Consider the following 46,309-nt stretch of genomic DNA (forward strand, 5'->3'; position numbering starts at 1 on the left):
CGCGGTGTTGCCGGCCTCGTTGACTCCGACGACCTGTGCGTTCTGGACGTCACCGAAGCTCGAGATGGTCGAGACGACCTCCGCAAAGGCCTCCCCGGCGGGGACGCTGGCATCCTTGGCGTCGACAACGGCGATCAGCGGTCCGTTGCGGCCGTCACCGAAGCCCTCGTCGATCAGGTCGTACGCCTGACGCGCACTGGTCGCCGGGTCACCGGTGGCCTCCGACGGCAATGCCAGGCTCAATCCCGTTGCGGGCAGAGCCAATGCGCCCAGAAGAACTACTCCACCGATCAGCGGCACGAGTGGACGACGAACGACGGCGGTGATGAAGCGCAGAGCCAGCTTCGGCTTGCCTGAATTATCGTTTTCGGACTCCTCCGCACGCTTGCTGAGGAAGGGAATCTTGCCGGCAAAAGCCTTGCGCCCGAACATACCCAGGATTGCGGGCAGCAAGGTCAATGCGATCAGGACCGCGATCAGCACCGTGAAGGCCGCTGCCGCACCCATGTCCGAGAGGAACGGGATACCGACGACACGCAAGGCAACGAGCGCGATGATGACTGTCAAACCGGCGAATACCACTGCGGAACCGGCGGTTCCGACGGCGCGACCTGCTGCTTCGGCACGGTTGTCGGTGAGGGTGAGCTCATGCCTGAACCTGGACATGATGAACAGCGAGTAGTCGATCGCCACGGCCAGACCGATCATGATCGCCAGCGTCGGAGTCATCGAACTGAGATCCATGAATCCGGTGGCAACCGTGATTCCAAGGCTGCCGATAGCGATACCGATGATCGCGGTGAGGAGCGGAAGCCCCGCGGCCACAAGCGAACCGAACGTGATGGCCAGAACGACAGCGGCAACGGCGATACCGATCAGCTCGGTGACACCACCGGGCATCTCCGCTTCCTGAGCAGCAGAACCACTGACCTGGACGTTGAGTCCCTCGGCCCGACCGACATCGGCTGCGGAGTTGATCGAATCACGCAACGCCTGATCGAGATCGGCGAAGTCACCGCTGAACGGAACCTCGACGTACCCGACCGTGCCGTCAGCACTGAGCGGCGACAACGCACGCGCGTCGTCCACGGCCTGCGTCTCGGAAGTTCCAGCCGCAGCAGCCTTTTCCTTGAACATCGCAACCATGGAGTCGTTGCCGGTAACCGGATTGACCAACGCCTTCGCGGCCTGTTCCGCAGTGGCAGTCGCCGGGTCCACCTTGGCGGAGTCGGCGACCTTGTCGATGCCACGAATACTCGCGAGCATGTCGTCCATGGCCTTGACGTTCGCCGGATCGGACAGCGTCGTGCCCGCCGGAGCTTGCACTACGTATCGCGCGCTCAGCGAATCCATCGGGTTGGGCGCGTCGGGAAAACGCTCCGCCATCAGGTCTTGCGCCTGCTGTGCCGGGGTTCCCGGAATGGAGAACGAATCCTTGGTGGGGCCGGACAGAGTGGCTGCCCCGACGCCCATCAGGACCAGGATTATCAGCCAAACGCTGAGGACCGCGCCTTTTCGCCGGTAGGCGAACTTGCCGATCCGATAGAGATAGGTGGCCACGACGGGCTCCTTGCTGTTTCGGTGCGTGTACGTGGACAGGTATTACGTGTGGGGCTCAGAGACGGGACATCTCAGGGACGCGACATCTCAGGGGCGGGCAATCCGGCACGAATCTGCCGAAAAGCGTCGTGAACCAACTCCTCCGGACTGGAAGCCTCCGACTTTCCGCCAGTCCAGACGTCGATCACCGATTTAGCGGCTCCGCCCACCGCTCCCAGGAGGAGCGTCGGGTACAGGTCCTTCTCGGCGTCGGTACCGGTGCGTTCCGCCAATGCCTGAACGACTGCACGGTTGATCCGCTGATGCATGTCTGCGGCATCCCGGTAGAGCGCGGGACTCGAATCCGACAGCAGCCAGATACTTGCCTTCTCACTCCCACTCGGACCTGAGTCGTTCACGATTTCGACCACAAGTTCTTCGAGGACGTCGAGAATTGGTTCGTCCGCGGGCCGCGACGCAAGCGCCTCGATCCACAGGTTCACCGATTCCTCGAAACTGGCGAGCACTGCCTCCTCCTTGCTGGAGAAGTAGTTGTGGAACGTCCTCGTCGACACTCCGGCCTCGGAGGCGATCGCGTCAGCGGTGACGCATTCGATCCCCAGCGCACGAGCGAGCCGTGCTGCCGCGCCACTGAGTGCGGCACGGGTTGCTGCCTTCTTGCGGTCGCGAAGGCCTTGTTCGATGATCACTCCAACACGGTACCCAACTTGCAGAGCTCTGCAACTTTGCAGAGCTCTGCAATATTGTGCGATCGAACACACAGCGCGGAAACTCGAGGCGTACCTCACACTCACGCACGGCAAATGCCTGAACAGCACGACAGAGAGAGTTGTGAGCAGCTCCACGGCGTGACGCCCACTGCCAAGCTGACGCGTGAATCAACATGGCCTGACATACTTTGCGGTGAATTAACCGCAATGTGCTCGGCGAAGGAATCTGATGGACCCGCTCCTGCATACCTGGCCGGTTTCGTCCACGGTAATGCTGTGGGGATCGAAGTCCGGACGAGGCTCCGTACTACGTCTCGTCCGTCTCACCATCGGATTCTGCTCACTCAATTTCTCGATCGTGGCGTTCCTGTTTCTCCTCAGCGGAGAGGGCCCGGACGGACCGTTTGCGCGCAGTTGGCTCGTCGGCATTGCGACCGTCAACCTGATCCCCACGATTCTCTGGTTTGTCGGCCGAATCAGAGGTTCACGCATGCTCAAGCTCTACGGTCTGTGGGCGGATCTCGGAACTGCCTCGATTCTCATCACCTTCACCAGCCATAACGCCGCCCTTTTCGGCGCGGCACTCTTTGTCGCCACCGGCGCCTACTTCACCTATTTTCTCGACCGCCGCTGGCTGGCATTCCACCTCGCCTTTGCCACGACGTTTGTCATCGCCCTGACCGTGCTCGGCCTGACGAACGGCGACTACTCGGCAACCAGCGTGATTGCACGCACCGACGTCGTACTGTGTGCCGTGATCTTCATTCCGGCCACCATTCAATTCACCTGGCGGCAATTACTCTCGCGCGCAACGGGATCCAAGGTGGATGCACTCACCGGACTGCTGAACCGGCGAGGGCTGTGGGACATGTCGGAGCGCATCTGGTTGGTCGCGTCGGCAAATCGTGCCGACATTGCTGTTGCCGTCGTCGACATCGACAAGTTCAAGGCTGTGAACGACACCTTCGGTCACGAAGTCGGTGACGCCGTCATCATCCGGACCGGAACGCGCCTGCAGGAGCATGTGAACGGTTTCGGCTACGCCGCGCGCACCGGCGGCGAGGAGTTCACCGTTGTGATGATCGGCACCCCGTACGGACTTCGCAAAAGAATCGCGACACTGCCCAAAGCCGTCGTGAACGCTTCCGACGACCCTTTGGCCACGGTCAGCGTCGGAGCAGCGACGCTACCTTTCATCCCGCATCAGGAAGAGTTCGACTACAACGAGTTCTCCCGAGCAATCGTTGCGGCCGATCATCTGATGTACGACGCAAAATCCGCGGGAGGCAACACTGCGAACACTGCTCCTATGACTGTTCCACGTCGACGGGCACACTGAAACCGGGCTGTATCAGCGCCGATTCCACGCCTCGGGATCTGCCGTCAGTTCGTGAATGAATTCGGGCAACTCCCCACCTGCAACATCGGTGAGTGTGACATTTTCGAGCACAGCACGGAGGTTGACGCGCACTGCAATCCACACCTCCTTGAGGGGCGTCGCCGGCCCCCCGTAGTCGACGTCTTCCGGTCGCTGACCCCGAATCGAAGCAAGCGGTCCTTCGACGGCTCGTATGACGTCAGCAATCGTGATCTCGTCCGCGGACCGAGCGAGCCAGTATCCCCCGTCCGGGCCTCGACGGCTGTTGACCAAGCCGCCGCGCCGCAGGTCCGAGAGCACCGCTTCCAGGAACTTGTGGGGTATGACCTGGGATTTGGCGAGAAACTCGGCCTTGGCCGGGTCAGGACCTACTGCCGCGAGCTCGACCAGAGTCCGCACGGCGTAGTCCACCTTCGCGGTGATATGCACCGGCAATTCCTACCATCGTTCTATGAATAGTCGCAACAAACCTGCGAGTTCTTCGCCGCAAAGGGTTCCATGACGTTACATTTTGATGCATTATGTAACGATCGAAGCTAGAGAACAGGACAAATCGCGTGTGGGAAACCCTTCTCGAATCATGGAAGTCACTTCTCGAACCGCTCCATGATCCAGTCACGCTCGCAATCCCCGCGTTTGTCATCTTCCTGGCAATCGAATGGTTCGCGGCCCGAGCTCTCGAGGATCATCCCGACGACGCCGACGGACGCGCACGACCCGAGGAAGGCGGCTACCGAAGCGTCGACGCCAGAACCAGCGTTCTGCTCGGACTCGTGTCGATCGCAACGAGCACCTTCTGGAAAGTGCTGGCGCTGATCGGCTATTCCGCAATATGGGTGTACCTCGCTCCGTGGCACCTCTCGCCGACGGCCTGGTACACCTGGGTGATCCTGCTGCTCGGAATCGACGTCCTCTATTACGCGTATCACCGCATCGCGCACCGAGTTCGGGTCATCTGGGCCACACACCAGGCTCACCATTCGAGTGAGTACTTCAACTTCAGCACCGCACTGCGGCAGAAGTGGAACAACAGCGGTGAGATCATCATGTGGTTGCCGTTGCCGTTCCTCGGGATTCCGCCGTGGATGGTGTTCGTCGGCTTCTCCGTCAGCCTCGTCTACCAGTTCTTCGTCCACACCGAACGTGTCGGAAAACTTTGGCGGCCCATCGAATTCATCTTCAACACGCCGTCGCACCATCGCGTCCACCACGGGTCCGACGCCGAGTACCTCGACCGCAACTACGCCGGAATCCTCATCATCTGGGACCGGATGTTCGGAACATTCGCAGCCGAAACCCACCGGCCCACCTACGGACTCACGACGCCGGTCGGAACGTACAACATCTGGAAGCTCCAAACACGCGAATACGCTGCCATCGCTCGCGACTGGAAAGCGTCGAAGTCGTGGCGCCAGCGCGCAGGCTACGTGTTCGGCCCACCCGGCTGGGCACCCAAAGCCGAGGTTACTTCAGCAGAATCCACAGCCCCGTCGCACTGAGCAGGAGCAGGGCGACCGCGAGAGCTGCACCCATACCCAAAGCTGGCGTTGCCTTTTCGGCTGAGAATTGGGCCAACCGCCTGGGCCGCGACCGACGTTCGTAGACCGTCACCGCGACGACAAGCAGGGCAGCGAGGGACGGGCCGATCAGTGCTAGCGAACCGAACGGCGGCAACCATCTCAAACAGGCGGCAGACAAGCCGAGGATCGACAGACTCGTCCGTACGAACGAGAGCGATGTGCGCTCGGACTGCAAGCCCTTGTCCGGAGGCTTGACACCTTCCGACGGTTCCAGCGCGGTCAATCAGTTCACGACCTCGACCACCAGGACGGTCGCGCAGATCACCAGCACGATGCCGACCACCGGCGCCATGAGCGGTACCGGCAACGGGCGCTCAGCACGCAGTGCTCGCTCGGCGCTGATCCAGTGAACAAAAGAAGTGATGGCGATCAGAGCGCCGCCGACGAGTAACAACGCGGCCAAGCCGGCACGAACCGTCGGGTTGAGAATGTCGCCGCCGAACGCTTCGAGTCCGACGCCCGACGCGACAAAGGCCGTCGCCGTGCGGATCCAGGCCAGATACGTCCGCTCATTGGCGAGAGTGAACCGTGGATCGGGGTCTTCACCCGTTCGGAACGGTTTCCACCGGGGCATCACCTGTTCATTCCGTCCGGGCAGAAATCGCACACTGCCTTCGGAACGGACAACAAGAAAGGAAGGTCATGTCCTTAATCTTCCCTGCCCGCCCCGAAGCAGTGCGAATCGGGTAGACGTAATTCAGCTCGCGGCGAGTGAGACGAGGAAGTCCACCGATCCACTGGCGTCGACGGTGACAAAACCGAGGGACGGGGGTTCAACTCCGAAATCGGTCCAGGTGACCGGAATCGAGCCCGATGCGATCAGCGAATCACCCGAATGCAGCACGGTCATGTCGACCGACACCGGCTTGGACTGACCTTTGAGTGTCAAGGTGCCAGACACCGTGACCGTCGCCGTTGTTCCGTCCGTCGGCACAGCAGCCAAGTCCACCGGCGAGTCGATCGTGAACGTCGCCGTCGGATACGTGCTGGTATCCATCACATTGCCCGTGAACTGGCCGTCGCGCCGATCCGAGTCGGTCTTGATGCTTGCCACCTGCACCGTCACTTCGCCTGAAGTGAGCTTTTCACCCTCGACAACCGCGTTTCCGCTCACCTCGCCCGTGGTTCCGACGACGGTCACACTCGATCCGTTCAGAATCTCGTGCACGGTGTATCCCGCTGCCGTCTGGTTGTCCCCCTGCCCGGCGACGACGGTCCACTGCCCGTCGATCGATCCGGACGCCGCTTCTGCGCCCTGAGTGGATACCACGGCCGCCGGCGCATCGTCTTCAGCGATGAATTTCCCGTACGCCCACGGCCCCACAAGCAGGGCGAGTACGACCACAACTACTGCTCCGCCGATCCACCAGATCTTTTTCATGGGTTCGACGATAGTTGCAGCTTCAACGATTGTCAGGACTTACGACCTGGGAGAACCCTGTGAAAGCGCTCCACGAACACCGAAAGCGGGCACACCCGCAGCCATTAGTAATCATTTGGTAAAGTGGTTTTGCATTCCGGCCCCCAGCCTGGAGTGCCTGGGCCGTGCGCATCGAATCATGCATCGATCCCGATGCGCACGGTCTGCCCGAAACACGAATCACACCGATCGGGGGGGCTCGCAATGGCGGACCTGACGCTCCTGACCGACGACGAGTTACGCGAGCGTCGGATCGCCCTCAGTCGATCCCTCACTACCGCAGCAGATTTGATCCCTACCCCGCCACCCTCGTTCTTCGAGAAGCTGAAGCAGGACATCGATGCCGCCGCTGCAGAGTGGATCGCTCGCCGCTCCTGAACTTCGTCAACCTGTGAATGTCCACCGGAGGACGGCCCCTCCCCCATAAGACTTAGTGCGGCTTCCGATCTCCTCCGAAGTCCAGCGCTGTCCTCGTCCGAATGGCGGACTGGCCGGTCGTCCGATGGTCCAGTCGGAGCGTGTCCGTCCTGACGGTCGTCAGCGCTCGCACGCCAGGTTTACCATACAAAAAAGCTCCCCACCTGCGTGAACAGGTGGGGAGCTTTGGCGGTGGCGGAGGGATTTGAACCCTCGGACGGGGGTTACCCGTCACACGCTTTCGAGGCGTGCTCCTTAGGCCGCTCGGACACGCCACCGTTGGTGACTTTACCGGATGGAGTGCCCGTGGCCGAAATCGCCAGGTGGAGCGGTATTACGTGAGCTTGTCCTTGATGCTGGATGCGGCGTCCTTGACCTTCTCGCCGGCATCCTTGACGGCCGATTTCACCTGGTCGCCTTTACCTTCGTTTTCGAGGTCCCGGTCACCGGTAGCGCTGCCAGCAGCTTCCTTGGCCTTGCCCCCGAGGTCTTCGGCCTTGTTCTGAGCCTTGTCTGCGATTCCCATGAGTACTCCTCTGTGAACGCGAACGAATCACCTTCCGGCGATTCGCCGATACCCTGACGGCATCTGATCTCCACCATGCCCGTGATTACCGGTTCCGGCTACCCGAGTGTGCGATCACTCTCGATGGGGAATACCTATTTCAGGCCCGCTGCTCGCGGAAGAAATCTTCCAAAAGCCCAGCGCATTCGTCCTCGAGGACCCCGCCGCGCACCTGCGGCCGATAGGTCAATCTTTTATCTCGAACTACGTCCCATAATGATCCGACGGCTCCGGTTTTCGGCTCCCACGCCCCGAAAACGACCCGAGAAACCCGGGCGAGGACCAGAGCGCCCGCACACATCGTGCAGGGCTCGAGGGTGACGGCCAGCGTCGCACCTTCCAGGCGCCAGCCGTCGCCGTAGATTTTTGCGGCAGCACGCAACGCGAGGATTTCGGCGTGCGCGGTCGGATCGGACGACGCTTCCCTTGCATTGGAGGCCCGAGCAACTTCGACGCCGTCTGCGTCGAACACCACTGCCCCGACCGGGACGTCTGCGTCGGAGGCGGAACGTGCGGCCACGATGGCCGCACGGATCATGCGCTGATCGTCAGCGAGAGTCATCTAGCGCGGGAGCTTGTCGAGCGCTACGCCGAACTCGGATGCGAACCCGAGTCGCTGCGCGATCATCCCCAACTGCTCGTCCGGATAAAGATCGGTCTCGGCCGCGATGACGGCGAGCACGGGTTCCGGCAGGCCCAGATCGGCCAGCACGGACAGATCGCCCTCTTCCCAGGGTTCGACGTCGTCGAGGTCGTCCGGATCGATGTCGGGGATCTCGATGTGCAAGGCGTCGAGGACGTCAGCTGCGATGTCGTAGTCGATGGCGGCGGTCGCGTCCGAAATCAGCAACTGCGTGCCGGACGGCGCCGGACGCAACACGATGAAGAACTCGTCGTCGACGTCGAGAAGACCGAAGACGGCACCCGAACTTCGCAGCTCACGCAGCTGCGTTTCGGCGGCCGAGAGCGAGGTCAACGCGTCGGGCGTCAATGCCTTGACCGTCCAACGCCCCTCTTCACGGACCACCGCGACACCGAAGCCTTCAAGCTCCTCCGACTGGTTCGAAGAGGCGCTCTTGTTACCCGCGCGCTGTGCACCCATGGCGCAACGGTAGCCCGCCTGGTGCCAGTGAGTGAAGTCCGAGCATCGATGTGCCAACCTGAACTCGTGTCTGCGATCGATTCCGCCCCACCAGTCTGCGTTCTCGGCCTCGGATTGATCGGCGGTTCGCTACTTCGCGCCGCCGTCCGATCCGGCCGTCAGGCGTGGGGTTACAACCGTTCCAGCGAGTCCGCCGACGCGGCCCGAGCCGACGGTTTCGATGCCGACACCGATCTGGTTTCAGTGCTGCAGAGAGCGAACGAGAGCGGTGCGATCATTGTGATCGCCGTGCCGATGCCTGCCGTCGACGCCACCTTGGAGGCAATCGCCGCGCATGCGCCGAACAATCCCATCACGGACGTCGTCAGCGTCAAGGGCGAAGTGAAGGCCGCGGTCGAACGAGCGGGCTTGAGCGCCAAGTTCGTGGGCGGTCATCCGATGGCGGGGACGTCAGCTTCGGGTTGGGCGGTCGGGGATGCCGATCTGTTCGTCGACGCGGTGTGGGTCGTTGCCACCGACAACGGCGTCGACGCAGACGTGTGGTCGCAGGTCGCCGACCTTGCACTCGACTGCGGCTCGGTGGTCGTGCCGGCCGAATCTCTCGAGCACGATCGAGCTGTTGCACGTATCTCGCACCTGCCCCACCTACTGGCGGAAACACTCGCGATCACCGGAGCTGCCGGCGGCGAACTGGCCCTTGGGCTGGCCGCCGGGTCATTTCGCGACGGCACCCGCGTAGCCGGGAGCGCTCCTGGCCTGGTGCGGGCGATGTGCGAGGGCAACCGTGACGCCCTGCTGGTCGCGCTGGACGAAGCGCTCGACCTTTTGCAGGGTGCACGCACCGATCTGCTCGACAACGGCTCCACGGCACGATTGGTGGACGCAGGGTTCGCTGCGCGCGGCGCTTACGAGTCGCACGAGCGTTGGGACATCGAAGACCTTCGGGTCGGAGAACCCGACTGGATCGAGCGGATGCGGGACGCCGGTCGACGCGGTGGTGTCATCCGGCGATCCGAAACCTAGAGGTACGAAACCTAGATTCGAGTTGCCAGACCCGGGTAGTCGAGGACAAAGCCTTCGGTATCGACGGCCAGCGTCGAGCTGGACACCGGGGACAGCACACTGATTCCGTCGGTGCCGCTGCTGTAGGTGATGGTCGCACCCTCGACGCGCAGGTCGAGAAGGTTGACGTAGACGACCGGGACCTCGGCGTCTTCGATGTCGTTCTGCAAGCCGACGCGGCGGATGGGCAGCGTGTTGAAGAACGGGCTGAGGATCACGTCGACATCGAGTGCGCCATCGAACGCAGAGCGCTGGTGACTGGCGCCGTTCTCGACCATCCAGGTGCCTTCTTCGTCCCGGCTGATCGACATCTGACGCTCACCGGCGGCCAGGGCGGTCCGCACCGACAGCCTGCGGGTGATGCCGGCCTCGTCGGTGACCAGGTCGTATGACGCGCTGAATGCAGGGTGCTCACTGCAGGCTCCACCGATGATCCGGCCGGAAGCCTTGATGCGATTTCCGTTCAGCTGCACACGAACAGACTCCATACGAGGAGCGTTGTGGGCCTGCCAGGTCAATACCGCGGGCCAGGACGCGTCACCGGAAGGTTGGATGCTCACCCGACCACGGTAATGGACGAACGGGCGCGGAGCACCGCTGGTTCGGGTTATTGCTTCGATCAGGGACCTTTTAGGGACTTCGATCGGCCCCGAAGATCTCGATGTAAGCCGTTTCACAACGCTTCTTCCGCCAGGAGCACCCCGCAGACCGAATAGTTGGCAAACGGTGTCGGAGTTCTCGAGTACCGTGCTTCTAGGTCGGTTCGTGAGGAAGGGTGCTGTGACGTCGTCGCGGAGCATGGTGGGTTTGTTTGCCGGTATCGGCGGGCTCGAGTTGGGGCTCTCGGAACATGGGTGGAACACCGAACTGCTGTGTGAAATCGATCCGGGCGCCCAGGCAGTTCTCCGTTCGCGTTTCGCCGACGTGCCGTTGCACGGCGACGTCACCAAACTGCGTGCGCTGCCCAGCGACATCGAATTGGTGGCCGCCGGTTTCCCCTGCCAGGACCTCTCTCAGGCCGGCAAAACGGCGGGCATCACCGGCGCACGCTCAGGCCTGGTGGACGAGGTGTTCCGTCTGGTCAAGCGCAAGAAAGGCCCGCGCTGGCTGTTGATCGAGAACGTTCCGTTCATGCTGCAACTCGGCAAGGGCGCTGCCATGCGGCACATCACCGACGCTCTCGAAGACCTCGGATACACCTGGGCATACCGGGTGGTCGACGCCCGCGCCTTCGGACTCCCCCAGCGCCGCCAGCGCGTCATCATGCTTGCCTCGCGCACGGACGATCCTCGCGAAATCCTGTTCGGCCAGGACGCCGGCGAGCGCCTGGGAGGTGATCCCGCGGACTACCCCTGCGGCTTCTACTGGACCGAAGGCACCCGCGGACTCGGATGGGCCGTCAATGCGGTGCCGACGCTCAAGGGCGGCTCGTCCGTCGGCATCCCCAGCCAGCCGGCGGTCCGGTTGCCGTCCGGTGAGATCGTCACTCCCGGCCTCGTCGACGCCGAACGCCTGCAGGGTTTCGATCCCGACTGGACGCTTCCGTCCGTCGAGGTTCCCGGCCTACGCCACAGCCACCGATGGAAGCTCGTCGGCAATGCCGTGAGCGTGCGGATGGCGTCGTGGGTCGGTGGCCGGCTGAACGATCCCATCGCATACGACGCCGCGGGCGAGACGCCACTCGAACCGGGCGACGCGTGGCCGAGTGCGGCATGGGGCCGTAACCGCCAAGCCTTCCGCGTCCACACCTCGACCTGGCCGGTCCAGTACGACTACGAGGATCTGAGTGGCTTCCTCGAGGACACGCGGTTGCTGTCGGCGCGGGCCACAGCCGGCTTCCTCAAGCGCGCACGCATGGGCAATCTTCGGTTCATCCCCGGTTTCATCGAGGACGTCGAAAGCCATCTCGAGCGGATGGGCGGATACCCCGAGGCCGCGGCATGACGGAATCACTGTTCCCCGAACCTGAAACGCTATTCCCCGAACCGCTGTTTTCCGAGCCGGAACACGAACCACTGTGGAGCGCACTGCAACTCGCGGGCGACAAGCCTCCGGCCGACGCCGATCGCGGCGAGAAGAAGAACTACGCCCAGCGACTCTCCAATCAACTGGCACAGACGGTGGCCGACGCTCTGCGTCCGCTGTATCCCAACATCACCCCGACAGCGTCCGGCGAAGGCCAGGAGGCAACCGTTGATGTCGCCAAGGGCCGAAAGCGCTTGGACGTCAAGGCACTCGACCCCACTCTCGGCCTGATCCTCTGCGTCTCCATCAAGACGTACAACTTCCAGGACTACAGTCCCCGCAGCGGAAAACTTGGACGGTGGACCAAGAACATCGTCCGCAACGACCACGAATTGCGTGGCGAGGCAATGGTTCTGCATCAGCGTCAGCCGTACAGCGTGTTGGTCGCCGTCATGTTCGAGCCGTACGCCACGTGCGACGACGGCGACCCGACCAAGACCAGCGACACCGGCAAATCCTCTTTTGCACACCACGTCACGACGCTCTCGAAGCGCTCGGGCCGGGGCAAGCGCGCGGTGGTCGGCGTTCCAGGAAAGGCCTGGGTGGATCTCGGCGCCGAGGACACCCGCTACGACCTCTTCGAGAAGGTCTACATCGGACTCTACGAACCCGATGGCGCGGTTCGGTTCTTCGACGTCGACGAGCCGCCGCCGCGCAACGGCCGGCCCACCGAAGCTCAGACGCTCTCGTTCACCGACTTCGTGACCGTCGTGCACGGTGAAGTGGAGCGTCGCAACAGGTTTGCGCCCACCTGGTCCGATCCCGAAGACAGCGACGATTCCGACGGCTGAGGGAACCACGGTGCCTGCGACGGATCCTGCCACCAGCGCTCGGATGAGCGCTCAGCGTCGGCGCGACACCAAACCTGAAATTGCACTTCGACGCGAGCTTCATCGGCGCGGACTCCGGTACTTCGTGGACCGGGCGCCTGTCAAAGGTGTTCGCCGACGCGCTGATCTGGTGTTTCCGCGCCGCAAAGTCGCGGTGTTCGTGGACGGATGCTTCTGGCACAGCTGCCCGCAGCATGCGACGTTTCCCAAGAACAACGCGCAGTGGTGGACGGACAAGTTGGCCGCCAACGTGGTTCGAGACCGCGACACCGATGCACGTCTGGCAGAGCAGGGTTGGACCGTCATCCGCATCTGGGAGCACGAAGATCCGCTGGTAGCAGCCGAACGCGTCCAGAAAGCCCTGCTCGGTCCGTAAGCTCGATTTCGTGAAGGAACGCAACGTTGCGCGGTGGGGTTTGGTGGCTGCGCTGGCTCTGGGCGGAATCGTCTACTCGTCGTGGATTCTCGAATTTTTCCTCGACACCGGCCTCGACCCGGTGACATCGTTCCTCAGCGAACTCGATGCCGAGAACCAGAAATACCGTGACGTCTTCGGCAATGCCGACGTCCTGTCCGCGATCTTGATGTTGATCTCCGGAGCGCTGGGTCTGCTGATCACGCCCAGGCGCAGGCTCTACGTCACGGGCTGGATTGCACTTGCAGTGTTCGGCATCGCCACAATCGCCGACGCGTCGTTCCCTCTCGAATGCTCGGGCGAGGGTTGCCCGTCGAGCGCACCCGACGGTCTACTTCCGCAGCTCCACCATGTTCACGCATTGACGAGCAGCGTGGCGGTGTTCGCGATCTTCACCGCGATGATCGCATTCACCGTGGGAGCGTTCAGGTATCGCGAACACCGGTCGTTGCGTACGACCGGCCTGACCATTTTGATCCTGACTTCCCTTGCGACGGTGTGGATGTTGACGACCAACAGCATCGAAGTCTCCGGCGGCGGTAATCTCGGACTGGGTATCGCTCAACGCGCACAGGTGCTGGGGATGTCGTTGTGGTTGTGCACCCTGGCATTTGCGATGTCGAGGCCGCCATCCACCGGGCTCCCGGCGTCGCCACGCTGACAGGTTTTCCGGCAAGCGATTCGGGCGATCCTGGAACTACAACTGAAAATGGCTGCCCCGAACTAGCGAAGGTGTGCCCATGTCTCTCGCGTCGTCGTTCTTCGCCCATCCACACCAGGCGTTCACTGCCGGTTTCTACCGCAACGAGTCCTTCGACTTCGAGCTACGAGTCGTTCTCGGGCAAGCCACCTACGGCGCGGCAGATACCGGCGAAGTGCTCTCGGCCATCGCTCATGTCGGCGAGAAAGACCTCGAGGGCTGGTATGAGGCCTGGTTCGACCTCGGCACACGAGTATTCGGGCAGGCCGATGAGGCGGCCGAGGCCGGGCATTCACGAAGCGCGTCCAACGCGTACCTGCGGGCGGCGTCGTACTTCGGTGTGGCGATCAACGCCGTCGACGGTCTCAGCGACGATTCGGTTCTGGTCCCCACTTTCAAACGTCACCGACAGGCGTGGGACCGCTTCGTCGACACCACCGCCCAGCCCGTCGAACGCGTCCGGATCCCTTACGAGGACACCTACTTGCCCGGGTACTTCTTCCGGCCACCCGGCGACGTGCGACGGCCGACGTTGATCATGGTGAACGGTAGCGACGGCCCGATCAGCGGACTGTGGGGCAGCGGCGGCGCCGGGGCCCTCGAGCGGGGCTACAACGTGTTGATGTTCGACGGTCCCGGTCAGCAGTCGATGCTCTTCGAGCGCAACATCCCGTTCCGTCACGACTGGGAATCCGTCATCACGCCCGTCGTCGACTATCTCGTGGACCGGCCGGACGTCGATGCGTCGAAGCTGGCGATCTACGGGATCAGTCAGGGCGGTTACTGGGTACCGCAGTCGTTGGCGTTCGAGCATCGGATCGCGGCAGCGATCGCCGATCCGGGGGTCGTGGACGTGGCCGCGTCGTGGCTCGCCCATATCCCCAAGAACATGCAGAAGCTGCTCGACGAGGGGAAGTCGGAGGCCTTCGACCGCGACATGGCGATAGGGCTGGGGATGAAATTCTCGAAGGACAGCGCCCGGATCTGGCGTTTCCGAGCGCGTCCGTACCTCGCCGACGGTTACTACAACACTCTCGCCGAGGTTCGGAAGTACCACCTCGAACACGTCGCCGGCTCGATCTCCACTCCCCTGCTCATCACCGATCCGGAAGGCGAGCAGTTCTGGCCCGGTCAATCCAAGCGGCTTGCCGCCCTATCCGGCGGACCGACGACGGTGGTTCCCTTCACCGCTGCCGAAGGCGCGAACTTCCACTGTCAGCCCATGGCGAGGCGTCTGACGGATCAGCGAATGTTCGACTGGCTCGACGAGCAGTTGGATCTCTGAATCAGGACACTTTCTCCTTTTTCGTCAAGAGAGTGGCGAGCATCGGCAGCAGTAGAACGGTGATCGCCCCGGCCGCGACAAGAATCGACGCGTTGTCCGACGACATCTGATGCGCGTCGACGGCAGCGCCCGTGACCGCCACGATCATGGGCAGACCGGTAGCCCCGTACAACGCGACTTGCGCACTTTCGCGCGTGGTGAAGGGCGGCTCGACCTTCTCGAACTTGGTCACGAAGAACACCGGCACGCCGCGGACGACAACGATCAGGATCAGAAACGCAATCAGTATGCCGGGACTGGCGGCGACCGCCGAGACGTCGATTGCCATGCCTGAAGTGATGAAGAAGATCGGGATGAGGAACCCGAAGGCGATCCCGTCGAGCTTGATCTCGAGGCGCTCGTCGCCCTCTGGCATCAGTCGCCGCAGGATGAAGCCGGCGGCAAACGCGCCGAGAATGACGTCGAGTGAGAACACGGCCGACAGCACTCCGAGGCTGACCAACAACAGAACGGTGAGGCGGACCGTCGTCTGCGCCGTGGTGTCCGCTCCTGCCCGCACCAGCCGATGTGTCCACGAGCCTTCGTGAATCAGCTTGCCGGGCAGCACCGCCACGACGATGGCGATCAAGGCGAAGACGGCAAGAACGATCAGCGACAGGACGGCACCACGGGCACTCAGCAGCACCGCCATCGCGACGACCGGCCCGAGTTCGCCGACGGCCCCGTGATTGAGGACCGTCTTGCCCAAGCGTGTGTCGAGGAGTTTGTTGTCCTTGAGGATCGGCAGCAGCGTGCCCAGAGCGGTCGACGTCATCGCGATGGCAACAGCGGCTTCGGCGGAAATCACGTTCCTCATGCCCAGCAGCGCGACCACCGTGAACGCCAGCGCCAGGCAGAACAGCCACGTGTAGAGCGCACGACGGCCACCCCGGCCACTGAGTTCCTGTCGGTCGATCTCGTAACCGGCGAGGAGGAACAGCATGCCGAGGCCGAGTTCGCGCAAGATTCCGATCGCTTCGCTGTCAGCTGCGATGTTGAGGGCGAACGGCCCGACCACTGCGCCCGCGACAAGCAGCAACACCACTTCGGGAACGAGCCGACGTGGGATCAAGCCCGCGACTATCGGCGCGACCGCCGCGATCAGCGCAATCCAGAACAGCGATGAGGCAATTGAAGGCACGGATCATTATCGGACATAGGTGACAAATCCGCGTTCAGTACAGGTACTTGCGGTACGCCTCCTGCCGAGCCGGTTCGAGATCCTCGACTTGGAGGGTGTGCTGCTCGGCCATCATGTCGCGCAGACTCGGCACGTCCTCGGGAGTAGGCCACGTCGCCGGATCCCAGAGCTTTGCCCGCAGAATCGCTCGCGCGCAATGGAGATACGCCTCGTCGATCTTCACGATCACCGCAAGCTGCGCCGGCTTGCCGTTCATCGCCATCGACTCCAACAGATCAGCATCTGTCGAGAGGGTCGCCGTGCCGTTGACGCGCACGATCTCGTCGTGGCCGGGCGCGAGAAAGAGGATCCCCACGTGAGGATTTTCGATCATGTTCCGGTACGAGTCAGCGCGCCGGTTGCCCGGACGATCCGGAAGCACCAGCGTCTTCTCGTCGGGAAACAGAACCTGACTGACCAAGTCTCCACGCGGCGAGCAATCGCAATTTCCGGCTGCATCGGACGTCGCGAGCACAAAAAACCGTGCCTGCTCGATGAATTCACGGATCAACGGAGTCGTGTAGGCGGTGTGCTTATCCATGATCGTCGGATGGGGCTGTCCGAGAAGCGCATTGAGTTGTTCCACCGATTCGATCCGCCCGCTCGGGACATTCGACGCCGTCACGTCAACACGTCGTCGAGGACGTGGTGGCGCCCCAGCGGCAACACCAACGGCTTGCCAGAGATGGGGTCGGGGATGATTCGGCTCTCGAGACCGAACACGGTGCGGACGTTGTCGCTGGTGAGCACCTCGGCAGGATCGCCCGCAGCATAGACCCGGCGATCGGCCATGGCGACGAGGTAATCGGCGTAGCGGGCAGCGAGGTTGAGATCGTGCAGAACCATGACAATCGTTGTACCCCGGGTCCGGTTCAGGTCGGTGAGCAGGTCCAAGACCTCTACCTGGTGGCTCACGTCCAGGAAGGTGGTCGGTTCGTCGAGTAAAAGCAGATCGGTTTGCTGGGCGAGCGCCATCGCAATCCACACACGTTGGCGCTGACCACCGGAAAGCTCGTCCACCGATCGTTCGGCCAATCCGGTTGTGTCCGTTGCCGCAAGCGCTTCGGCGACAGCTGCGTCATCCTCGCGACTCCACCTCGACAGCACCCGCTGATGTGGATGACGACCTCGCCCGACGAGATCGGCGACGACAATGCCTTCCGGTGCGATCGGTGACTGCGGCAGCAGACCGAGCGTGCGAGCGAGCTTCTTCGCGGGCAGGCGATGAACATCCTTGCCGTCCAACAGAACATGACCCCTTCGGGGACTGAGTAGCCGCGACATCGACCGCAGCAGCGTCGATTTGCCGCACGCGTTGGCGCCCACGATGGTCGTGATCTTTCCCGGCGGCACCGCGAGGTCGAGCGATTCGACGACGGTCCGTCCTCCGTAACCGAGTTCGAGGTTTTCGACAGTCAGAGTATGGGATTCGGTCACAGCGAACCTCCCGTTCGGTTGGAGCGAATGATGAGGTAGACGAGATACGGCGCTCCCAGCGCGCCGGTCACCACGCCAACGGGGTAGCGGGTGCCGAAGGCGTACTGTCCGCAGAAATCGGCAACTAGCACCAGCAGCGCTCCGACCAGCGCCGACGGAATCAAAAGTGATGTTCCCGGACCGACGATGCGGGCGGCGATGGGCCCTGACAGAAATGCGACGAAGGCGATGGGCCCCGCAGCGGCAGTGGCAAAGGCGATGAGTCCGACGGCCGCAATGATCGTCAGAATGCGCGTTCGTTCCACTCTGACGCCGAGCGCTTGTGCTGCGTCGTCACCGAGCTGGATGGTCGAAAGGTTGCGCGATTGGCTCAGCAGCACAGGTCCGAGGACAACCAGCGCCAGGAGTACGGGAACCGTCGAACCCCAGTTGGCACCGTTGAGGCTGCCGGTGAGCCAACGCATCGTCTCCTGCAGATCCCACGCGGCGGCGGTACTGAGCAGGTAGGCGGTGACGCTGTCGAGCATCGCGGCGATGCCGATACCGATCAGGATCAGCCGAGTGCCTGCTACACCGTCTCGGAAGGACAGAACGTAGATCAAGACTGCGACGCCCAGACCGACAGCGATGGCGAAGATCGAGACCTGCGAGCCGCCGAGCGAAAGCGAGATGATCGCGAAAGCCGCTGCAGCGCTTGCGCCGGAGCTGATCCCGATGATGTCGGGGCTCGCGAGCGGGTTGCGCAGCATCGTCTGGAACGTGATGCCACCCAAGCCGAAACAGATTCCGGCGACCACAGCTAGGACAGCGCGAGGCAGCCGGAGGCGGCCGACGGTGAACGAGGCACCAGGCACGTTCTCCCCCAGCACGACGCGAAGCACATCTGACGGCGGGTAGAAGGTTTTTCCCACCATCAGAGTGACCGCGAAGGAGGCGACGACGAGGACCGTCAGCACGGCAATCACGATGCGGCGGCGTCTACCTCGTCGGATACGGCTTGCTCCGACTGCGTCGACCTCGACTTCGGGAGTAACGAATGTAGTGGTCACAGCTCACGTATTTTCTGACGGCGGACGATGTAAATGAAGAAGGGCGCTCCGACGAGCGCGGTGATGATGCCGACGTCGATTTCGCTCGGCCGGGCGACAATTCGTCCGAGAATGTCGGCGGCGACGAGAAGGCCGGCACCTGTCAGCGCAGAAAACGGTAGTAGCCAACGGTTGTCGATACCGATCAGCAACCGGCACAGATGCGGGACAACCAAACCGACGAAGCCGATCGGTCCGGCAATGGCAGTGGCTGCACCGCAGAGCAACACTGCACCGAGCGCTGCCACTGCACGAACCACCGCGACGCGTTCGCCGAGACCTGACGCAACCTCGTCGCCGAGCGCAAGAGAGTTGAGACTGCGCGCTGACAGCAGACAGATCACGAAGCCGACAATGAGGAAAGGCAGACCCTGCCGGATCACCTCGAAACTCGCGCCACCGACGCCGCCGATCTGCCACGAACGAATGTTGCCCGCAATATCGTTTCGCGGCAGCATGATCGCAGTGATGAACGAAGCAAACGCAGCCGATGTTGCGGCCCCGGCAAGAGCCAACTTGAGTGGCGTGGCTCCACCTCGCCCGAGTGACCCGACTACGTAGACGAACAATGCCGCCCCGGCTGCACCGAGTACGGCCACCCAGATCATGCTGGTCTGGGTCCACAATCCGAACCACGCCATTCCGATCACCACGGCGAGCGAAGCGCCCATGTTGACGCCCAGGATTCCGGGATCCGCCAAAGGGTTTCGGGTAATCCCCTGCATCACCGCGCCGGCAAGACCGAGCGCAGCACCCACGACGATCGCGAGCACCGTCCGCGGAATGCGCTTGGCAATCGCACCCTGACCGATATTGTCGGTGGAACCGCCAAGTGCGGCAACGATGTCGGACCAATCGACCTCACGAGAGCCGATGACGATCGAGGCGCACATGAGCACCGCGAGGATCACGAGAAGGGCGATCAGCCACAGCGAATTGCCGAACGTCGGGCGCCGCGTATCGCTGGCGCCCGACGTCGAATCCTGCGAGGTTACAGTCACTCCGACTTTCCAGCAGCCCCGGCGAGCAGATCGACATAGTCGCCGAGTACCCACGAAATGGCGAGCGGAGTCGGGTTGGCCGCCGTTCCCATCGGGCCGGTTCCGTTGAGGAACACGATCGAATTGTTGGCGACGGCAGGCATCTGCGAGAGCAGCGGGTCAGCCTTGAGTGCGTCGACAAGTGCCTGGTCACCGTACGTGACGATCAGTTCGACGTCGTCGAAGACGTCCACACGCTCGGCACTGACCTTCTTCGAGAACTCACCACCCGTCGAGGCGTCGGCAACGCTCTTCGGCGTCGAAAGTCCGAGGTCCTCGAAGAACGCGGCACGTGTGTCGTTCGCAGTGTAGAAGCTGACCTGACTCAGGTCGGCAGTGTCGACGTGCGTCAGGAACATTGTTGCTTTGCCGGCAAGCTGCGGATGTGAGGCAACCTCGTCGGCGATCTCCTTCTCGATGGTGGAGATCAGTTCCTGCCCTTCGGATTCCATGCCGAGGCCCATGCTGTTGAACTTGATGACGTCACGCCACGACGTCGCCCACGGCCCCTCGGGATACGCCACAACCGGAGCGATCTCACTGAGAGTGTCGTAGTCCTCCTGCGTCAATCCGGAGTACGCGGCAAGAATGACGTCAGGGTTCGTATCGGAGACGGCTTCGAAGTCGATGCCGTCGGTCTCGTCGAAGAGCACCGGCGGCTTCGCGCCGAGGTCGTCGAGCTTTTCCTCGACCCACGGCAGCATTCCGTTGCCGTTGTCGTCGCCGAACGTCGCCGCTGCCATTCCGACGGGAACCACGCCGAGAGCAAGGGGCACTTCGTGATTGGCCCAGGCAACGGTGGCAACTCGCTCCGGCTTGGCGTCGATCGTCGTAGTTCCGAAAGCGTGCTCGATCGTGACAGGGAAGGAGCTGGATCCGCTTCCGGCACTGCCGCCGTCGGCGGTCTCCGAGGAGCCGGAACTGCAAGCTGTCATGCCGAGGGCGACTGCGACCGCTGCTGCGGCCACCGCCAAGAAGCGTTTTGAACGCATGAAAACAGAACTCTCTCGAGAAGGGGTACGGCCCTCAACCCGGCTCAATCAGGCACTTAGGTGAGGTTTGCCTAAACCGTATACGGGAGGGCAATGTGGCGCAATCGCGTGTTTGGGACACCCGGTGTAGCGATCGAGACAAGGTGTGATGGCCGATCAGCTAGCCCGGAACATCCCTGGTGTAGCGCCGGTAGTGCGCCGAAATGCCGCACCGAACGCACTGGTCGAGTGGTAGCCCACGCGCTCGGCAACCTCTTGCAGATCCAAGCCGTGTGCAAGAAGAGTCACCGCTCGTTGGGCGCGCACCGCTGACACCCACTGCCCGAAACTCATCCCGGTCTCCGACCGAAATGCCCGGGTGATGGTTCGCGGGCTGACGCCGAGGAGCCTTGCCCAGTCGGACAGCGTTCGCATGTCACTCGGATCGTCACCGATCGCGTCGACGATGGGTTGCAGAAGCGCCGAGTCCGGCACCAGAACCAGCAACTCGTTGGGTGACGGCGCCAGTACGTCGATCACCATCTGCTCTGTGAGCGAGCGCGAAGAGGTTCCGAGTGAATCGTCTGCCAGTCGCTCGAGGAGGTTCCGCAGCAGCGGAGTCACCTCGATCGCCACCGGCACGTCGGACAGAGACGGAACCGATGCGATGTCGAGCTGAGCGGCCCGATACCAGGTTCCGGCGGGCGCGATCGCCGAGTGCAGGACGCCGGCGGGCATCCACAGACCGACGGTCGGGGTGATCGTCCACGTGCGCGATCCCACCGTGGCGCTCGACGCTCCTCGCTCGTTCCACAACAATTCGTGGGTCGGGTGCGAGTGCGCCTCCCACCGGGTCTCGCGGGAGACAAGCTCGTCCATGCCCGCGATGACAAAGGGCACCTCGACCGCCCCGGCCGAGTAGACCGGGAGCGTCCGACTGTCGACGGTCTCCAACGGGTTCTCCTCGGTTCGCGCGACTGCTCCGGAGAAAGCATAGGTCGCGGGGATCGGTTGTTGGTTCATACGATCGCGAGGGTCACCGACCGAAATTCGCCGAGGTGACGTCACACACATTCAAAAATTGCGAATGCACCACAACAAAAAGAAGGTCACAGACCGGAGTCTGTGACCTTCTTTCTTGTGCGCCCGAAGGGATTCGAACCCCTAACCTCTTGATCCGTAGTCAAGTGCTCTATCCGTTGAGCTACGGGCGCATGTTCTGTTGTCTTGCTGATCTTGCGTGTCTTGCCGTCGTACTTTCTATCATTTCTAACCCGCCGGTCAAAATCACCGGCTTGGCGGAGGCGAGAGGATTTGAACCTCCGGTCCCTCGTAAAAGGGACAACTCATTAGCAGTGAGTCCCATTCGGCCGCTCTGGCACGCCTCCCTGGGGGTTCCGATCCTTTCGGACCGCCGGATCGAAAGATTACACACCCTTCGCCACCAAAGGCAAAACGCGTGGTCAGCGCCCTGATTTGTCGGCTTACCGCAGGTGGCTGTCGAACCAGTCGAAGATCCGGGTCTGAGCTTCGACGATCGAGGCCGAGCCAGGGTCGTCGAGGTCGGCGTCCTCGGACAGCTGTGGCGGCTCGTCCGCCCGGTGGGCCAGTCCGGCGTAGCTGACCACCAGTGTCGCGACGTCGGCCTTGGCGGTCGCTTCCCGGAGCAGGGTCACGTGCTCACGCGGCGTGCTGGGATCGTCCTCGCCGTACAGCGCCAGCCACGGCGCCTGCAGGGAAGTGGCCGCATCGACGAGCGCCTGAGCATCCACCGACAAGGCTTCGACGATTCCCCGGGCGGCGACGCTCACCGCGGCACCGACGGGACGGCTGGTGGCCACGAGCATCGCGGCGGTCCCGGCGTCGTCGAATCCGAGCACCCCGACGGTGTCCGCGAGAACTTCGCGTCCGACGAGCCAATCGAGGGTCGCGTCGAAGTCGGCGAAGAGGTTGTCACCGAACACCTCGCCCTGCATGTGTTCGGGTTCGCGGTGGAACAGGTGCGGTGCGACGCTCACCCACCCTTCGCCGGCGAGTGCGCACATCAGATTCAGCAGAGCCGGGCTGAACTGGCGGGCTTCATGCAGGACGACGATCCCGCCCCGCGTCGGGCCGTCCGGCTCCACCACCGTCAGCGGAACAGCCGTGGCGACCTCCCCTTCGGCTGCGCGCAGATACGCGGTGGCCCGGAAGATTTCCGACATCTTCTAACTCTGACACGCAGACGGCCGCTACGCACCAAATCGGTGCGCGCATAATCGACTCGTGACCGCACACATTCGCCCTGACCTCGCCTCCATCCCCGCCTACGTTCCCGGACGCAATTTTCCGGGTGCGATCAAGCTGGCGAGCAACGAAACGACCGTAGGGCCGTTGCCCGGTGTGCGTGACGCCGTCGCCGACGCGGTCGCCAATGCCAACCGCTACCCGGACAATGCCGCGGTCGCACTCATCGAGGCGCTGGCCAGCTTCCTGAAAGTCGAACCGGCCAACGTCGCCGCTGGTTGTGGCTCCGTGACGCTGTGCCAGGAACTCGTGCAGATCACCTGCGATCAGGGTGACGAGGTCATCTACGCGTGGCGTTCGTTCGAGGCGTACCCCGTGGTCACCCAGGTCGGCCATGCCGTCTCGGTCAAGGTTCCGCTGACCGAGGACTTCGGCCACGACCTCGACGCGATGCTGGCCGCGATCACGGATCGCACGCGGTTGATCTTCGTGTGCAACCCCAACAACCCGACCGGCAACGCGCTGTCGAAGGCAGAGCTCGAGAGCTTCCTCGACGCGGTCCCGACGCACGTCGTCGTCGCACTCGACGAGGCGTACTTCGAATACTCACGCTCGGACGCCGACGGCATCGAACTGTTCCGCAGCCGCCCCAACGTGGTTGTTCTGCGCACCTTCTCGAAGGCGTACGGCCTCGCGGGAATCCGCGTGGGTTACGCAGTCGCGGATCCGGAGATCATCGTGGCCCTCGGCAAGGTGCACACCCCGTTCACCGTGAGCGCTGTCGCGCAGGCCGCCGCAATCGCTTCCCTGGCTGCAGCAGACGAACTGCTTGCCCGCACCGAAGGCGTCATCGCCGAGCGGACGCGAGTGCGCAGTGCACTGATCGAAGCCGGGTACACCGTCCCCGAGTCGTCGGCGAACTTCGTCTATCTCCCCCTCGGAGAGCTCTCCCCCGGTTTCGCCGAGGCGAGTACCGAGGCGGGCATTCTGATCCGTCAGTACGGCGTCGAGGGCGTCCGGATGACCATCGGCGATCCACACGAGAACGACGCGTTCCTCGCTTTCGCGAACACCGACGTCGCGAAGCAGGCTGCGGGCATCGGCGTCACCGCGTGACACTCGATACATAACTGTTACGCCGAGGACTGGAATTCGTTTCGGCGGACGGGCACACTCAGGGAGGTTCGAGGCCGGTCCGAGTGAGGGAGCACGACGCATGACGCGACGCATGACACGAACGTGTGCCGTGCTCGCAACGACCCTTCTCGCCACCACCGCGACCTCCCTGAGTGCCGTCGCCACCGCCGAGTCCCAGGACACGGTGTCGGTACGTCTGTTGGCCTTCAACGATCTGCACGGCAGCCTCCGCCCGCCGGAAGGTGTTCGCAGCGAGATCAGGCAGGCCGACGGCTCGCTCACCCCCGCAGGTGGCGCGGCGTACCTCGCTGCTTACGTGACGCAACTTCGCAGCCAAGCCACCAACTCGCTGCTGTATTCGGTCGGCGACAACTGGGGATCGTCGGCATTGGAATCGGCGATGTTCAACGACGAACCGACGGTCGAACTGCTGAATCGGATGAAGATCGACGCTTCCGCGATCGGCAACCACGAACTCGACAAAGGGCTCGCCGAGTTCCGTCGTATGCAGTCCGGCGGTTGCTCCGCCGTCGACGCGTGCACGTTCAGTCCGTCCTTCGGCGGCGCAAACTTCCCTCTGATGGCCGCGAACATGACGTACACCAACGGCACTCCGGCCACGCTGCCCTTCACCGTGAACATGGTCGACGGCATTCCGCTCGGAGTCATCGCGATTTCCCCCGCCAACACGTCGCAGATCGTCACACCGGGCGGGATCGCCGATCTGCAGTTCGGCGACGAGGTCGAAGCGATCAACCGCACCGCCGATGTCCTCGACTTCTTCGGCGTCAAAGCCATCACCGTTCTCCTGCACCGTGGGGACGAACCGGCCGTCGAAGGTGGGCCCAACGACTGCAACGTCGAGTCCGGCCCGGCCCGCGACATCGCTCTTCGTGCCTCACCGAAGGTGGACGTCATCTTCACCGCCGACAGCCACCAGCAGTACAACTGCGAATTCCCTGATCCCGCAGGCAATCCCAGAGTCGTCATGCAGGGCGCTTCGCACGGCCGGATCGTGTCCGTCGCCGACGTCACCATCGACCGCAACACCCGCGAGGTGGTTCGCGATCAGACGTCCGCTTTCAATCAGATAGTGACACACGATATTTCGCCGGATCCCGATATTCAGGCTCTCGCCGACCGGGCCTGGTCGGAGGCGTCGGAAAGCGCTCAGCGACCGGTGGGGACCATCACCGCCGATCTGACACGGGACCGCGTACCCAGCGGTGAATCGACACTCGGCAACCTGGTCGCCGACGCTCAACTCGCGGCCGGATCGACACGAGGGGCTCAACTCGCGTTGACGAACCCGGGCGGCATGCGCGAGGACTTGGACTTCGGCACTTCCGGCCAGGTCACCTACCGCCAGGCCTACGGTGTTCAACCCTTCGGTAACAGCCTCGAGGTGCTCTCCGTCACAGGAGCGGTGTTGAAGGACGCTCTCGAACAGCAATTCCAGATCGACCTCGACGGCACCGCTACCGAGCGCATCCTCTCCCCGTCCGCGGGCTTCACCTACGCCATGGACCGGCGAGCAGCGCCGGGCTCGCGAATCTCGGAAATGCGCTTGAACGGGCAGGACATCGCCCCCGACGGCGTCTACAGCGTCGTGGTGAACAAGTTCCTCGCCGAGGGCGGGGACGGTTTCACCGCACTGAAGAACTCCACCCAGATGACCGGCGCGGGCAACGACCTCGACGCCTTGACGGCCCTGTTCGCAGCCGGGTCCCCGGTCTCGCCGCCTGCCACCGATCGCATCCGCACCGTCGGCTGAATAGGCATCCCCCCGCTCGATTGCCTAGTCTCGACGGGTGATCATCGCGACCCATAACGGCAAGTTCCATGCAGACGACGTCTTCGGCGTATCGCTGCTCAAGCAGCTGTACCCCGACGCCACCGTCGTTCGCAGCCGTGACGAGTCCGTCCTCGACAGTGCGGACATCGTGCTCGACGTCGGCGGTCGCTACAACCCGGCCGAGGGTCGCTTCGACCATCACCAGCGCGATGCCGGCGAGCGCAGCAACGGCATCCTGTACTCCGCTTTCGGTCTGCTCTGGCAGGAATACGGCCTGCAGTTCTGCGAAGGCGACGCCTCCGTTTTCCGCCGAATCGACAGTCGTCTGGTCGAGGGCATCGACGCCGTCGACAACGGCCAGGAGATCTACACCCTCAACGACTACGGCACCAAGCCTTTTGATCTGTCGTCGGTGCTGGACCTGTTCAATCCGATCTCGTCCACCGACGAAGAGTTCGACACCCAGTTCGAGCTGGCCGTGGTTCTCGCAACTCAGGTCTTGATTCGCCTGCGCGCCAAGTACGCCGGCGACGCTGCGGCCGAGCGCGAGTTCACCGAGACCTACGAGAAAGCAACGGACCCGCGCTTCGTCGTGCTGGAACGCTTCGTTCCCCACGGCCGCGCCGCGTCGGCCCAGCCGGAGCTCCTGTTCACGATCTTCCCGAACACCAACGGCGGCTGGTCGATTCAGACGGTCAAGCCTGCTGACTCCAAGTTCGGTTCACGAAAGCTGTTGCCGGAGCCGTGGCGCGGCCTGAACGGCTCGGACCTTGCCGCCGAGACGGGCGTCGACAGTTCGGTCTTCTGCCACAAGGCGGGGTTCATCGCGGCTGCGCAGACCCGTGACGGCGCCCTCCAGTTGCTCGAACTGGCACTGGCCGAGTAGTTCTCAGCTCACAGTCCAGTTCACATTCCCAGGGCGGTCTTCACTGTCGGCCAGGAATCGTGAAGCGCGTCTTGCCAGTACGGCCATGAATGGGTGCCGACGTTTCGATACGCGAACACTGCGGGAATCGACAACTCCCCCAACCTCGCCTCGAACAGTTGCGTGCACGTGTTTGCCAGTGCCTCGAGCGGCCCGCCTTCGATGGCCGTCTGCAGGCCGCCCGGGGTGAAAATGTTGTCGTATTCTCCGGGTGCGCCCGTGCCCGAGGAAACGTAGATCGTCATTCCTCGCAGCGTTTCAGCATTGGTGGACGGGTCGTGCTTTTGCCAGTCGGGGTCCGATGACGGGCCCCACATGTTGGTGGCGTCGCCTGCCTTACTGGCCACCGTGAGCCGCACGGAATCCTGCGAAGACGACTCGGAGTTGTCGAGACAGCCACTGTACGAGGCTAATCCGGTATAGAGCTTCGGGTGATGTGTGATGAGGTTGGCCGCGCCGAGCGCACCCATGGACACCCCGCCGACCACATTCGTCCCATTTCCGGAAAACGCAGAATCGATCAACGCCGGAAGCTCTTCAGCGAGAAACGATTCCCACTTGTTCACACCGAGGTTCGGATCGTCGTTCTTCCAGTTGGTGTAGAAACTGCCGGTACCGCCAACAGGGAGAACGACGTTGACGTTCTTGTCGGCGAAAAACGCTTCGATGTCGGTCTTTTGAGTCCAGGTGCTTTCGGAGTATCCGGATTCCGAACCGGCACTGACGCCGTCGAGTAGGTAGAAGGACGGACGCGAACCGGCACTCGACGCTGGATGCAGAACCTGCACTTGCACCTCGCGCCGCATAGCCGGCGAATCGACGAACACGGCGCTACGAGTGGGCGACAATTGCTCGATGCGATTGATGTGAGCCCCGGTCTGACCTGTCAGATCTCCTGGTGGATTTTCGGGCGCCGGTTCGGCATACGCCACTCCGCCCACAACAAGCGCGAGCACGACCAACACAATCCCGACAAACCCAAATCTCCGCATCCGTCAAGCGCCCCCTGAGCATCGCACGACTATCGCTAACCCTCGATTGGACAGGACGAACGTCCCGAGGTCAACCCACTGGTTGGGATTTATTACTCGCGGGTATCCGATGGAGTTGGACAGTTTTCCACCGATGCACACACAGGTGTGGATAACTTCATTCACATCCACTTCCCAGTTGTGCATAACCTGTGGACAAAAGGATGAATTACAACAGAGTTATTCCTTCTAACTGCAACGACCCGTTTCCCCACAGTGTGCATAACTTTGTCGATCACGGCTCGCGAGACGCCGGTTTCCGGGCGTGTCCACGCAGTTCACACCGTCGCGCCATTCTTTGTTCACAGGCACGACACCACCAACCGAGAACGCTCCCCACCCCGACTTCATACTTGTTGCATGCTGACCGCTCTCCTCGCCGCCACAGCTGTGCTCGCCCTACTGACTCTGGTCCCGGGGCCGGACATGGCCGTCGTGACGCAGGCTGCTCTCGGCGCGGGCAGATCCGCCGGATTCCGGGTAGCGGCCGGCATCGTCTCGGGCCTTCTGGTGTGGGGCCTGCTGACCGTCCTCGGACTGTCGGCGATCCTGGCCGCGTCGGCGGAGGCGTACACCGTCGTCAAGCTCGCCGGTGCTGCTTACCTGATCTATCTCGGTGTGCGAGCACTGTGGGAGAGCCGGACGTCGCGGATGCAACACAATGCCGACGCTCCACGGTCGCAGAAGGCCGGAACGTGGAAGACGGGCTTCACCACCAACCTGCTCAACCCCAAGATCGCCGTCTTCTACACCGGACTGCTGCCGCAGCTGGTTCCGGCCGGGTGGCCGACGGGACCATCGCTTGCGCTGCTGGTGCTCATCCACGCAGCGATCACCATCGTGTGGCTCAGTGGCTACGTGGTCCTTCTCTCGCGAGCGCGTAGCACCTTCGAGAAGCCCCGAGTGCGACAGGCACTCGAGCGCATAACCGGAACAGTTCTTCTAGGATTCGGAGCGAAGATCGCGCTCGAAGCGCGCTGACACGGCAATCGGAAAAGAGTAGACAGTGGGCGCGTGGGGATCGGGACCGTTCGATAACGACGGTGCAGGGGATTTGATCGCGTCCATCGGACACGGTGACTTCACCTTCGAATCGGTGGAGTGGGCATTCGAGGACGACTACCTCGAGGTGGACGGCGGCCAAATCGCCGTCGCCTTGCTCGAATTGGTGTTGATCGTGCGCGCCGATCGCAAACGCGACCCCGCCGCCCAGGACCTCGATCTCGATTCCTTCACCTCGGCCCTGACCAGCGAACGGCTCACCTGGCTGATCGAGATGGTGGAGCGCACCATCTCCTCGACCGATTCGGAACTGTTCGAACTGTGGGACGAGCAGGGACCGGAAGAGCTTGCCTCGTGGCGCGTTCCCGTCGTGGACGGTCTCGAGGATTTGCGTGTTCTGTCGGTTCAGTAGCCCGCCGACGGATCGATTACCGCAGCAAGGTCCTCACCCGCAGCGAATCGAGCGACGTTGGCGGCCACGTGATCTGCCAGCACACGCGTGAGCGTCGTAGCCGGGTTGGCGACGTGCGGAGTGATGATCGCGTTGGGCAGCTTCCACAACCGGTGCCCGTCCGGCAGCGGCTCGGGGTCGGTGACGTCCAGTGCCGCCCCGCCGATCGAACCAGCTTCGAGAGCATCGACCAGCGCGTCCGTGTCGACCAGGTTGCCGCGTGCGATGTTCACGATCCAGCTCGACTCCGACATCTGGTCCAATTCAGCCTTGCCGACCAGATGCCGCGTCGCGGACGTCGAGGGCGCCGCGATCACGAAGTGATCCGCCTGGGACCAGATTTCACCGGTTCGATCGGCCGAGAGCGTTTCGGAGGCACCTTCGACGGGGGTTCCCGAGCGGGTGACGGCGATGACTCTGACCTTGGACGCGGCGAGGTACGGGATCAGCGCACGGCCGATTCCGCCGCAACCGATGATCGCCACTGTCGAGCCCTGCAAGGTACCCACCCGTGGATCGAACTCTTCTTTTCGCCACGACTGCGCCGCCAATTGTCCGGGGAGAGAACGCACTCCGGCGAGGAGGAGCATCATCGTATGTTCGGCCACATTGCCCGCGTAAGCCCCGGCAGCGGACGTCCAGACCCGCTTGTCGTCGATCACGTCGGCATCGAACCATGGCTCGATCCCGGCGAAGGGCAACTGCACCCAACGAACCGAGTCAGGTAGCGACGACGGGAACGTGTCCGGACCATGTACCCAGACCACGCCCTCTGCCTCGGCGAGTGGAACGAGAACCCCACCGACTCCGCGAATTCCGTCGGCAATGTGCGGATCCTCGACGGGGCCGAGATGGATGCGAGGGGCGCTGGAGTCTGTCATTTAGGTGCGTTCCTTCGAGAGTGGCGGGGCGATCGGATCAACTCATCGGTGTGCCCCAGCGTACGGGCGCCTCGCCAATTCGGCCCGTCTAGCCGTTCGCCTTTGCGATCGAATCCTTGCCTTCGGCCGCTCCGCCCTCGATGGTGTCGTGCTGGATGGGAACGAACTTCTTCTTCGGCAGCAGGAACAGCCACGTCGCGAAGACGAACGGGCCCGTTCCGGCCGGCAGGCTGATCGGAGCGAACGCAGACACCAGCGTGCCGTGGATGACAACAGTCACCAGTACTCCGAAGACGGTGTAGACGAACACACGCCACGACGGGTTGTAGAACACCGATCCGAGAGCAATTGCCGTCAGCACCGAACTGAGCCCGTAGAGACCATTGCCGATGTCGACGGTGTTTGCGCCCAGCGCCAGTACCGAACCCATCGCTATCGCGGAACCGATGAGCGCGAACAACGCCGCCCAACGCGACGCGACCAGCAGCGCGATCACGAAGATAATGCCGGTGACGGTGTTGTTGATCAGAAAGATCTGGGAGACGTTGCGGAACAGCGTGTCCCACAGGAAGCTGAAAGTGATGTCGGCATGAACTGACGCGTCCCCGATGTGCTGGGGAAACTGGCCCGCGCTGAGGTCTGACGTTTCGATCCGCAGGAACTGGAACGCCGCGAGGAGGAAAAACCAGTTGACGAGGTTGAACGGAAAGGTCAGCGCCGGTACGCCCCAGGTCTTGAAGACATTGGCGACAGCCAGGAACGCGATGGTCGACGCGGCAGCTCCCACCACGAGGTAGATCCACAGCATCACGCCACCGGCAAGGAACGTCGGAAATGCAGCTCCCACAAGAATTCCGTTGTATCCGTACAGGCCGATACGCATCGAATCGTCGTCGGAGTGCAGCATCATGCCGGTGACGGTGGATACCACCAGACCCACCACGGCACCGATCGCGACGGTGATCGTGTCCGCGGCTATCGCTCCCCAGAAGATACCGACCAGAAACAGCAGGCCCGTCAGCGCATTGCCCTGGAACATCACCTGCCCGGAGCCTTTGAGATTGGTGTCGATGAATCTGAGCACGACGTTCTTGTCCGCGACGTCGTCCCACGGTTTGGTGATGGTGGTCATCGCGCGTTCCTCGATCCCTATCAGGCGATCCGCGTCATCCCCAGAGCGGGACGGGCGGAATGGTGGTGTCCAGAACTGCCTTTCGCACCAGAGACCAGAAATCACGAACCTTCGCCTTGACGGGTTCGCTCTCCGGACCGAGGACTTTGAAGATGAGACCGGCGTCGTTCGGTAGCCGACTCGCTCCGGAAACGACCTTGCCGTCACGGCCCGGAACTACCTCTTCGAGAATCGCGTCGGCATGCTCCTTCGGTGTCAGCAAGATGACATTGCCGAACACGTCGTGGTCGCCCATGATTCCGCCGTATCGCACAGGGAAGCGTGCCGGTTCGATCACCAACTTCTCGGTGAAGAGGTTCTTCCCGTCCGGACGCTCCGCCTTGATCATTGTGGAGTACAGGTCGTAGACGAACATCTCTCCGCCGTCGTGGTACTTGCGACCCGACATCACGATCTCCGAGAACAACAGCGTTGCAGTCGGATCCACCGTGATGTCGGTGCGCGCGTAGTACCTCGCGTTGCGGTGTGGGATCGTCACCCCCGGCATCAGTTCGAGATACGAATTCTCCGCGAGCACCACTTTCTGGAGTTGCGACGCGTGATTGGCATCCATCCGGTGAACCTTGGTGGCCGACTGAGTGGTCACGTGCGCGAGAGAACCCGGCTCCATCTCGATGGTCAGGAACAGTCGATCACCTTGCAACACACTGCCGGACGTCGAGATCATGTAGACGCACGGCATGGTCGGCAACGCTTCGTCCCAGTACAGGGCCTGCTGAACGAGCAACGGTGTCTTGCGGTACATGTCCCGCAGAATCGTCTTGTCGCCACGGTCGACAAATCGCATCTCGAGAACGCCGGTCTTCCCGACCTTGCCGGCCGGAGCCTGCTTCGGCTGGTCCTGGTACTGGTCGAGTTCCGGGATGGTCGGGATCGGACCCGGGAGCGCCCGCGATGCTCCCGGGGCGGGCGGTGCGCTCACGGTGCGCTCGCTCCCACTTCCTCTTCGTCGAAGAGGACTCCGTGCACGATGAGGTCCACCACTTCCTTGATGCCTTCCCCGGTCATGCAATTGGTGAAGACGAACGGCTTGTCGCCGCGCATCCCCTTGGAGTCGCGATCCATGACTCCGAGATCGGCGTTGACGTACGGTGCGAGATCGGTCTTGTTGATGACCAGGATGTCGGACTGCGAGATTCCCGGACCGTTCTTGCGCGGAATCTTGTCGCCTGCGGCCACATCGATGACATAGATGAAGAAGTCGACGAGAGCCGGACTGAACGTCAGTGTGAGGTTGTCGCCGCCACTTTCGATGAACACCACGTCGGTGTCGGGGAACGTCTTCTCCATGTCCTCGACCGCCGCGAGATTCATACTCGGGTCTTCGCGGACGGCGGTGTGGGGGCAGGCTCCCGTCTCCACGCCGACGATACGTTCCTCCACGAGAACACCTTTGAGAGCCTTGCGCACATGCTTGGCATCTTCGGTGGTGACCACGTCGTTGGTGATGATCAGAACGCTGGTGCCCCGCTTGATGAACTCCGGCGTGATCGCCTCGATGAGTGCGGTCTTACCCGAACCCACGGGTCCGCCGATTCCGATGCGCGTTGTCTTCTTCATCGTTCTCCTTCTAGTTCATGAACATTCGGACGTGCGCCTTGACGTGCACCGCAGCCAGAATGTCGATCATCGGGGCGAAATTGGACATGTCGTCGAGTCCGTAATCACGCACTGCGGCGTACTCACGGCCGGCGCTCTGATTGACCTCGAACAGAATCTCCTGTGTCGCAAGGTGATCTACTCGGACGATGCGAAGGGCAGCGCCGAGCAACGTCATCGCGACACCGTACTGATTGACCGTGAAAGCGTCCTCCTCCGGAGAACCCATCTCCGCGAAAGCAATTCCGAGGCCGACGGGGTAGGTACCCGGCGTCTCCCCCGATGCGATCGCGGCCAACCACTTGTTGAACAAGGTCTCACCGGCCAAGCGCCCGCCGAGTTCGGCCAACTTCTTACCCATCCGGGTACTCATCGTGCGTGCTTCTTCGTTGAGCTTGCGTTCGATCACTGCATGATCAGCGGCGAGGATCGCCGAGAAGTCACCGGCGGTCGCGCCCCGGTGCGCCGCGAGTACGGCGATACCGTCGCACGTCGCACCCTGATGGGTGGCCGAGAGCACAAACTCCCGCAGCGACGGACCGCCCGTGACAATTCCTTGCGCCACGGCCGATTCCAAACCGTTGGAGAACGAGAAGGAACCGACCGGGAACATGGAATCGGAAAACTGCATCATCCGCATCGCACGGTTGATGCTGAGCCCGGATCCCTCAGACGAGAGGGTCATGGGTATGCCCCTCGCCCTCACGCGCGGCCGCACCGAACAAACGGCGCGCCTCGTGTGGAGCGATGTAGGGAATGACCTCGGCGCCCGGGATGAAGGTGTACTCGATGCCCTCGAAAGCATGTGTCCGCATCACCGAGCCCATGACCGCCTTGTCGACCGTCAACGGAACGTAGACCTTCATTCCCTTCACCACCGCAGGCCAGTGCTGGTTACCCACGGCATGTCCCAACTCCAGGCACGTCTGAATCATCTTCTCGGGCGTGACGTCGACCAGCGCGCTCAGGTCGATCTCCAACACGTCCTTGAGGTTGATCCTGGCCACGACCACGGTGTTCGCCGGCTCGTCCCACAGCAGAATGTCGCCGTCCTGCAACTGAATACCACGATCGAGCGAGACGGCCAATTCACGGCCACCGATCGTGGTGCGTCGTAACCGACTCTTCTGCGCTTCCCACTGATCGAGCGACAAGACGTCGACTACCGCATTGTCGAGTCGACCGGCCCACTCCTCGTCGGTCTCCTTCCCGAGAAGCGCGTCGACTCGCGTCGGCTTTCCGCTCGGCGCGGTCATCTCGCCGTGCGTGTGTGGCGTCGCATCGGCGCCGTGCGTGTGTGTGATTGTTCCCGACACAGGAGACCCCTAACTGAAGAAGTAAAGTTGGTTCAAGCGAATGGATTCGGCAGGTTCGACGTATGCGTGGACGCCGTCCGCAGTCACCGCGAAGGTCTCCGGGTCCACCTTGATTTCCGGAGTGGCCGAGTTGCGAACCAGATCACGCTTGGTGACTGTTCTGGTCCCCTCGACAGCAACAACCTGACGTTCGAGACCGAGCCGGTCCTTGATGCCGTCGTCGAGTGCCGCTCGCGAGACGAACGAGACCGAACTCTGCGGCAACGCCTTGCCGAATCCACCGAACATCGGCCGGTAGATCACCGGTTGTGGTGTCGGGAGTGAAGCATTCGGATCTCCCATGGCATGCCAACTGATCAGACCGTTCTTGATGATCGTCTTCGGCTTCGCACCGAAAAATGCGGGCTCCCAGAGAACAAGATCCGCCATCTTCCCGACACCGATCGACCCGACCACATGCGAAAGACCAAACGTCAACGCGGGATTGATCGTGACCTTCGCGACGTAGCGCAACACGCGGAAGTTGTCGTGCGTCGGTGAATCCTCGGGCAGCTTTCCGCGGGACCGCTTCATACAGTCCGCTGTTTGGATCGCGCGTAGCCAGTTTTCTCCAACGCGGCCCATCGCCTGTGAGTCACTCGAGAACATCGAGATGACGCCCATGTCCTGCAGTACGTTCTCCGCACCGATCGTCTCGGCGCGAACGCGGGACTCGGCAAACGAAACATCGGAGGGCACTTTGGGATTGAGGTTGTGACAGACCATGATCATGTCGAAGAGCTCGGCCTGAGTATTGATGCCGTACGGCAGCGTCGGGTTGGTCGACGCCGGAAGTACGTTGTCCTCGCCCGTCACCCGCAGAATGTCGGGTGCGTGACCGCCGCCCGCACCCTCGCTGTGATAGGTGTGAATGGTACGGCCTTCGAAAGCCGCGATGGTGTCCTCGACGTATCCGGCCTCATTGAGGGTATCCGTGTGAATGGCGACCTGAACGTCCATTTCGTCTGCCACCCGCAGAGACTCACGAATTGTGGCCGGTGTCGCTCCCCAGTCCTCGTGGACCTTCAGACCGGCCGCACCGGCCTTGATCTGTTCGACCAGCGACTGATGCCCGGACGAGTTCCCCTTGCCCAGCATGCAGACGTTGACCGGCAAACCCTCATTGGCCTTGAGCATCATCTCCATGTTCCAGATACCGGAAGTGATGGTGGTGCCGTTGGTTCCGTCGGTCGGGCCGATACCACCACCGATCAGCGTCGTCACTCCCCCGCTGAGCGCGTGGTACGCCTGCTGTGGTGACACGAGGTGCACGTGCGGATCGATGCCGGCGGCAGTGAGGATCATCTGTTCACCGGAAATCGCGTCGGTCGCCGGACCGGTGGTCAGCCCCGGGGTGACGCCTTCCATCGTGCTGGAGTTTCCCGCCTTGCCCCAGCCGACGATCTTGCCGTCCTTGATTCCCACGTCTGCCTTGACGACACCGATGGTTGCATCGACGATGACCACGTTGGTGATCACGAGGTCGAGGGCACCGTCGATGCTGCACGACTCCGGATCCTGGCCCATGCCGTCGCGCAGCGTCTTGCCGCCGCCGTAGATCGACTCGTCTCCGATGGTTCGAAGATCTTCCTCGACCTCGATGTACAGGTCGGTATTACCCAGTCTGATCTGGTCACCTGTGGTGACCCCGAACAGACCTGAATACTCTTGTCTCGAAATGCTTGTCATGGGTGTTGCTCTCCTTCGTCCGCCGTGAACGAGAATCAGTCGGTTTGAGGTTCGGACAGGAAGCCGAGTTCTTCGGCACGCTGGACGGCTCCGGGGAGCCTCGGCCGGTAGACGGCGTGGGTCGGCGCCCAACCGTCGACAAGTCCGTTGAAGCCTTGAACCCGTTGCTTGCCGCCGAACGGCACCAACGTCACTTCCTTCTCGTCGCCCGGCTCGAACCTGACCGCCGTGCCCGCTGGAATGTCGAGGCGCCAGCCGAAGGACTGTTCACGATCGAAGGACAACGCGCGATTGACTTCCATGAAGTGGTAGTGCGAACCCACCTGGATGGGACGATCACCGGTGTTTCGGACTCGCAACTTCAAACGGGGACGGCCCTCGTTCAGTTCGATCGGCTCGTCCCGCAACACGTATCCGCCGACCGGCACTTTCTTCTCGCCGCCGGAATCCTTCTTCGTCGATTTGCTTGCCATCTTGGAGTGCTCCTGACATCTCGGTCGGGCTACTGGATCGGAGAGTGCACGGTGACGAGCCGGCTACCGTCGAGGAACACCGCCTCGACCTGCACACGCGGAATCATCTCCGCGACACCTTCCATCACGTCGTCGACCGTCAAGGCGTGCGATGCGTCGGCCATGACCTCCTCGAGTGTCTTGCCCTCCCGAGCTCCCTCCAGAGCGGCTGCAGTGATGACTGCGACGGACTCCGGATGATTGAGTTTGAGCCCCTTTGCCTTTCGCCTCAGTGCGACATCCGCCAACATGAGAATTGTCAGCTTGTCGAGTTCTCGCGGTGTCAGATGCATTCCGAACGCTCCTTGTCGATCATGCGGTAACTCCCTGTCGTCGAATACATGTCAGCTCCCCTGTTCCGTCGCTTCGGTGAGAGGTTCGGCCGCCTGCTGGACGAAACCGCTCCTCCTGCCGCCCGAGTACTCGTTGATCGCGTCCAGAACCGCCTGGGCATGTTCCGAGGCGACCAGCACCTCGACACGCAACCGCTCCGTGAACACGACGTCGTTGCGTTGCCCGCGAAACTTGAGAGAGGCCGAGTCGCTCGCGGAGACATGCGCTTCCGATACGACTATCGATTCCGCTCCGGCAGCCAGCAGCGCCTCCCGAAGCTTCTCGGACTCGATGGTCTGCAATACCGCCGTGATGAGTTCGTGCTTCGGGGCGCCGAGGTTCGGAACAAGTTTTGCCCCCTCGACCAGGACCCCCGAGTCGAACCCGCTGGTCTGCGGCGCACCACCGGCGTCGACGAATGCGGCGTTGTAGCGGTACGCGTCCATGCCTTGCTGACGACGGTCGATGTCCACCTGGTCTTTCGGAGCCAGCTTGAGACCGATGGTCTTCTCGATGCCCGTGGCGATCAGCCAGGTCACCACGAACGAGAAAGCGATGACGACGATCAACGCCAACGCCTGCTCGCCGAGTAGTCCTGCGCCGCCGCCGAAGAAGAGTCCGTCGCGGCCGATCGAATTGATCGCCTTTTCGCCGAACAAACCGAGAAGGAGTGAACCGAGGATGCCGCCGATGAAGTGGACCGCGATGACGTCGAGCGCGTCGTCGAACTTGAAGATCGACTTGAGCGCGAGCGCGAAGTGGCAGACCAGTCCGGCAAGCGCGCCGATCGCCAACGCGGAGAAGGTGCTGACGAAGCCGGCGCAGGGGGTGACGGTCGCGAGACCGGCTACCGCGCCGGTGATTCCACCGATCGCCGTGGCCTTGCCCTCGGTATACCTTTCGATGACGAGCCAGACGACCATGCCGCCCGCTGCGGCGATGTGAGTGTTCATCAAGGCTTGTGCCGCAACACCATCGGCGGCCAATCCGTCGCCTGCGTTGAATCCGAACCAGCCGAACCACAGGATGCCTGCGCCGATCAACGCCAGAGGCACCGAGTGCGGGACTGCCTCGGCGTTGGGCCATCCCGGACGTTTGCCGACCACCAGCAAGATTGCCAGGGCGGCGGCGCCGGCGGATGCGTGGACGACAATTCCGCCGGCCCAGTCCTGAGCTCCGCGGAGCGCCAACCAGCCTTCGGGATTGAAGAGCCAGTGCGCAATCGGGGGGTAGACGATGATCGACCACAGCACGAGCAGAACGGCCCAGCCCAAGGGCTTGAGCCGGTTTGCGGTCGCACCGGTGATCAGCGCGGGCGTGATGATCGCGAACATCATCTGATAGACCACGAACGCCAGAGTCGGTACCGCGACTGCACCTTCGATCAGGTGGAAGCCCGGGGCGGCGGCAGTGTGTATGTCCTGCAAGCCGAACAATTTGAGGTCACCGAGGAAGCCGGAACCCCAGTCTCCACTGAACGCGAAGCTGTATCCGAACACGACCCAGGTAATCGAGACGAGTCCGAGTGGGACGAGGTTCTGCTGCAACATGACGAGCGCACTGCTACCACGCACCAGACCGGCGTAGAAGAAGGCGAGTCCGGGAACCATGAAGAGAACCAGGCCAGCGGAGATCAGCACCCACGCCGTGTCCCCACTGTCTATCACTGCTTCGGCTAACACCATTTCCATCGACATCGACGACCTCCGAGCATTATTCGGACCTGAACAAAGTCATTGGTTAGAGCAGCAATTCGCGATGTTCCAATTCACTGCGACAGTTACGCTACGCCCCATAGTTGCACCTTCTCAGCAAAATCGGGGGAACATCCGGTTTTCACGTTTAGTAGAGCATTGTTCTGGGAAAAGATGGGACTTTGCCTAAACATTGCGGACGCTCCACAACCTACAATTGCGGGACCAATTCTCACCGAAAGTGGTTTAAGTCTTGCAAAATGGGGAACGTAGCCGCAGGTGAGCGACACTTTCGAAGCAGAAATGCCGTTTCCAGCTCGGGACTTAGCTCCCTAACCAAGACAGCCGCGAGCGCCCTGTTTGATTACCAACGTCGGTGACCCGCCTATCCAATCGGGTAGGTAATTTCACCGAACATCTTCTCACCTGTTCAGATGACTAACCTTCACTGCACTGAGGGCAATCCTGTCGTTAATATGTTCTTCATCCGTACTGGATATTTCGACCGGAAAGTCGAAGATCACCTTTCGATAACCTTTGAAGGTGAAAAAACTCTCGCTGTAACTCTTTTGTTATGCAGAACCTAGAAGGGAGGATTGATCCCACCAGGCGAGCACTCGGATGCCGGACACAGTCAGCCACTTCGACGGCTCTCCCGCCTTTGTGTCGACCTCGAACCACACCCGCCCCGGTTGGCGACCGGCCTGGAGCCACGTCCCATCCGAGGCTCGAGCGACCCGGATCATCTCGATCGCGTCCGCCATTCGCGGATCAGGCTCATTTCCATACGACAACGACGCTTCGCGGAAGTAGTCGGCTGCGTTGAGCACGTTGTAACGCCACCGGAACGGGTACGCAAACCGGCCGACCCAGGGCCCCACCGGTTCGCAGGTCGAGAGTCGCCGGAACAGACCGCGCTGCAACAAGTACTCCTCACCGGATCGCCGAGCCGCGCGCGTCTCATCCGTTCCCCCGGTCGCGATCTCGTACGCGAGAAGCCCTTTGAGTGAATTGAGCGTCGAATGAAACGACGATCGCGTCGAACCTTCGGTCCACTCGCAGTTCCACCCACCATCCGGAAGTTGATGCCGCACAAACCAATTAGCGAGTTCATCAACGCAAACATCGAGCCACACACCGTTTGCCACCGTCCAGGCGTTGATGCAGCAATCGACCTCACCGTCCCAGTACGGCCGGCCCTCGTACTCCCAGCGACAGTTTTCCGCGAGCAGTTCTGCGGTTCGACGCTCCCGCAGAACACCGGCGTCGAGGCCCCACTCACGCAAGGAGTTGAGCGTCCAGGTTGTTGCCGTCCAGGGTTGCGAACTTTGTTCTGCTGCTTCGGGTCCCGCGAAGTCGAATTCTGCCGGGAAGAACGCCCCACCCGCCCATTGGCCGTCTCGGTCCTGCAATGAAAGCAGGCGTGCACCAAATCCTTTGGTAGCGATCGACGCGCGCGTCGCCGCCCACACAGTGGGCGCTTCGTTCAACAGATCGCGCTCCACCTGCCACCGAATCGCTGGATCCGAGTCGAGGAGCCACGCGAGCAAGTCGGTTCGGGGTGCCATCTGGCAATACTATCGAAAGGCGAAGCAGGCCATCCGGTTAACGCATTTCTCGACGTCTGATGCAATGGTGAACTCCGGACCCATTGCGTGGCCTACACCGGGTAATCCAACGCCGCCCGCACCGCCACGATGTCGGCGGCAGCGACCTCCATTGGCTTGTCCCCCAACCGAATCAACGTGCCAGTGGACAACTCCTCTACCACCGCAGATTGGGGCAGCGCGCTGCGATCGAACCTAACTCCGGAATGGAAGTATGTTTCCCATCCCACCTCGACCTCACCTTTCGACCGATTCTGAAGATCTATGTAGTCGCCGATGCTCCACCGAGCTCGATCCGGTTTCCAATGCTTGACGATAACTTTCATGATCGCGTCTCCGATGTCAGGGCCGAGCAGCTGCCGGGTGCTGTCGGTGAGCTGCGTCTCCGTCGGCAACGACACCCGGACACTGTTGGGGGCGCTGGTTTCTAAGCCGCCGACCCTGGAGATGATCCGCCGCGCGGTCCCGTCCTCGGGCGACAAACCGATGCTGTACCCCGGTCCGGGGGTGTCCGAGTATCCCACCTCCTTCGAGCGGGAATGCTCGAAGATTTTCACCAACCCGTCCACACTGAGATCCGCGGGGCCTTTGTCCAGTTTTTTTGGTGTACACCCACGGCAACGCCAACTCCGGGTCGATCGTTTCCAGGTCGTCGAGGAAAGCGCGCATCGTCTGCGCCACCTCCTGACTCGACTGCACCCGCGTGCCCCAATATCCGGCTACCGTCGGCCATCGCCCGAAAAAGCTCATCGCCCCGTCCTTTCCAACCACTGCGTAATAGTCTCCGTCCGACTACGTGTCGCGACATGAGCAAGGGTCGGCGGTCACGCGGCGTCTTAGACCGGGTAACCCAGTGCTTCCCGCACCGCCAGGATGTCGTCGAAGTTGACGTCTAACGGTTTCTCGCCCAACCGAATCAGCGTTCCGTTGGGGAGTTCCTCCAGTACGGCGACGACGGGCAGTTTGCTGTGATCGAGATCGATCCCGGACTGGATGTATGTCTCCCACCCGACTTCGATTTCGCTGACCTCATTTCCCTGCGCATTGCGGTACTCCCGCGTCCCCCACCGCGCAGACTCCGGCGACCAATGCTCGATGATCGCTTTCATGATCGCGTCCCCGACGCGTGCAGTCAGCAACTGCGACGCCTCCCCGATTGCTTGTTTCTCCGGGGGGAGGGTGACGTTGACGAGATTCGGAACCCTCGGAACATTCCGGCCGAGAGAGAATTGGATTCTCAAGAACTGATATCTGTCCGGGTGCAACAAACTCACGATGTAGCCAAGGTCGAAGGCAGCAACGGATTGCCCTTCGATATCCTTCGCTGCCCGGAAGATTTTCGCTAGGACTTCCACGCTTAGATCGGTCGACTCGAAGGCAGTCTCGGGCGAAAACACCCAAGCTTCTCCAAGTGCTCGATCAATGTTCCTCAGACTATGAAGAAACGAGAACACCTCCGCTGCAATGCCTTCTACCGGTTGCGTCCGAGGGCCCCAATACCCGATCACTGTCGCGCCACGATCCGAATTCATCGACCTTTCCTTTCCAGCCACTCTGCGATCGTCATAGTCGTTCTCGGCAAATCATTGTCATTGAACAGTTGTGGTCCGGGTTGCTGCGGAGCGCCGGGGGCATCCGGATTCACCGGCACCTGACCGACATCAGGCAGAGTCGGCACACTTGGTTCCTCGGTGCGACCTGGCGAGGGAGCCTCCAGGGTGGAGTTCTCGGGTCTCGGGTTCGACCCCGGATCGCCAATCCCACCGGGCGAGAGTGATTCCCACTCGCCACGATCGGGATCGCCGGGAAAGTGGGTTGCGAGGGTTCCGGAATCGCGGGATCCGGGCGTGCAGGTTCATTCACGGACGGAACAGAGGGTTGATCATGCTCGGCAGGTGGAACTGTGCCGTCGATGGCGGGTATGCCGCGCGGTGGCACTCCACCCGGAGCGTCGATCAGCTGGTGCGTAGCCGGATCGGGACCGCGGCGCGGTAATTGCGGGCAGGCTGGTCGGTCCGCGCCATCCCTACCTGCAGGCAGCCCCGAGTGCGCCCAACGTAGGGCTCACAGCCGTCTGAAACCTTTGGGTAGAGGAATCTCCGGTCGTTCGGTCGGCAGTCCTGCTGCTGCGCGGATGCTTCGGATGTCCTCGACTGTTAACGGCGTGGACAGATTCTTCTGGATGACGATTGTGCCGTCCTGGTAGGGAAATGCCTCCACGCTGGGCGGGAGCTGCGTTTCCTCGATCGGCAACTCAGGACCGAAGTAGGTGCAACTGCCCACGATCGCGTCACCCGGTACGTTGAACTGAGGCGATGATTCGGTTCGGCGGTAGAGCACGGTGACACGCGAGTCCCAGATATCGGCTAGCCCCTGAACGAGCTTCAATGCCAGCGAAATCAGTGATTCGTCGGCAAAGGCACATGCGAATGCGCCGGACCCTGAGGTGCCCCCGAAACTAACAACGACTTTGACGTCTCCAGCGGGTGAATACAGGGTCATATGTCGTCCCAATGAGAGGGGATACATACCGCCGGTGGCATCAGGGGATCGTCTGCGCTCGATCAATGCGGCTTCGATCGATTTTTCCGTCGGAGGTACAAGGATCTGACGGATATTCGACGCCAAGGCTTGCTCGAGTCCGGCACCGTCGGGGAGGGCATCGCCTACTGTTTGGTACAAGTCGACGTCGAAGACAGGATCGATGTCGCGAAGCAATCGTAGCGAACGTGCAACGAGCGCGGCCGTGACGGCCTCGCTTTCAGGCGCACCCTTTCGTGGAATGACCTTCACTGTCAAGCCCACCGTAGGATTGCGGCGCAGTGATGACGTAGGCACTTTCACTCCCCTCCAAATACGATGATGTTGATGTTCTCCATCCCGATGACCTCGTCGAACGCATCCTCCATTATCTGAGCAGCTTGTTCTTAAGAACACCATCACCTGCGGACGTGAGCTTGGCCGTAACTTCTGGTGTCACAGCCGGCGCGAGCCTTTCGGTAGGCGAACCTCCGGTCGTTCGGTCAGCAGGCCGACTGCTGCACGGATGCTTCGGATATCGTCGGCAACCAACGGGGCGCGTGGATCACGCTGGATGACGATCGCTCCTTCTCTTGTACGGAAAAGCTTCGACAGTGGGTGGGATCTGCGTTTCGTTGATCGGCATCTCAGGGCCGAAGTAGGTGCAACTGCCCACCGTTGCGTCGCCGGGCACGTTGTACTGAGGTGTGAGCTCCGCATCCCGGTAGAGCACGGCCGTGGGAGCGTCCCAGATATCGGCCATACCTGGACGAGTTTCAATGACAGTGAGATCAGAGATTCATCGGCGAAGCCCCCTGGGTACGGCCAGATGAAGGTGCAAAGTAAGGAACCTGCTCCTGCCGTACTCCCGAATCCGATGAGAATTTCGATGTTTCCGTTGTCGGTGAACAACCTGAGTTGATGCCCGAATGAGAGTGGGTAAATCCCGCCTGCGGCATCAGGAGACTTTCTGCTCTCGATCATTGCGGCCTCGAGGAGGCCTTCTGCCTGAGGCGTGAGGATCCGCCCACCATTCAATGCCAGAGCCTGCTCGACCGTAACGCCGTCGGGAAGGTCATTCCTCACGGAGCGATACATGTCGACGTCAAAGACTGGGTCAAGCTTTCGAAGGAACTGCAGTGACCGCGCTGCCAGCACTGCGGTGACCGATTCGGCTTCCGGCGGCCCCTTCCGCGCCATGACTTTCACGGTCAACCCGGACGCCGGATCGCGACGTAAAGATGAAGCAGACAACGTCACTCCTGCTCGAAGACGATCGACCAATCGGAACAGTCTCTGGCGCTACACCGGGTAACCCAACGCCGCCCGCACCGCCACGATGTCGGCGGCATCGACCTCCATTGGCTTGTCCCCCAACCGAATCAACGTGCCAGTGGGCAGCTCCTCTACCGCCGCAGATTGGGGCAGCGCGCTGCGATCGAACGTAACTCCGGAATGGAAGTACGTTTCCCATCCCACCTGGATCTGACCTCTAACTCGCGGTTGCAGATCGAGGTAGTCGCCGATGCTCCACCGAGCCCGATCCGGTTCCCAATGCTTGACGATCACTTTCATGATCGCGTCCCCGACATCCGGTTCGAGCAACCGTCGCAATTCGGGGGGAACATCCTTCTCCGTCGGCAACGACACCCGGACACTGTTGGGGGCACTGGTTTCCAGCCCGCCGACCCTGGCGATGATCCGCCGCGCGGTCCCGTCTTCGGGTGACAAGTCGACGTCGTAGCCCGGTCCCGGGGTGTCCGAATACCCCATCTCCTTCGAGCGGGAATGCTCGAAGATTCGCACCAACCCGTCCACGCTGAGATCTGCTGGCACTTTGTCGAACTCGGCAGTCGAGACCCACGGCAACGCCAACCCCGGGTCGATCGCTTCCAGATCGTCGAGGAAGGCCCGCATCGTCTGCGCCACCTCCTGACTCGACTGCACCCGCGTGCCCCAATACCCGCCCACTGTCGGCCGCCGCCCGAAAAAGCTCATCGCCCCGTCCTTTCCAACCATTGCGCAATAGTTTCCACCGTGACACCGACGACGTTCTCGTCGTCGAAGCCTCTCAAGGCGAGTTCAGCATATTGTTCGTTGAGCATCACCCACACGAGCTCAGCGTCCATCCCGGCTTGTGCGAGGGCATCGAGCTGCGCCTGAGCGGTCTTGGGCCAATCTTTTTGCCAAACACGGCCCCGGAAGTCCGTTACGTAAGGTTCACCGTTCCGGTCGAAGATGAAGTCGTAGATGTGTTTCGCATCGACGATGACGTTCATGTCCGGGAACCAACCGTCGAACTTGAGCTCACCGTTCTTCCCGGCATCGAATGGCAAGATGAACGCGAACTGCCCGTCCACCAGCGTGACGAGTTCCTGAAATACCCGAGAAGGCCTCAACCTCCGAGCGGCGTCGTACCGGAGACCTTCGCCTGCATCACCCCATACCCCGACATCGGTGCCATCCCGATCACCGATGATCCGGGACTGCAACGTACGCAGATCCAACGGGCCGACTCCTTCGACCTCCACGATGTCCGGCGGTGTTTCGCCGGGTGCGAGTTGCGGTGGTTTTTCTCGTGCGAACGGCATCCACCACAACGGATCCTGTTCAACCCCTGGTCCCTCCGGGCTGTCAGGCTGTGTGGGAGGCATCGTGACCGCGGGTCGCTGCGTCGGATCCTCGATGACGCCAGGGCTGGGAATGGTGCTCGGATCGGTGGCGAAGGGGTCGAATTCCGGTAGTCCGGGTTGCTGCGGAGCGCCGGGAGCGTCCGGATTCACCGGCACCTGCCCGACATCGGGCAGAGTCGGCGCACTCGGTTCCTCGACCTGACCTGGCGAGGGAACATTCGGGGTAGAAATTCCTGGTGTCAGGTTCGGCCCTGGATCACCGATCTCCCCCGGCGTGGATGGTTCCCACTGGCCGCGGTCGGGATCGCCGGGCGAAGTGGGTTGCGAGGGTTCCGGAATCGTGGGATCCGGGCGTGCAGGTTCATTCACGGAAGGGATCGTGGGGTGGTCATGTTCGGCAGGTGGAACTGTGCCGTCGATGACGGGTATGCCGCGCGGTGGCAGTGTGCCCGGCCGGGGAATGTTTTGAGCAGGGGTCGATGGTGAAGTAACCGGGGGCCGGGTGGGTGTTGTCCGGTTCGAGACGATCAGGTCTTCAGCCCGGATCGCGCCGACGGCCAGACGGGCCCCGCGCAGCGGTGGGACGACGAAGCTCATGATCTCGTCGGTGTAGGGCTGATCGAAAGCGACACCGGGGTCCAGATGCTGCGCGTCGCCTATCCGAACTGGTTCGCCGGTGCTCCAATCGTACAAGGACAGTTCCGAGTTGGAATGGTCGAAAACCTGGTAGGGGCGTCCCTGCTCGTCGTAGGTGACCTGCAGGTCGTGCTCTTCTCCCTGCGCGTCGGTGTACGTCCAGCTCCACACGTTCGGCACCTTCGAAGGTGTGCCGGACCAGTTGGTTCCGTTTTCGTCCGTGAACGAGACGTCGCTGACAGCGGGTTCGGTGGTGTAGTCCTGCCCGCCGATGTTCGAAGTGATCG

The 46,309-nt window shown here is 62.1% G+C and carries 49 protein-coding genes, 3 tRNA genes and 1 pseudogene (1 of these 53 cut by a window edge); 14 read left to right on the forward strand and 39 right to left on the reverse strand.

Annotation, left to right across the window (positions count from 1 at the left end; translation table 11 throughout):
- Both R4P70_RS25080 and R4P70_RS25085 read right to left on the reverse strand, forming a co-directional pair.
- Positions 1–1,560 carry the 5' portion of an MMPL family transporter gene (locus R4P70_RS25080; protein ID WP_317832343.1) on the reverse strand. The gene continues 795 nt to the left of window position 1, outside the view, so the window shows 1,560 of its 2,355 coding nt (coding positions 1–1,560); the start codon lies at positions 1,558–1,560; the stop codon falls past the left edge of the window.
- A gap of 71 nt (positions 1,561–1,631) precedes the next feature.
- On the reverse strand, positions 1,632–2,249 hold the full coding sequence (locus R4P70_RS25085; RefSeq protein WP_113683485.1) for a TetR/AcrR family transcriptional regulator: 618 nt from the start codon (positions 2,247–2,249) through the stop codon (positions 1,632–1,634).
- A gap of 250 nt (positions 2,250–2,499) precedes the next feature.
- On the opposite strand from R4P70_RS25085, the gene R4P70_RS25090 reads away from it, so the two are divergent.
- Positions 2,500–3,609: a diguanylate cyclase gene (locus R4P70_RS25090; protein ID WP_317832344.1), complete on the forward strand. Its 1,110-nt coding sequence runs from the start codon at positions 2,500–2,502 to the stop codon at positions 3,607–3,609.
- Positions 3,610–3,621: 12 nt separating this feature from the next.
- Here the strand turns inward: R4P70_RS25090 and R4P70_RS25095 are convergent, their stop codons facing one another.
- A complete protein-coding gene (locus R4P70_RS25095) occupies positions 3,622–4,077 on the reverse strand; it encodes an RrF2 family transcriptional regulator (RefSeq protein WP_003943908.1) in 456 nt (151 codons plus the stop codon).
- A 128-nt stretch (positions 4,078–4,205) separates the two neighbouring features.
- On the opposite strand from R4P70_RS25095, the gene R4P70_RS25100 reads away from it, so the two are divergent.
- Positions 4,206–5,147: a sterol desaturase family protein gene (locus R4P70_RS25100; protein WP_317832346.1), complete on the forward strand. Its 942-nt coding sequence runs from the start codon at positions 4,206–4,208 to the stop codon at positions 5,145–5,147.
- Here R4P70_RS25100 and R4P70_RS25105 read toward each other — a convergent pair.
- The 3 genes from R4P70_RS25105 to R4P70_RS25115 all read right to left on the reverse strand — a co-directional run bounded on the left by R4P70_RS25105 (position 5,113) and on the right by R4P70_RS25115 (position 6,609).
- A complete protein-coding gene (locus R4P70_RS25105) occupies positions 5,113–5,451 on the reverse strand; it encodes a DUF202 domain-containing protein (RefSeq protein WP_317832348.1) in 339 nt (112 codons plus the stop codon). The two genes, R4P70_RS25100 and R4P70_RS25105, sit on opposite strands and share 35 nt — an antisense overlap.
- On the reverse strand, positions 5,452–5,802 hold the full coding sequence (locus R4P70_RS25110) for a YidH family protein (RefSeq protein ID WP_029254268.1): 351 nt from the start codon (positions 5,800–5,802) through the stop codon (positions 5,452–5,454).
- A gap of 123 nt (positions 5,803–5,925) precedes the next feature.
- The gene (locus R4P70_RS25115) at positions 5,926–6,609 is read right to left on the reverse strand and encodes a YceI family protein (RefSeq protein WP_019746487.1); all 684 of its coding nucleotides are present in this window, start codon (positions 6,607–6,609) and stop codon (positions 5,926–5,928) included.
- Positions 6,610–6,852: 243 nt separating this feature from the next.
- Between R4P70_RS25115 and R4P70_RS25120 the strand changes: the two genes are divergently transcribed.
- A complete protein-coding gene (locus tag R4P70_RS25120; protein WP_003943953.1) occupies positions 6,853–7,026 on the forward strand; it encodes a hypothetical protein in 174 nt (57 codons plus the stop codon).
- Between the two features lie 226 nt (positions 7,027–7,252).
- Here R4P70_RS25120 and R4P70_RS25125 read toward each other — a convergent pair.
- The 4 genes from R4P70_RS25125 to R4P70_RS25140 form a co-directional block, all read right to left on the reverse strand.
- Positions 7,253–7,343, reverse strand: a tRNA-Ser gene (locus R4P70_RS25125).
- A gap of 56 nt (positions 7,344–7,399) precedes the next feature.
- Positions 7,400–7,591: a CsbD family protein gene (locus R4P70_RS25130; protein ID WP_003943869.1), complete on the reverse strand. Its 192-nt coding sequence runs from the start codon at positions 7,589–7,591 to the stop codon at positions 7,400–7,402.
- A 139-nt stretch (positions 7,592–7,730) separates the two neighbouring features.
- Complete coding sequence (locus tag R4P70_RS25135) at positions 7,731–8,192, reverse strand: nucleoside deaminase (RefSeq protein ID WP_047271540.1); 462 nt, start codon at positions 8,190–8,192, stop codon at positions 7,731–7,733.
- On the reverse strand, positions 8,193–8,732 hold the full coding sequence (locus R4P70_RS25140) for a tRNA adenosine deaminase-associated protein (RefSeq protein ID WP_047888780.1): 540 nt from the start codon (positions 8,730–8,732) through the stop codon (positions 8,193–8,195).
- A 48-nt stretch (positions 8,733–8,780) separates the two neighbouring features.
- Here R4P70_RS25140 and R4P70_RS25145 point away from each other — a divergent pair, with 48 nt between their 5' ends.
- Positions 8,781–9,755: a prephenate dehydrogenase gene (locus tag R4P70_RS25145; RefSeq protein ID WP_256064856.1), complete on the forward strand. Its 975-nt coding sequence runs from the start codon at positions 8,781–8,783 to the stop codon at positions 9,753–9,755.
- Positions 9,756–9,766: 11 nt separating this feature from the next.
- Here the strand turns inward: R4P70_RS25145 and R4P70_RS25150 are convergent, their stop codons facing one another.
- Positions 9,767–10,354, reverse strand: a complete 588-nt coding sequence (locus R4P70_RS25150; RefSeq protein ID WP_019746484.1) for a putative glycolipid-binding domain-containing protein — start codon at positions 10,352–10,354, stop codon at positions 9,767–9,769.
- A gap of 238 nt (positions 10,355–10,592) precedes the next feature.
- Here R4P70_RS25150 and R4P70_RS25155 point away from each other — a divergent pair, with 238 nt between their 5' ends.
- The 5 genes from R4P70_RS25155 to R4P70_RS25175 all read left to right on the forward strand — a co-directional run bounded on the left by R4P70_RS25155 (position 10,593) and on the right by R4P70_RS25175 (position 15,049).
- Positions 10,593–11,738, forward strand: a complete 1,146-nt coding sequence (locus R4P70_RS25155; protein WP_153211133.1) for a DNA cytosine methyltransferase — start codon at positions 10,593–10,595, stop codon at positions 11,736–11,738.
- Entirely contained in the window at positions 11,735–12,610 is an 876-nt protein-coding gene (locus R4P70_RS25160; protein ID WP_019746482.1) for a hypothetical protein, read from the forward strand. Before R4P70_RS25155 ends, R4P70_RS25160 begins: the two co-directional genes overlap by 4 nt.
- A 10-nt stretch (positions 12,611–12,620) precedes the next feature.
- Positions 12,621–13,025 (forward strand): very short patch repair endonuclease, encoded by a 405-nt coding sequence (locus tag R4P70_RS25165; protein WP_019746481.1) that lies wholly within the window; start codon positions 12,621–12,623, stop codon positions 13,023–13,025.
- A 10-nt stretch (positions 13,026–13,035) separates the two neighbouring features.
- On the forward strand, positions 13,036–13,725 hold the full coding sequence (locus tag R4P70_RS25170; protein ID WP_029254264.1) for a DUF998 domain-containing protein: 690 nt from the start codon (positions 13,036–13,038) through the stop codon (positions 13,723–13,725).
- A gap of 79 nt (positions 13,726–13,804) precedes the next feature.
- Positions 13,805–15,049 (forward strand): alpha/beta hydrolase family protein, encoded by a 1,245-nt coding sequence (locus tag R4P70_RS25175; RefSeq protein WP_182262119.1) that lies wholly within the window; start codon positions 13,805–13,807, stop codon positions 15,047–15,049.
- A 1-nt stretch (position 15,050) separates the two neighbouring features.
- On the opposite strand, the gene R4P70_RS25180 is transcribed toward R4P70_RS25175, so the two are convergent.
- The 10 genes from R4P70_RS25180 to R4P70_RS25225 all read right to left on the reverse strand — a co-directional run bounded on the left by R4P70_RS25180 (position 15,051) and on the right by R4P70_RS25225 (position 23,008).
- Positions 15,051–16,229: a cation:proton antiporter gene (locus tag R4P70_RS25180; protein WP_172932471.1), complete on the reverse strand. Its 1,179-nt coding sequence runs from the start codon at positions 16,227–16,229 to the stop codon at positions 15,051–15,053.
- A gap of 34 nt (positions 16,230–16,263) precedes the next feature.
- Positions 16,264–16,893, reverse strand: coding sequence for a pyridoxamine 5'-phosphate oxidase family protein (locus tag R4P70_RS25185; RefSeq protein ID WP_172932470.1), 630 nt, complete (start codon positions 16,891–16,893; stop codon positions 16,264–16,266).
- Positions 16,890–17,705, reverse strand: a complete 816-nt coding sequence (locus R4P70_RS25190) for an ABC transporter ATP-binding protein (RefSeq protein ID WP_172932469.1) — start codon at positions 17,703–17,705, stop codon at positions 16,890–16,892. Before R4P70_RS25190 ends, R4P70_RS25185 begins: the two co-directional genes overlap by 4 nt.
- On the reverse strand, positions 17,702–18,754 hold the full coding sequence (locus tag R4P70_RS25195; RefSeq protein ID WP_047888775.1) for a FecCD family ABC transporter permease: 1,053 nt from the start codon (positions 18,752–18,754) through the stop codon (positions 17,702–17,704). The genes R4P70_RS25190 and R4P70_RS25195 overlap by 4 nt, the downstream gene beginning before the upstream one ends.
- Positions 18,751–19,794, reverse strand: coding sequence for a FecCD family ABC transporter permease (locus tag R4P70_RS25200; RefSeq protein ID WP_172932468.1), 1,044 nt, complete (start codon positions 19,792–19,794; stop codon positions 18,751–18,753). The genes R4P70_RS25195 and R4P70_RS25200 overlap by 4 nt, the downstream gene beginning before the upstream one ends.
- Positions 19,791–20,825, reverse strand: coding sequence for an iron-siderophore ABC transporter substrate-binding protein (locus tag R4P70_RS25205; protein WP_029254259.1), 1,035 nt, complete (start codon positions 20,823–20,825; stop codon positions 19,791–19,793). Before R4P70_RS25205 ends, R4P70_RS25200 begins: the two co-directional genes overlap by 4 nt.
- Before the next feature lie 156 nt (positions 20,826–20,981).
- Complete coding sequence (locus tag R4P70_RS25210; protein ID WP_232816815.1) at positions 20,982–21,827, reverse strand: helix-turn-helix domain-containing protein; 846 nt, start codon at positions 21,825–21,827, stop codon at positions 20,982–20,984.
- A 118-nt stretch (positions 21,828–21,945) separates the two neighbouring features.
- Positions 21,946–22,018, reverse strand: a tRNA-Arg gene (locus R4P70_RS25215).
- A gap of 82 nt (positions 22,019–22,100) precedes the next feature.
- Positions 22,101–22,192: transfer RNA gene (locus tag R4P70_RS25220), tRNA-Ser, on the reverse strand.
- A 96-nt stretch (positions 22,193–22,288) separates the two neighbouring features.
- Positions 22,289–23,008, reverse strand: coding sequence for a dienelactone hydrolase family protein (locus R4P70_RS25225; protein ID WP_029254257.1), 720 nt, complete (start codon positions 23,006–23,008; stop codon positions 22,289–22,291).
- A gap of 61 nt (positions 23,009–23,069) precedes the next feature.
- On the opposite strand from R4P70_RS25225, the gene hisC reads away from it, so the two are divergent.
- The 3 genes from hisC (at position 23,070) to R4P70_RS25240 (ending at position 26,848) form a co-directional block, all read left to right on the forward strand.
- Positions 23,070–24,146: a histidinol-phosphate transaminase gene (hisC, locus tag R4P70_RS25230; RefSeq protein ID WP_029254256.1), complete on the forward strand. Its 1,077-nt coding sequence runs from the start codon at positions 23,070–23,072 to the stop codon at positions 24,144–24,146.
- A gap of 100 nt (positions 24,147–24,246) precedes the next feature.
- A complete protein-coding gene (locus R4P70_RS25235) occupies positions 24,247–25,941 on the forward strand; it encodes a bifunctional metallophosphatase/5'-nucleotidase (protein ID WP_029254255.1) in 1,695 nt (564 codons plus the stop codon).
- Between the two features lie 37 nt (positions 25,942–25,978).
- Positions 25,979–26,848 (forward strand): MYG1 family protein, encoded by an 870-nt coding sequence (locus R4P70_RS25240; RefSeq protein ID WP_019746470.1) that lies wholly within the window; start codon positions 25,979–25,981, stop codon positions 26,846–26,848.
- Positions 26,849–26,868: 20 nt separating this feature from the next.
- On the opposite strand, the gene R4P70_RS25245 is transcribed toward R4P70_RS25240, so the two are convergent.
- Complete coding sequence (locus tag R4P70_RS25245; RefSeq protein WP_172932467.1) at positions 26,869–27,879, reverse strand: alpha/beta hydrolase; 1,011 nt, start codon at positions 27,877–27,879, stop codon at positions 26,869–26,871.
- 399 nt (positions 27,880–28,278) lie between these two features.
- Here R4P70_RS25245 and R4P70_RS25250 point away from each other — a divergent pair, with 399 nt between their 5' ends.
- Together R4P70_RS25250 and R4P70_RS25255 are read left to right on the forward strand one after the other, a co-directional pair.
- Positions 28,279–28,899 (forward strand): LysE family translocator, encoded by a 621-nt coding sequence (locus R4P70_RS25250; protein ID WP_007731691.1) that lies wholly within the window; start codon positions 28,279–28,281, stop codon positions 28,897–28,899.
- Positions 28,900–28,924: 25 nt separating this feature from the next.
- Complete coding sequence (locus tag R4P70_RS25255; RefSeq protein WP_020968164.1) at positions 28,925–29,332, forward strand: DUF4259 domain-containing protein; 408 nt, start codon at positions 28,925–28,927, stop codon at positions 29,330–29,332.
- Here the strand turns inward: R4P70_RS25255 and R4P70_RS25260 are convergent.
- The 17 genes and pseudogenes from R4P70_RS25260 to R4P70_RS25340 all read right to left on the reverse strand — a co-directional run.
- Positions 29,326–30,252, reverse strand: a complete 927-nt coding sequence (locus R4P70_RS25260; RefSeq protein ID WP_172932466.1) for a D-isomer specific 2-hydroxyacid dehydrogenase family protein — start codon at positions 30,250–30,252, stop codon at positions 29,326–29,328. The genes R4P70_RS25255 and R4P70_RS25260 overlap by 7 nt on opposite strands.
- An 88-nt stretch (positions 30,253–30,340) precedes the next feature.
- Positions 30,341–31,384 carry an urea transporter gene (yut, locus tag R4P70_RS25265; protein WP_134998575.1) on the reverse strand — a complete coding sequence of 348 codons (1,044 nt, stop codon included), beginning with the start codon at positions 31,382–31,384 and terminating at the stop codon, positions 30,341–30,343.
- 34 nt (positions 31,385–31,418) lie between these two features.
- Entirely contained in the window at positions 31,419–32,366 is a 948-nt protein-coding gene (locus R4P70_RS25270; protein ID WP_037119126.1) for an urease accessory protein UreD, read from the reverse strand.
- Positions 32,363–33,004: an urease accessory protein UreG gene (ureG, locus tag R4P70_RS25275; RefSeq protein WP_007731713.1), complete on the reverse strand. Its 642-nt coding sequence runs from the start codon at positions 33,002–33,004 to the stop codon at positions 32,363–32,365. The genes R4P70_RS25270 and ureG overlap by 4 nt, the downstream gene beginning before the upstream one ends.
- 10 nt (positions 33,005–33,014) lie before the next feature.
- On the reverse strand, positions 33,015–33,728 hold the full coding sequence (locus R4P70_RS25280; protein ID WP_060939555.1) for an urease accessory protein UreF: 714 nt from the start codon (positions 33,726–33,728) through the stop codon (positions 33,015–33,017).
- Positions 33,712–34,359 (reverse strand): urease accessory protein UreE, encoded by a 648-nt coding sequence (gene ureE, locus R4P70_RS25285; RefSeq protein ID WP_007731715.1) that lies wholly within the window; start codon positions 34,357–34,359, stop codon positions 33,712–33,714. Before ureE ends, R4P70_RS25280 begins: the two co-directional genes overlap by 17 nt.
- Positions 34,360–34,368: 9 nt before the next feature.
- A complete protein-coding gene (locus R4P70_RS25290) occupies positions 34,369–36,087 on the reverse strand; it encodes an urease subunit alpha (protein WP_003943847.1) in 1,719 nt (572 codons plus the stop codon).
- Between the two features lie 35 nt (positions 36,088–36,122).
- On the reverse strand, positions 36,123–36,560 hold the full coding sequence (locus R4P70_RS25295; RefSeq protein WP_172932465.1) for an urease subunit beta: 438 nt from the start codon (positions 36,558–36,560) through the stop codon (positions 36,123–36,125).
- Between the two features lie 29 nt (positions 36,561–36,589).
- Positions 36,590–36,892: an urease subunit gamma gene (locus R4P70_RS25300; RefSeq protein WP_003943837.1), complete on the reverse strand. Its 303-nt coding sequence runs from the start codon at positions 36,890–36,892 to the stop codon at positions 36,590–36,592.
- A 51-nt stretch (positions 36,893–36,943) separates the two neighbouring features.
- Positions 36,944–38,623: an ammonium transporter gene (amt, locus tag R4P70_RS25305; RefSeq protein WP_228117877.1), complete on the reverse strand. Its 1,680-nt coding sequence runs from the start codon at positions 38,621–38,623 to the stop codon at positions 36,944–36,946.
- A 575-nt stretch (positions 38,624–39,198) separates the two neighbouring features.
- Positions 39,199–40,194 (reverse strand): squalene cyclase, encoded by a 996-nt coding sequence (locus R4P70_RS25310; protein ID WP_047888768.1) that lies wholly within the window; start codon positions 40,192–40,194, stop codon positions 39,199–39,201.
- Between the two features lie 92 nt (positions 40,195–40,286).
- The gene (locus R4P70_RS25315; protein ID WP_223257877.1) at positions 40,287–40,790 is read right to left on the reverse strand and encodes a hypothetical protein; all 504 of its coding nucleotides are present in this window, start codon (positions 40,788–40,790) and stop codon (positions 40,287–40,289) included.
- A 279-nt stretch (positions 40,791–41,069) separates the two neighbouring features.
- Complete coding sequence (locus tag R4P70_RS25320; protein ID WP_326839284.1) at positions 41,070–41,765, reverse strand: Imm52 family immunity protein; 696 nt, start codon at positions 41,763–41,765, stop codon at positions 41,070–41,072.
- Positions 41,766–42,297: 532 nt separating this feature from the next.
- A complete protein-coding gene (locus tag R4P70_RS25325) occupies positions 42,298–43,071 on the reverse strand; it encodes a hypothetical protein (RefSeq protein WP_225989407.1) in 774 nt (257 codons plus the stop codon).
- Positions 43,072–43,318: 247 nt separating this feature from the next.
- Positions 43,319–43,516 carry a hypothetical protein gene (locus R4P70_RS25330; RefSeq protein WP_241841032.1) on the reverse strand — a complete coding sequence of 66 codons (198 nt, stop codon included), beginning with the start codon at positions 43,514–43,516 and terminating at the stop codon, positions 43,319–43,321.
- A 539-nt stretch (positions 43,517–44,055) separates the two neighbouring features.
- Positions 44,056–44,751: an Imm52 family immunity protein gene (locus R4P70_RS25335; protein ID WP_003943963.1), complete on the reverse strand. Its 696-nt coding sequence runs from the start codon at positions 44,749–44,751 to the stop codon at positions 44,056–44,058.
- Positions 44,748–46,309 (reverse strand): annotated as a pseudogene (locus tag R4P70_RS25340) (hypothetical protein); the annotation flags it as partial. The pseudogene R4P70_RS25340 and the gene R4P70_RS25335, both read right to left, overlap by 4 nt.

The sequence above is a fragment of the Rhodococcus sp. IEGM 1241 genome, from assembly GCF_033142365.1.
GTDB classification, from domain to species: Bacteria; Actinomycetota; Actinomycetes; order Mycobacteriales; family Mycobacteriaceae; genus Rhodococcus_F; species Rhodococcus_F erythropolis.

Excerpts from the sequence above, each read along its gene's own strand:
- R4P70_RS25330 (WP_241841032.1), bottom strand. The coding sequence starts at position 43,516 with ATGGCCGATATCTGGGACGCTCCCACGGCCGTGCTCTACCGGGATGCG.
- R4P70_RS25130 (WP_003943869.1), bottom strand. The coding sequence starts at position 7,591 with ATGGGAATCGCAGACAAGGCTCAGAACAAGGCCGAAGACCTCGGGGGC.
- R4P70_RS25175 (WP_182262119.1), top strand. The coding sequence starts at position 13,805 with ATGTCTCTCGCGTCGTCGTTCTTCGCCCATCCACACCAGGCGTTCACT.
- R4P70_RS25120 (WP_003943953.1), top strand. The coding sequence starts at position 6,853 with ATGGCGGACCTGACGCTCCTGACCGACGACGAGTTACGCGAGCGTCGG.
- R4P70_RS25205 (WP_029254259.1), bottom strand. The coding sequence starts at position 20,825 with ATGCGTTCAAAACGCTTCTTGGCGGTGGCCGCAGCAGCGGTCGCAGTC.
- R4P70_RS25210 (WP_232816815.1), bottom strand. The coding sequence starts at position 21,827 with ATGAACCAACAACCGATCCCCGCGACCTATGCTTTCTCCGGAGCAGTC.
- R4P70_RS25320 (WP_326839284.1), bottom strand. The coding sequence starts at position 41,765 with ATGAATTCGGATCGTGGCGCGACAGTGATCGGGTATTGGGGCCCTCGG.
- R4P70_RS25280 (WP_060939555.1), bottom strand. The coding sequence starts at position 33,728 with ATGACCCTCTCGTCTGAGGGATCCGGGCTCAGCATCAACCGTGCGATG.
- R4P70_RS25225 (WP_029254257.1), bottom strand. The coding sequence starts at position 23,008 with ATGTCGGAAATCTTCCGGGCCACCGCGTATCTGCGCGCAGCCGAAGGG.
- R4P70_RS25235 (WP_029254255.1), top strand. The coding sequence starts at position 24,247 with ATGACGCGACGCATGACACGAACGTGTGCCGTGCTCGCAACGACCCTT.
- R4P70_RS25310 (WP_047888768.1), bottom strand. The coding sequence starts at position 40,194 with ATGGCACCCCGAACCGACTTGCTCGCGTGGCTCCTCGACTCGGATCCA.
- R4P70_RS25135 (WP_047271540.1), bottom strand. The coding sequence starts at position 8,192 with ATGACTCTCGCTGACGATCAGCGCATGATCCGTGCGGCCATCGTGGCC.
- R4P70_RS25335 (WP_003943963.1), bottom strand. The coding sequence starts at position 44,751 with ATGAGCTTTTTCGGGCGGCGGCCGACAGTGGGCGGGTATTGGGGCACG.
- R4P70_RS25290 (WP_003943847.1), bottom strand. The coding sequence starts at position 36,087 with ATGACAAGCATTTCGAGACAAGAGTATTCAGGTCTGTTCGGGGTCACC.
- ureG (WP_007731713.1), bottom strand. The coding sequence starts at position 33,004 with ATGAAGAAGACAACGCGCATCGGAATCGGCGGACCCGTGGGTTCGGGT.
- amt (WP_228117877.1), bottom strand. The coding sequence starts at position 38,623 with ATGGAAATGGTGTTAGCCGAAGCAGTGATAGACAGTGGGGACACGGCG.
- R4P70_RS25090 (WP_317832344.1), top strand. The coding sequence starts at position 2,500 with ATGGACCCGCTCCTGCATACCTGGCCGGTTTCGTCCACGGTAATGCTG.
- R4P70_RS25295 (WP_172932465.1), bottom strand. The coding sequence starts at position 36,560 with ATGGCAAGCAAATCGACGAAGAAGGATTCCGGCGGCGAGAAGAAAGTG.
- R4P70_RS25245 (WP_172932467.1), bottom strand. The coding sequence starts at position 27,879 with ATGCGGAGATTTGGGTTTGTCGGGATTGTGTTGGTCGTGCTCGCGCTT.
- R4P70_RS25145 (WP_256064856.1), top strand. The coding sequence starts at position 8,781 with ATGTGCCAACCTGAACTCGTGTCTGCGATCGATTCCGCCCCACCAGTC.
- R4P70_RS25110 (WP_029254268.1), bottom strand. The coding sequence starts at position 5,802 with ATGCCCCGGTGGAAACCGTTCCGAACGGGTGAAGACCCCGATCCACGG.
- R4P70_RS25250 (WP_007731691.1), top strand. The coding sequence starts at position 28,279 with ATGCTGACCGCTCTCCTCGCCGCCACAGCTGTGCTCGCCCTACTGACT.
- R4P70_RS25155 (WP_153211133.1), top strand. The coding sequence starts at position 10,593 with ATGGTGGGTTTGTTTGCCGGTATCGGCGGGCTCGAGTTGGGGCTCTCG.
- R4P70_RS25300 (WP_003943837.1), bottom strand. The coding sequence starts at position 36,892 with ATGCATCTGACACCGCGAGAACTCGACAAGCTGACAATTCTCATGTTG.
- R4P70_RS25160 (WP_019746482.1), top strand. The coding sequence starts at position 11,735 with ATGACGGAATCACTGTTCCCCGAACCTGAAACGCTATTCCCCGAACCG.
- R4P70_RS25115 (WP_019746487.1), bottom strand. The coding sequence starts at position 6,609 with ATGAAAAAGATCTGGTGGATCGGCGGAGCAGTAGTTGTGGTCGTACTC.
- yut (WP_134998575.1), bottom strand. The coding sequence starts at position 31,384 with ATGACCACCATCACCAAACCGTGGGACGACGTCGCGGACAAGAACGTC.
- R4P70_RS25260 (WP_172932466.1), bottom strand. The coding sequence starts at position 30,252 with ATGACAGACTCCAGCGCCCCTCGCATCCATCTCGGCCCCGTCGAGGAT.
- R4P70_RS25140 (WP_047888780.1), bottom strand. The coding sequence starts at position 8,732 with ATGGGTGCACAGCGCGCGGGTAACAAGAGCGCCTCTTCGAACCAGTCG.